This window comes from Pseudodesulfovibrio sp. JC047, from assembly GCF_010468615.1.
Taxonomy (GTDB): domain Bacteria; phylum Desulfobacterota; class Desulfovibrionia; order Desulfovibrionales; family Desulfovibrionaceae; genus Pseudodesulfovibrio.
Genome location: NZ_WUEH01000022.1, coordinates 1 through 57,671 on the forward strand (window position 1 = coordinate 1; position 57,671 = coordinate 57,671).

A 57,671-nucleotide genomic window follows, 5' to 3' on the forward strand; every position below is an offset into this window, starting at 1 on the left:
GACAATTTGCCCCAACAAAAAAACGGCCCCCGCCGGGAGGGCGTGGAAGCGGTTCGGGTGCGCAGCACCCACCCTGGCTCCGCGCCAAAGGCGCATTCTTTTTCTTCTCTCCTCTTCAAAAAAACATCGCCGCTGCAAGCGGCATCCCCTCTCTTCAAAGGCCGGCTGCTCGAAGCACCCCCCTTCCCCCCTATATCAAAGTAGACCTTTCCTCCATTTCCCATTAGTATTCATCAATTCAAAAGCCCGACATGGAGAACACGCATGACCTGTCTTCGATATTACGCACTTTTTTTCATACTCATTCTGACCGGGTGTAGCGGCTATTCCTTTGGCGAAGGCGGCACTTCCGTCCTGCCACCAGAATACAGAACACTCGCAGTCCGCGAAATTTCCAATCCAACCACACTGTCGTGGCTGGAACCGAGACTGCGCAAGCTGCTCCGAGACGAATTGAATAACCGCGGCACCATCACTTGGGTCGATACGCAAAATTCCGCCGACTCTGTCATCTCCATCAAAATCACTCGCTACAATCGCCCCACAGCGGTTGCTGGCGGCGACGATGAAACCCTGCGCTCCGTGGCCTCCTTCTCGTTCGAGGCAACCATTTACGCCACCATAGATGACTCGGTCCTTTGGCGATCAGGCGAAATCTCACAAACGTGGCCTTTTTTCACTGGCGACGAAGCCCAGGCCGATGCGGAAGTCACCAGACTCGGTATCCGACGACTGGCTGACCGTATGACCCAAAACTACTAGGTGCGTCATGACCCGTCCCAAATACCTATTCCTGATCTGCCCTGACCCGCAGCTCATCAAGGCCCAAATCGAAGAACGCCTCCAGGCTTCCGGCCAAACCAACTGGGAGACAAAAACGTTTTGGGGTGACGACGAAGACCCACTGCCCAATACATTCTGGACAGATTTGACCATCAAATCACTGTTCCCCCAGCCCAAAGTCCTCGTTGTCCGGCGCGCACATACACTCAAAGCCGAACATTGGGACAAACTCGACGCAAGCGTCAAAGGACTTGGCACAGACATTTTTCCAGTCTTTTGCCTTGAAGGGTTGTGGAAAGGGAAAAAGCCGCCAGTCCCCGTGGCATTGTCTCGCCGAGGGCTTTTCAAAAAAGCGAAAAAAGAGCAATGGCTCTGGGAATCAAAAGGACTGGATCAACGGTCACTGACCAACTTTGTCAAGGCGTGGGCCGCCCGTGAAGGGTTGACCTTTGAACCAGGCGCGGGACAAGCACTGGCCTTTGCCCTGCCCATGGATGCCGTGGCCGCACGATTGGAACTCGATAAAATAGAACTTGCGACGGGTGACGAACGAGTCGTTCGCAAGGAATATGTCGATCTCGTGGCCCAAACCGGCGAAATGCCTTTTTTCGATTTCATGGACGCTTTGAGCCAACCCGGTGCCGAAGTGGCGATCTGGAAGCGCGTACTGGACGACCATTCCAAATCAGCCAAGGACCAGATGCTGTTCAACCTCATCGGATTTCTGGCCAGCCAGGCCCGAATGTACTGGATGCTCGCCAACGGAGAAAATCCCAAAGGCAACCCATACATGCTCAAAAAAAAGGCACCGGTCGCGCGGCAACTCGGCAATCGCGGCGTAGCCCGCATGATTGATCTGGCATTGGAAGCCGAACTCTCTCTCAAAACAGGCGAACGCAAATACGAAGAAGCACTGGACATCCTTATGGCCGGACTCATTGATGTATTTCAACCCAAAAGACCCGCCCGCCGAAACCGATGACCAAACCCGATACGCCGCATTACCTCGGCCATCGTCAGCGACTGAAGGCCAAACTCGTGGACAATAGCCGTAGCTTGGCGGATTATGAAATCATGGAACTCGTGCTGGCACAGGTCCTGCCTCGCCGGGACACCAAACCCCTGGCAAAAGAACTCATCGATCGATTCGGATCACTCAAGGACGCCATCACCGCGCGTCCCGATCAATTGAAAACCATCAAAGGCATTGGCCCAGCCGTTACCGTCCACTGGGCCTTGTTACAGGAATTATACGCCCGGATCGGCGAAACCCAGGCCCGAAGCGGGCAACCGTTGTCCGATCCCAGAGACGTGGCTCAGGCGGCCATGGCCCGACTCGGCGGCAAGGGAGTCGAAGAATTCTGGACCGCATTTCTGGACTCGAAAAATCGCGTTATCGCGTGGGAAAAGATCGGTAACGGCACAGTCAACGCGGCTCCGGTATTCCCCCGGGAAATCATTGCCATGGCACTCCGTCTGGAAGCAGTCAGCATCATCCTGGCACACAATCACCCCGGCGGAGACCCAACCCCTTCCAAGGAAGATGTGCTGCTGACAGGCATGATAAAAGAAGCCGCGCGCAGTCTGGATATCACTGTCCACGATCATATCGTGGTCACGGACACAGCCTATTGCAGTTTTTATGAAGAGGGCTATCTGTGACCCACCAACTCCACGCCATCATCCATGGAAAGGTCCATGGAGTCTGGTTTCGGGCGTGGACTCGAGATGTCGCGAAAGAAAACGCGATCGTGGGATGGGTTCGCAACCGCCCGGACGGGACCGTCGAAGTCCTGGCACACGGGAGAAAAACCGCCCTTGAAGACTTTGAAAATCGCCTTCGGGAAGGACCACCATTGGCACGGGTCTCGCGCATGGATCTTTCCTGGTCCGAAACGGATACCGAACTCGCGGCTTTCGTCATTTGTCACTAAAAAGGCATTTTTCACAAAAATAATATACTTGCAAACAGGATTTAACGACTTATTAGGTGTAACACACGCTGTTTGCACTCAAATGAGAGGTTATCCCCTTGAGCAAAAAGAACAAAAAGACTCCAATCCGCCCCACGCGAATCAAGCGAAAGAAATCGGATATCGTCAAAGATAAGGCTCCGGCCAACAAACCAAAAAAACCTGAATCAGACACAAAAAAATCCGGTGGTGAAGAATTACCGGATATCATCGAAGCCCTGACGAGCCAAGGCGGCAACGCAGGACTCTTCGGCGACGGAACCGGCATGACCGGCCCTGACCCGTCTGAAATTCCTCATACTCTGCCGGTTTTGGCAGTGCGGGATATCGTGGTCTTCAATTACATGATCCTGCCCCTGTTCGTGGGCCGTGAAAAATCGGTACAGGCCGTTGATGCGGCCCTGTCCGGCGATCGGTACATCCTCATCCTGACCCAAAAGGATGAAACCGTCGAAGACCCCACTGATGAACAACTCTACCGGACCGGCACCGTGGGCATGATCATGCGGATGCTCAAAATGCCCGATGGCCGACTCAAGGTCCTCGTTCAAGGTCTGGCCAGAGCCAAGGTCACCCGTTTTTCGTCCACTGACCCATACCACATCGCCGAACTGGAACCGCTGCCGGAACCGGAAACAGAACCCCTGACTGCGAAACAGGAAGCCCTTGTCCGCTCCTCCCGTGAACAATCTGAAAAGATACTGACACTCCGGGGCATCTCGGCACAGGACATCATGTCCGTGCTGAACAATGTGTCGGAACCGGGCCGACTGGCTGACCTGATCGCGTCCAATCTGCGCATGAAAGTGGAAGACGCCCAGAAAATCCTCGAATGCCACGATCCCATGAAACGCCTTGAGATGGTTAATAAACAACTGCTCAAGGAAGTTGAAGTCGCCAGTATGCAGAACAAGATCCAAACCATGGCCAAAGAGGGCATGGACAAGGCGCAACGCGATTTCTACCTGCGCGAACAACTCAAGGCCATCAAACGGGAATTGGGCGACGAAGGCGATGAATCCGAAGAAATGGAAGAACTTCGCAAGGGCATCACCACATCCGGAATGCCCAAGGATGTCATGAAAGAGGCGATCAAGCAGCTCCGACGCCTTGAGTCCATGCACGGCGAATCTTCAGAAGCCACGGTTATCCGAACCTATCTCGACTGGATGACCGAACTGCCATGGAAGAAAACCTCCCGCGACCGATTGGATATCAAAAAAGCCGAAACCATCTTGAATGATGACCACTACGATCTCGAGAAGGTCAAGGAACGCATTCTGGAATACCTGAGTGTCCGCAAACTCAATCCCAAGATGAAAGGGCCGATCCTGTGCTTTGTGGGTCCTCCCGGTGTGGGAAAGACCTCACTTGGCCGCTCCATCGCCCGGTCCCTGGGACGCAAATTCCATCGCATGTCCCTTGGCGGAATGCGTGATGAAGCGGAAATCCGCGGCCATCGCCGGACCTACATCGGGGCCATGCCCGGACGCATCATCCAGGCTATCAAGCAATGCGGCACCCGCAACCCGGTCATCATGTTGGATGAAATCGACAAACTCGGCTCGGATTTCCGGGGCGACCCGTCCTCTGCGTTGCTGGAAGTCCTTGATCCAGAACAGAACTTCACGTTCACCGACCATTACCTGAACGTCCCGTTTGATCTGTCAAAGGTCATGTTCATCTGTACGGCAAATATGCTCGACTCCATTCCCAGCCCGCTGCTGGACCGTATGGAAGTCATCCGCATTCCGGGATACACGGAACAAGAAAAGACTGTGATTACCCGCCGCTACATCCTTCCTCGTCAGATCACCGAAAATGGACTGAAGGAAAAGGAAATGACGATCAGCGACAAACTGATTGCCAAGGTGGTCCGTGAGTATACCCGCGAAGCCGGACTGCGTAATGTGGAACGCGAAATCGGAACCCTGTGTCGCAAAATGGCCCGCTGCAAGGCTGAAGGAGAAAAAGGCCCGTTCAAAGTCACGGCCAAAAACCTGTACACCCTGCTCGGACCGCCGCGTTTTCTGGACGATGAAAAGGAAACCACCCTGCCTCCGGGAGTTGCTGTGGGGCTGGCTTGGACACCATATGGCGGAGAGATCTTGCACATCGAGGTGACGACCATGCCCGGCAAAGGCCGACTCACCCTGACCGGCAAGCTTGGCGATGTCATGAAGGAATCGGCTCAGGCCGCCCTGTCCATCGCCCGCACCATGGCCGAAGAATATGGCATTGATCCCGGATTCTCGGAAAAAATGGACATCCATGTTCACGTTCCCGCAGGAGCAACGCCCAAGGACGGCCCGTCAGCCGGCGTCACGCTGGTCACCGCACTGGTGTCCGCCCTGACCAACATTCCTATATGCCCGGACCTGGCCATGACCGGTGAAATAAGTCTCCGAGGCCGAGTCCTGCCCGTGGGAGGCGTCAAGGAAAAGATTCTCGCAGCGGTATCACGCGGTATGAAAAAAGTCCTGATCCCGTCTCAAAACAAAAAGGATTTAAGCGAAATTCCTGACGAATTACGAAAACGAATCAAAATCGTTCTCATTGAAAAAGTGGACGAAATCTGGCCACAAGCCAAGGTCTGCTAATTCCTGACCCAAAACATCTTCACAGGCCCCTGAACAGCAGTTCCGGGGCCTGTTTTCTTATCTGAAAACCACGTACAAAAACTTCTGGGAATCATCTGCCTGTTCCCTACGATGGAACGCAGTCCTCTTCGCATCCAGAAAAAGGACCACGAATTTCCCTTTTTCCAAGCTGGACACGGCCTATCCACGACTTATCTTCATTGCGATACATTGCCAGATCAGCCCTTTTCGGCTATGGAAACTCTCTGCCGAGGCAATTCGGTATAAAACATCATTTCGGAGCATGTCATGCCCATATTTGAATACAAATGCAGCGATTGTGGCCACGAATTCGAAGAACTCGTTTTTGATCGGGATGAATGTCCCCCCTGCCCCAAATGTCAATCCGCCAACACGGGCAAACTTATGAGCGCGGTCCGCTCCAAGGTCAATGGCGGAGCCTCTGCTCCGGCAGCCAATCCGGGCGGCGGCGACTCGGGTCCGAGCTTTTCCGCGACCTCCCCGTGTTCCGGTTGCTCCGGCGGGGACTGCTCCAATTGTGGCTAACATTTTATCATCAAAAGGTTTGCAATGAAAAATTTGACCATCGCCACCCGAGGCAGTGAACTGGCTCTCTGGCAGGCGGACCACATCAAGGACCGACTCGAAGCCAAATACCCCGACCTGACGGTGAATTTGCTGAAAATCAAGACCAAGGGTGACAAAATTCTCGATGTGCCGTTGGCAAAGGTCGGCGGCAAAGGTCTCTTCGTCAAGGAAATCGAAGAAGCCCTGCTGGACGGTCGCGCTCAATTGGCAGTCCATTCAATGAAAGACGTTCCCACCAAATTGCCGGACGGCCTTGAAGTCGGCATCATTACGGAACGCGGTGCTTCCACCGACACCCTGCTTTCTGTCAAGTATCAGGGACTTGAAGGCCTGCCCAAAGGTGCCGTGGTCGGCACTTCCAGCCTACGCCGTCAATCCCAGCTCGCCGCGCTGCGGTCCGATCTCAAGATCGAATCATTGCGAGGCAACCTCAACACCCGTATCCAGAAATTGCTGGACGGCAACTTCGACGCCATTGTGGTCGCCACAGCCGGACTGGAACGCCTCGGCATTTCCGCGCCCAAACGGGAAGAACTCGGCCCGCCCGAATTTCTGCCCGCAGTGGCACAGGGCGCGCTCGGCATTGAATACCGGTCCGACAACGCCGAACTGATCGAGATGCTTCAGTTCCTCGACCATGCCCCCACCAAGGTGCAGGTCATGGCGGAACGGGGCTTTCTGACTGGTCTCGACGGCGGATGTCAGGTTCCCATCGCCGCATGGTCAGTGCTCACAGACGACTCGGTTCACCTGACCGGTTTCGTAGCCGACGTGGACGGCTCTCGTCCCATTCGTCTTGAAATCGAAGGCAAGGCCGCTGATGCCTGGGACCTCGGCATGGAATTGGCCGACCAGGTCTGCAAAGCCGGTGGCAAAGAAATCCTCGACGAAGTATATAATCGCGAATCATAGCCGCCAACGACCGTATTTCGCGGTTTTTGACGATTTTTTTTTGCACCACATAACTCTATGAAAAAACTCACTGGAATCCGGCTCCCGGGGGAACGCATCCCCCGCGACCCGGCCCATCCCCTAAAGGTTTGCTCCGGCACGTCGATAAAAACAGCATACGATATATTCAACCACCCACTCACGGAGGTTCGGATTATGGAAATTGCTGGATGTGATAGACAGAACATGAACCTGGCGGATCAAATCAAAAACATTCGCAAGGTCAAACTTCAGCGGGACGTCTTGGAAAACCCGGAAATGGCCCGTCAACTTGTCAAAATTGAGGCCACCGGCATCTACAACGCCAAAGGCGACGTCATACAAGCCGTCACCGGAGATCTTGGCGATGCGTAGATTCGAATGGAATCTTTCACAAAAAAAGAGGCTGGACACATAATCCAGCCTCTTTTTTTCAATAATTTCAGTAATTCAATAGTTCTTTCAACAACGAACATTTGCCATAATTCGACTTAATCGTCAGCTTCATCCACACCCGCGTCCGCAAATGTCGCCATGTCGTTGTAAATATTGGCCGCGCACCGAACCAGGAACATGGCACAGGCCGCGCCAGTCCCTTCACCAAGACGGAATCCGAGATCAAGATAGGGCTTGAGTCCCATGGCCTTGACCGCAGTCGCGTGCCCGGGCTCGGCAGAGGCGTGACTCAACAGACAATATTCCTTGACTGTGGGGCACAGCTTCCAGGCCGCGAGATATGCTGCGGTAGAAATGAAACCATCCACACACACCAGCTGCCGATTCTTGGCCCCGCCAATAACGAGACCGGCCAATGTCGCAATTTCCAACCCACCGAGTGCAGCGAGAATCGCAAAGGCGTCACCAGAATCGACCACGTCGGCATTAACGGTCAACCCCTTCCGAATGACATTGACTTTGGAAGCTATCTGATCAGAACCAAGTCCGGTTCCGGGTCCGGTCATGGATTCGGGATCAAGGCCCAAATAGGCACAATACAAGGCCGTTGACGACGTGGTATTGGAAACGCCCATTTCACCGGTTCCAAGGGCTTTCACCCCTTCATCGTGCGCACGGTCAGCCAGAGAAATACCAAGCTCAAGAGCCTGAAGGCACTGTTCATGCGTCATGGCCGGGCCCTGCGCCAAATTGGCGGTTCCCGGTGCGACCTTGGCCTGAATGAGCTTGGGATGGTCCTCATAGGTACCACCGCAACATCCGGCGTCCACCACAAAAAGTTGCGCCCCGACCGTCTGAGACATGACGTTGATTCCGGCACCGTCATTGAGGAAATTCAAGACCATTTGCCGCGTGACATCCTGAGGATACACACTCACCCCTTCGGCATTGACACCATGATCTCCGGCCACGGTATAAATCCGCATGGGGTCAACTACAGGCTTTTGACCTTCCTGAATCCGAAAGAGTTGGATTGCCAAATCTTCCAAACGACCAAAGCTACCCAAGGGCTTTGTCAAATTATCCAGATGAGCCTGCCCCTTCTCAATAAGAGCCACATCAAGCGGTTTGATTGCGGCCAAAGCCGCTTCAAAAGTCGTCTTCATACTCTATTTCCCCAATGTATTTTTTTGTAAAAAAGAGCGATAGCCTGTCCAATCTCAGCTGTAAATACCCAAATTCCGCCATTGCCTGACTTTTTGAACCATGCTAGGAAATTGACGTCTGTTTATAGACTCTTTCACCAATTCTTGCACAAAATAATGAAAAGAAAACTCTGTATTGTTCATGCCAACTGTCAGGGCGAGCCACTCATTCAACGGCTCATGACCTGCGCTGATTTTTCCGACACCTTTGAATGCAGACTTTTCACCAATTATATTCACGAACCCATTCCATCGGATCTTCTGAACACCTGTTCCCTCTTTCTCTATCAGTATCTCTCTGCCGACTGGGGGAATCTGGCCTCGCACACGCTGCTTTCACACCTACCTGACACGGCCCGGTCACTGTGCATTCCCAACATGTTTTTCACCGGCTATTGGCCCACCTGGTCAAGCAGGCCGGGATTTGATTATCGCTGCGACTATCTGGACGCGTTCGTGGACCTCGGCCTTCCGGCAGAAGAAACCATGATTCTGGCCCTGCATTCAGACATTGCGGCAAAACATGACCTCCCAACGCGGTTGACCGAGACCTTCATGCAGGAACGGACCCGAGAGCAACACACGCCCATTCGATATACCGACATCATCGAAAAACGATTCCGGGAGGTCCGATTGTTCAATACCATCAACCACCCCGGTCCACTGCTCATGAACCACGCGGCCAAAGGTGTTCTGACTGAACTGGGATTCACTCCGCCCCCGGACGCAACATTGGAAGCCCTGGGTGACCCGTTCCCGGAATTCCATCTCCCGATGAATCCCCGGGTCGCCGAAACATTCGGGTTGTCCTTTGGCGGTCCAGACCACATGTATCCCGTGTATGGCCAGACAATGAACTACGGCCACTGGGTGGCACACTACATCAGTGCCAGACAGGCAAATATCACGGATTTCATCGGCTTTTTGCTGGCGCTTCACGAAGCATAAGATCATGGAAAAGAAGTCGAACGATCGACGCACACGACTTCATCCCCACACCAATCTCTTCGAGCCATCAAAACCAGCAACGATGCAATCGGCCAACAGTTTCGCCCCGCAAAGACGCTTTACCCCATCACGACACAACGACATGAAGCCGAAGCTTCGAGAAGTGGTCGAGTGGGAGGCGCAAGGGGGATTCGCCCCGCAGCGGACTCTTCAGTCCGTGAGGACGCGAATTCACCGCAGCAACGATGCAATCGGCCAATGGTTTCGCCCCGCAAAGACGCTTTACCCCATCACGACACAACCACATGAAGCCGAAGCTTCGAGAAGTGGTCGAGTGGGAGGCGCAAGGAGCATTCGCCCCGCAGCGGACTCTTCAGTCCGTGAGGACGTGAATTCACCGCAGCAACGATGCAATCGGCCAATGATTTCGCCCCGCAAAGACGCTTTACCCCATCACGACACAACCACATGAAGCCGAAGCTTCGAGAAGTGGTCGAGTGGGAGGCGCAAGGGGGATTCGCCCCGCAGCGTACTCTTCAGTACGTGAGGACGCGAATTCACCGCAGCAACGATGCAATCGGCCGCTTATCGAAGCTTCGGCGGGCCAAGGACGATCATTTCGGCAATAGTGTGGTCCACTTTGGGGAGTTGTTGGAGCTTTTTCCCGACAAATTGCATCTCCAGCATGACCAGATTCTTGTACAGAGGGGTGCGATCCACAAAAGGCGGAGTCTCCATGTCCTTGGTAAGATCCTGACATCGATAACACCCCGGGAAATGGATGGCCTGCCCGGTGGGCTTGACGAGCATGTTGGGAACGCCGTGCATCCGGCAAATCATGAGCCGATGCTTGTACAATCCACATATGCCCTGCTTCTCATCGATATTCAGGGGACACATGATGTGCGGCCGCTGGCCCTGAGACAGTGCTGCCTGCGCCTGCTCCACATAGGCCTGAGCCTTGTCCTTGATGGACTCCAGACGATCGGCTGGGAGCTGCTTCAACCCCTCCCACATGTAGGCCCATTCCACATAGGTGTGGTGCTGGAAAAACGAGAGACAACAGTTGTCCCCACACCCGTCACACCGCATTCCAATCGGCTCGGCCACATCATTGTACCGATCAACCATTGTATCATAGATGGCAGCCAGTTTGCGAAAAGCCGCCTTGGGGGTCAATTTATTCATGCAAAATCCACGTGTTCGAGAATGAGAGCCACACTTTCTTCCGGAGTATTCTCAACGGTGCTGACCACAATGTCAGCGGCGGCTCGATACAAAGGCTCCCGTTCATGATACAGGTCGCGCATGGTCGTGCCCGGACTGATGGCAAGTCCCCGATTTTCAGCATCGCCCACGCGCTTGACAAAAGTGGCTTCGTCAATGTCGAGCAAAACCACTGGACCAAGCTTCTTGAGCTGCGCCATGGCCTTGGGACCATAGATGACACTTCCACCCGTTGAAATGACCGTGCGGGTCAAATTCAATTCAGAAACAAGCTGTTCTTCAATATGCAGGAATTCATCCAGACCGTGGGTATCAAGAAGCACCTGCAACGGCATGGCATAATATGATTCAAGATACCGATCCGTGTCGAGCTGTCCCCAACCAAGACGCTTGGCCAACAACGAGCCGAGCGTAGACTTCCCGGCAGAGGCCATGCCCACCAGCGTGATGCACGGCAACGGAATCGGGTCTCGCTCCAAGGGAGTGAATGCCATGACTATTCGCCTCGCACCAGGCAGACTTTATCTTCATTGTCCCGCTCGACCACCAACACGTTAACGTGCTCGTCGCCCAACGTATCAACCCGCTTGCCAACATAATCCGCCTGAATGGGCAATTCGCGGTGGCCCCGGTCAACCAGAACCAGCAATTCAACACACCGGGGACGACCATAATCCAAAATGGCTTCAAGCGCGGCCCGAACCGTCCGCCCGGAATAGAGTACGTCGTCCACCAAGACGATCGTCCGACCTTCGACATCATACCCGATTTCAGAACAATTGATGGTCGGGGCCAATTCCAGATTGGTGGTCCAGTCGTCGCGGTACAGATTGATATCGAGCTTGCCAAGCGGTACTTTGCGCCCCAGACGCTCATCCAACAATTTTTTCAACCGTTCGGCCAAATCGGCACCACGCCGTTGAATTCCAAGAATGGCAACGGTTTCGTCGTCGCCATGCCGTTCATAAATTTCAAAAGCCAGCCGCTCAAGCGTCCGGCTCATTTCTCTATCAGACAAGATGGTCCCGCATTCTTTCATCGTGGTGGCCTCGCTCCGTTATTCGCTGTTCTCGGGATTGAGGAAAGTAGCCCATACCACCAAGGGTGGTCAACATCTCGACCGAGAATATGCAACTTTCGATTTGACAATTACTCCTATTAACCTTACCTCTTCCTTTCCCGACCACAATTAGGAGGAAATAAACATGTTCGAAGTTACAGAAGCTGCTCAAAAACAGCTTGAAGGCTACTTCCAGGACAAGGACGCATCCCCCATCCGCGTGTATCTCGCGGCGGGTGGCTGATCTGGCCCACGCCTGACCCTGGCTCTGGATGAGCCTAACGATAAAGACGAAGTCATTGAAGCCGCGGGTTTGACCTTCCTTGTTGACAAGGAATTACAGGAACAAACCGGCAAAATCAAAATCGATATGACCTACTACGGATTCGTGGTGGAGTCGGAAAACCCGATCGGTGGCGGCGAAGGTGCAAGTTGCAGCTGCTCATCCTCAGGTTCATGTGATTCAGCCGGTTCCGGCGGGTGTGGCTGCTAACGCGACACAAACGCCTTTATACGACGATAAAAAAAAGGTCGGACCTTGTGCGAAACTCCGCATAAGGCCCGGCTTTTTTTTGTGATCGTCCCACTCCTTTTTCCTCCCATTTTTCTTTTCTTTCCTTTCCTTTCATTCTTTTTTTTCTTCCCCTCTTTTGCAAAGCATATTATTGTCGCACTACTCAGACGAAAAATGCGCTTTTTTCTCGGCTTTAACGGTTCAACCGCTTTGAATAAAACACAATGTCACATTCAATCCAGGGAGACGACCAATGCCCAAAAAGAAACTCACGAACAATTTCGGTGCCCCAGTGGCTGACAACCAAAACGTTCAGACCGCCGGACCTCGGGGACCACAACTTTTGCAGGATGTCTGGTTTCTTGAAAAACTCGCGCATTTCGACAGGGAAGTGATCCCGGAACGTCGGATGCACGCCAAAGGGTCCGGAGCCTTCGGCACCTTCACCGTCACCCACGACATTTCCCAATTCACCAAGGCCAGCCTTTTTGCTGAAGTCGGTAAAAAGACCCCGGTATTCGCCCGTTTCTCCACCGTTGCCGGAGAACGTGGCGCTGCAGACGCCGAACGCGACATCCGAGGATTCGCCCTCAAATTCTACACTGATGAAGGCAATTGGGACCTTGTGGGCAACAACACTCCGGTCTTTTTCCTCCGCGATCCGCTCAAATTCCCGGACCTCAACCATGCGGTCAAACGAGACCCGCGCACCAATCTGCGCAGTGCGAAAAACAACTGGGACTTCTGGACATCCCTGCCCGAGGCACTCCATCAGGTCACCATCACCATGAGTGACCGGGGTATTCCCCGCTCCTACCGACACATGCACGGCTTCGGCAGTCACACCTTCAGTTTTCTCAACGCGGACAACGAACGATTCTGGGTCAAATTCCACTTCCGCTCACAACAGGGCATTGAAAACATGACGGACGCCGAAGCAGCCGAAGCCATTGGCGTCTGCCGAGAAACCCACCAGCGGGATCTCTATGAGAGTATCGAACACGGCGCGTACCCCAAATGGACATTACGGGTGCAGATCATGCCTGAAAAAGACGCCGCCACATACGCACACAATCCCTTCGATCTGACAAAAGTCTGGTATCACAAAGACTATCCACTCATTGACGTCGGCGAACTGGAATTGAACCGCAACCCGGAAAACTATTTTGCCGAAGTCGAACAGGCCGCCTTCAATCCGGCCAGCGTTGTTCCCGGTATCGGTTTTTCCCCGGACAAGATGCTTCAAGGTCGACTCTTTTCCTATGGCGACGCCCAACGGTATCGTCTCGGGGTCAATCATCACCTCATTCCGGTCAACGCCGCCAAATGCCCGACGGGTATCACCGGGACGGTGCCATGCGCGTTGACGGCAACTACGGCAGCACGCTCGGCTATGAACCCAACAGTTATGGCGAATGGCAGGAACAACCCGAGCACAAAGAGCCGCCGCTCGAACTCGATGGTGCGGCATACAATTGGGACCATCGAGAAGACGACGATTATTACACCCAACCGGGCAAACTGTTCCGGCTGATGTCACCTGAACAACAACAGGTGCTTTTTGACAACACGGCCCGAGCCATGGGCGATGCCCCGGACGAAATCAAACAACGACACATCCAAAACTGCATGAAAGCTGACCCCAACTACGGTACCGGTGTGGCCGCAGCGCTCGGCCTCACACCGGATATTGCCTGATTCATCCCACACGTAACACTGGGAGAGCCTTTTTTTGAGGCTCTCCTTTTTTTGTGCTCAACCTCTTGGGAAAAAAGTATTTGCATCCCAAATCAACAGACAAAACCACGGTCAATTTCTCTCTTTCTCTGCAAAAAAAGATGCCCGCCCTCTTTACAAAGAACAATTCCTACTTAATTGGTATCAAACACAACAACGTTTAGGAGAATACAAATGATTACAGTCACAGAATCTGCACAGCAGGAATTGACCACATATTTTGCCGACCGCGACGTTCAACCCATCCGGGTTCATCTGTCTGATGGCGGGTGTTCCGGCATGAAATTGTCTTTGGCTTTGGACGAAGTCCGCGATGGCGACGCCTCTGTCGAGCACGGTGGCTTCACCTTTCTCATCAACGAGGAATTGGCCGAGGCATCAGGCAAAGTTTCCATTGATATGACCGACTACGGGTTCACCATTGAATCCGAAAAACAGGTCGGTACGAGTGGTGGAGGCGGCTGCTCCGGCTGCTCATGCGGCTGCTAGGCACACTTTTCGAAAGAAATTTCGCACAGCATAAAAAAACGCCCGGGCCAATCATCATCTCGATGCATGGCCCGGGCTTTTACGTGATCTACTTTTCCATTCCGCCCAAAACGGCTCTGCCTGAAAAATCAAAGGGGCAGTGCTCGCTTGGCACCGCCCCACTCGATTAGGACCGCAACCCGGCCTTAAAGCCGGTTTAATCGAAAGTCCTCTCATCGACGAGCCGGGGCGCGTCTTCCGGGAGTGTCCCGGGCGCGCAGGTCTCGACGACTGGTTTCAATTTCATCACCGATTGAAAATCGGTGCAGAACTTTTTCGTATTCAATGAGGTGACTGTTTCCACTGCCACCACAAGGAAGTCCCTGCCTTTATCATTTTTCACTAAAATCTGCCAGCCCGAAACGTCAGGATATCTCGCAAAAACGGTCGAAGCCTGCTCGGGGTATACAAACTGTCCTTTGACTTTGGTGACATCATCGACGCGCCCTTTCCATCCTGTCAATTTCCGCGCTGTTCGACCACACGCGCACACTGACGCATCAATCGATGACATATCGCCAGTGGCCAGTCGAACAAGTGGATAGTCCGTAAAAAACGGCGTGACCACCACTTCACCGATATCTCCATCCGGCACCGGTTCCCCGGTCGTCGGATCACAGATCTCCACATGTCGGTAATTCGACAGGTGCAGGCCGCCACGCTCCGTGCATTCGTAGGCCACACATCCAACGTCCGCCGTGCCATATCCCTCACGGACCGTAATGCCAAACATCTCTTCAACGTCACCCCGAAGCTCTTCCGACAATGGCTCCGCAGCCACATACGCCTTTTCAAGCGCGAAATCTTCCCGCACATCCACCCCCAAAGCCAATGCCCGCTCTCCGATCTCTTTCAAATAACTGGCCATGCCCACAAATGCCGTCACCGGCAGTCGGGTCAGCAACTCAATCTGTGTGTCCGTGTTTCCCGGTCCAGCCGGAATCACCCCGCATCCGATATCCCGAAGCGGTTGTTCAAACATCAGCCCTGCCGGGGTCATGTGATACGAAAATGTCATCTGAGTCAGGTCGCCAGGTCGAAAACCCGCCGCAAAAAAGGCCTCACTCCACGCCCAATAGTCCGGGTCCATACCTTCCGGATCAAAAATCGGTCCCGGGGACTGATACACTCTCGACAGTTGGCCCGGCTGACACTTCAAGAACCAGCCAAGACCATATTCCTGCTGCCATTGAATAATGTCCCGTTTCCTCAGCGGTGGAATTTTCCCGAAATCCTCCCACCCCTTGAAATCACGGGCACACGCCCCCATGGCCTCCAAACGGGCCTGAAATTCTCCTGACGAATGTTCCGCCTCAAGCACAACCTCACGCACGCCCTTCCACTTGCGCTTCATCCGCTTTTCACGAGGCTCAGTCTCATAGACGCTGTGATACATACTGCCTCCCTCTCGTCAAACACACGCTCCACCTGAGAAAAACCAGTATTCATTTACTTACGATAGATTCAGGAATATTTCACCCTAAACTTTCGAGAGATGCCTTCAGCGACTTGGGGGAAAGAGAAGGAGAGGGGAGGTCGGAGGCGAAACTCGACTAAGCGTCAAATTATACGTCAACACCCTGTTTTTTATACTCATTAAGCTTATTTCGCAGAGTCCGCACGGAGATACCAAGGAGTTCGGCGGCACGAGTTCGGTTGCCGGTTGTTTCTTCAAGACTTTTGAGAATAAGGCGTTTTTCCATTTCGTGAATGGGCATGACGGAAAGGGCCTCGTCCGGGGTGGATGGGGGGGCGGACTCGGAGACGGCCTGCTGTCCGGCATCGATTTCGGACAGATCATCAGGCATCCACTGTTCGTCGCCCATGAGAAAATGTTTGGTCTGAATCGGTCCCTGCCCGGCGAGAAGCACCGCGCGCTCCATGAGGTTCTGCAACTCTCGCACGTTACCAGGCCAATCGTATTTCATGAGCCACTGCTTGGCATTGTCCGAAAAAACCAACGGATCAAGTCCGTATGTGGCAGTGAACTTATTCGTAAAATATTCGGCCAGAAGAAGGACATCGTCGCCACGATCCTTGAGCGCGGGCAAGGTCAGGGGAATGACATTCAGACGATAGAACAAGTCCTGCCGGAACTTGCCTTCGCGAACGGTTGCCTCGATATCCCGGTTGGTGGTGGCCAAAACTCGAACATCGATGTGGACGGTCTCTACACCCCCCACACGATCGAATTCGGACTCCTGAAGCACACGAAGCAGCTTGGCCTGAAGGCCTAGGTCCATCTCCGTGATTTCATCCAGAAGAATGGTCCCGCCATTGGCCAATTCAAATTTACCGAGCTTGCGATTGATCGCACCGGTAAACGCGCCCTTTTCATGTCCGAAAAGTTCGGATTCAAGCAAATGCTCAGGCAGAGCCGCGCAGTTGATGGCGACAAAAGGCTTGTCCGTGCGATTGGAATTGTGATGCAGATAGCGGGCAAACATCTCCTTTCCTGTCCCGGAATCACCGGAAATCAACACAGTAGCCTTGGAACCGGCAACCTGTCTGGCAAGGGCCAAGACCCGCAATACGGCCTTGTGTCTGCCGATAATCTTGAATTTCCCGGGGACCGAAGACGGAGAAACAGACTTGGGTGTATTCCGCGCAATTGGCTCAGGTTCAGGATCAGGTTCAGGTGCGGGCAGGACAAGCCTGATTTTTTCCCAGACCAATGGTTCGATCCAGTAATCACGTGCGCCAAGCTCAAGATATTCCGTGGCCTGCTCGACAGAACCGGACGCCGTAAAGATAACGACCGGAGGGCAGCCTTCAAGAGCCTGAATCTGCGTTAAAAAAGCCCTGACATCGAACCCTCGCAAGTCTGGTCGGCATAACACGAGACAGGGGTTTGATTTCTTGATAAACCCGAGTGCGCCAGTAAGATTGTCGGCCAATCCGGCCTGCAACCCGGCCTTTTGCAAGGTAGGGAAGATGCCTGTGACGGACTGGGGTTCCGCGATGAAAAGTACTGTTCTGGCCGACATGATCCCTTCTTTTAGCCGTAAGTGGGACAGTTTACAAGAGGTTCACTGTTTTCACCGTTTGAACGGTGTTTTTGACCGCCTGTCAAGATGATTATTCCATCAACCAGCCTTCAGTTGTTTTGGATATCACGACGCTCTAAAGAGAATACACGAAAAGGAACAGGGAGAACACCTGCCGACCCTTGAGAGAACTTGAGAAGTCTCTGATTTGAATTCCATATGGTGCCCGTGCGCGCCTTGCCCTGCCGAGTGCCATCTGGTACTTCTCGAAAGCCTAACCGCTAACAAGAAAAAAGCCCATGAGAACATCCATACCTGTCCTATGTTATCACAATGTCAACGACATTGACGGCCATACGCCGGAACTTTTTTGCGAACACCTCGACGCCATGATCGACGCCGGGTGGCACACCATCTCCGCACGGGAACTTCTGGCCGTGACCCGCGGACAGATGAAAGCCCCGAAAAAGACCGTGGTGCTCACCTTTGACGACGGACACCTGTCCAACTGGCTGACCGTTGTCCCGGAACTGGAAAAACGGAACATGACCGGCACCTTTTTCGGGCTGTCCGATTTCACAATCGATGGTCCGGTACGCACGATGGAAACCGCCCCGGACATGGTGTCCATGCCGGATGCTTTCAGAAACGCCCATCTCAACGGCGATTTCTCCCAATTCATGACGACAGAGGAATTCAAGGCCATACTCGACAAGGGAATGGAAGTCTTCTCGCATGGCCGTCGGCACCAGGGCGCGTTTCTGGACCTCAAGCCATTGCAGCGTATGGGAAACAACGCCCATTGGGGTGCCTGGTCGATCTACCCGGGCTTCAATGCGGCCTGGCCAACCTTCAAGGTGGGCAGCGGATATGTGTATGACGGATTCCAACCCGTCCTTGACGGCTCAGGAGAACCCCGGTTCGTCCAACGCTCCACCGCTGACCGACTCGCCTTCTGCCGCCGGGACTTTCGCAAAAGCATGGACTGGATTCGTGAACTGAACGGATATGATGAACAACTTTTCTGCTGGCCATGGGGACAATTCTGCCCCGATGCACAGGATGAATTGCGCAAGGCCGGCTATGTGGGCGCATTCACCTTGGAACGGTGGGTCAACGCCAAAGGCACGAACCCATTCCGGCTCAATCGAATTGGTGTAGGCAAGAAGAAAACCGGCGCGTGGATTCAGTCCCGGTTGCGGATGTACGGGTCTGATCCGGCGGCACGCGTATTTTTCAAACTGCACACCAAACGGCCCGAGGTCCATCGAGTCTTGTTTACCACGGACTCCGTGAAACTCTCCGGTGGCAGTCGCCAGATGGTCAACAACATCAAGGCCATGTCCGAAATGGGTATCACAACGTATGCCCTGCTCACCAGTGACAGCCCCATCAATGACGCGCTCAAGGATCTGGATGTGGAAATCATCCACTTCGACGGATTCCGACACTATCTCAAGGCCGGTCGATTCCTGAAAAAACTGGTCAAAGAACACGCTATCGACGTGGTCCACACCTTTCACAATCGGGCATACAAAATGGGCGTGCTGGCCCGACTCATGGGGGCCAAATACAAACTGTTCATCAACCGGGGTGTCATCTCCAAGCCCAACTCGATCTTTTTTCTATGGACCGCACTGGCCAATGGCGTCATCACCAACTCCCGCCAATGCGCTGATATCCTGCGCGCCCACCATGTGCTGAAAAGACGGCTCAATGTGGTGTACAATGCCTATGTCGGACCGGATTTCGGCACGCCAAAACCGCGCAAGAAACGGGGCATCCGTTTCATCTACATCGGCAATAATGCCCATATCAAAGGATATGATGTCTTTCTCGATGCCGCCGCAGCCCTGTGTGAAAAAGGGTGCCGCGACATGGAATTCGTGGCCGTGGGTGTCCCTCAAGAAATATCGGGGGATCTTGCCGCACACCTGACACCGGCTGTTCGGGAACGACTTCGGGCGACCGGAACCATCCCACACAACCAGGTACTTGAAGAACTCGCATTCGCGGACGTGCAGGTTATGACATCCCGCAAGGAAAGTCTGCCCAACGTCCTGCTTGAAGGATTCGCCCTCGGCGTTCCGGCCATTTGTACCCGCGTGGGTGGCGTGCCGGAAATCATTCAAGATGGGGTGAACGGATTTTTGTGCGACAACGAAGACAGTGCGTGTCTGGCCGAAAAGATGCAGGCAATGGCTGACGACTCGAAAATCCGGTACTCCATGGGATATGCTGGACACGCCTTGGTCAGCACCATGTTGACCCCAGAGGCAAAAGGCCGCAATCTCATGCGCGTCTACATGGGCGAAAGACTCGACGAGCCGCTGGATTTGAACATGTTGCCAACCGTACAGGACGAAGATGAACCCTTTGGACACAGCGAGCACTGATTCCCTGACCGGGGCATGGCTGTCGTTGCCAGCCCCTCTCAAGGCCAAATTGCGTCTGGGATTTACCGGCACGCGTCATCTGCTTGATATCGCGGCATGGTGCATGGCTTCTGGCGCTCCAACCCTGAACCCCATTGCCTTGGACGCGCTTGAAACCGCACTCCGGGAAAATCCGCTCAACGGCATTCTGGCACAAAGCCTCCTCGCCAATACACGAGTCAAACACCTGCTGTCTCAAGACAAATTGAACCAACTGGCGATCGTCACCACTCACTACCGCCCCCCGACCTCCCCTGACGACTCGCTCTCTCCGCATCACACAGCTGACATCGCGGCACAGCAGGACGCTATCAGTCGGCATATCAACGACACGCCAAACAACTTGTATTGGCTGGAGCAGGGAATACAAGTCGGACTCTTTGCAAAAGACACCAAAAAAAGTGCTGAATTGTATGAATTCATCACTAAGCCAGGTGTCAAAAGAGTCTTCAAAACCGCAATAGACACCATTTTTAAAGATCGATTTTCGATAAAAGACACTCAAGATCATAATTTTCTGAAAAAGGTGGGAACAACACCATGGAATACGAACCGACTTTTGCGGACGTATGACGCACTGACCGGAGTGGCTGACGAAAAAAAACCTGTGCCGGGTTCGGTCGCGATCCTGATCCACTCATCCAATAACGCGGACGGATTGGACGCAACCCTGACTTCATTGATTGAATCTGACATTTCCGAAGCATCGTTGTTCATCATGGATCACGGCTCGACCGACCGGACTCCAGCCATTTTAAAGACATGGGCTGGCCGATTCGCCACCCGATTCGGGCCGAATCACTGCTCGATCATCACCCTGCCCATCCCCATCGGCAACCCAGCGGCCAAAAACTGGTTGCTCCATCTGGACGCCGTGCGCGATCACGACTTCATCTGTCTGCTTGATGACGCGGTGACCGTTGCCCCGGACTGGCTTTCCAGACTCGGAACAGCCGTCCTTCAGTACCCCGATGCCGGAGTCTGGGGCGGCAAATTGGTCAATCATGCCAACCACAACCACATCATCAGCACAGATCATCACCTGTTGGTCGAACCAGACGCGGTCATGAACCTTTCCCGGCTCGCCCCCAACCCATTCTCTTTTTCTGCACTACACAGCCAGACACGAAACAGCACCACTTTCGAATTCATGCGTCCCTGCGCCGCTTTTTCAGGTGGATGTCATCTTTTCCGCACCCCCACACTCCTGGAAACAGGCGACTTTGCCATCCAGTTGTCACCAGCCGACTATGACACGACCGAATATGCCATCCGACTGTGCTCACGCGGCCTGTTCCCGGTCTGTCACGGGCATCTGCCGTTTCACACACTCCCTTCGACGCATATTCCCGCGATGACAGGCATCCCCCATAGCAGCAACGCCCTCGGCAATCGGTACAAAATGCAAACAATGTATGATGTTGAAGAAATACAAGCTATTGCCGCAGCCGAACACGCCACTCTTGACGCTGATATCCTGACCAAACTGCAATTTTTTCAAACCGTGCGATAAGAAAAGACACGACCTTCCTGGCAAGGGATAATTTTTCGCCCAAAAAACCATTTCTTGATTGGCAGAACGGCTGTCCACGGGTACAGTCCTCCCATGTCATTCCCAGCCAACCTTCCTCTTGAGGATGTTTTCGCCTCCATTGCAGATGGACTGTTCACCGTCGATACCGATTGGAACATCACCTATTTCAACGAGGCCGCACAACGCATCACCGGCATCGGCCAGACAGAGGCCATGGGATGCAAATGTTGGGACGTCTTCCGATCGTCTCTGTGCGATGGGCATTGTGCCATCAGCCAGTGCATGAAGGCCGGAGGCCGGATCGTCAACAAATCCATTTTCATCGTGCGAAGCGACGGTAGCACGCTACCAATTTCCATCTCCGCCTCGACCCTCCACGACAGTGATGGGCAGGTCATTGGCGGCGTGGAAACATTTCGCGATCTCACGGAAATCCACTCCATCCGACGACAGGCCAAAGATATTTACCGATTCGAAAACATTGTGGGTCGAAGTCAGGCCCTGGAAAAGATCTTTCGCATCCTCCCACGCATCAGTGACAGCGAGGCAACCACCTTGCTCCTGGGGCAATCCGGGACCGGCAAAGAACTCTTTGCCCGGGCCATCCACAACCTCAGCCCCCGCAAAGATGGCCCATTCGTGCCTGTCAACTGCGGCGCACTGCCCGACACATTGCTGGAATCCGAACTCTTCGGCTACAAAAAAGGCGCATTCACGGACGCTCGCACCGACAAACCGGGCCGATTCGAATTAGCGAATAAGGGCACGGTTTTTCTGGATGAAATCGGGGACATGCCCGGCAAGCTCCAAGTCAAACTTCTCCGGTTTCTGCAAGACAAAATGTATGAACCATTGGGCGGCGTCTCGCCTGTTCATGCGGACGTGCGCGTGATCGCGGCCACCAACCGCAATCTGGAACAAGCCGTTGCAGACGGCAGCTTTCGACAGGATCTGTACTACCGACTCAACGTCGTCACACTGACCCTGCCACCACTCAAAAAACGGCCAGAAGACCTCCCCCTGTTGATCGACCATTTCCTCGAAGAATTCAACGCCATGCAGGACAAATCCATTCAAGGAGTGAGTGAAGACACCCTTCACATCCTCCTGCATCACGAGTTCCCCGGCAACGTCCGCGAGCTGGAAAATATCCTTGAATACGCCTTCATCCTCTGCCGAGAAGGGTTCATTCAGGTCGAACACCTCCCGGAATATCTCCAGCCGGACAAACCGGAAACCGACGGACCACATCCACTGCGCGGAACCATGAACGATATCAAACGTCGCGCTGCACGATACGCCGTGGAACGCAACCACGGGAAAAAAATGGCGGCCTGCCGAGACCTGGGCATCACCAAAGACACCCTGCGAAAGATGCTCTCCGTCATCCAAAAGACAAAAAAATAGCCCACCATACTTCTTATGGCGAAAAATTCGCCTGCTGTACTTTCTCAATTTTCTTCAAGCATCTGATTTCATGGGACTTAATCTATTGGCACGGTCCATGCTATATAGAAAAATGACGGCAAGAGTCCTGCCGAACTTATGGAGAAAAGCATGAAAGCAGATTCTACAAAACTCATCTGTCTGGCGTGCTATCAGGACCGGCTGGCATCCGTGTGTGAAAACGCGGATGGATACAAGCTTTTTGAAATAAATGACACCAAATTTTACCCCGCAGGCCTCCTATCCCTTCCCTCAAAGGACCCTATGGACAGGACATCCGCCATATTGGCCTGCGGGGTAACTGTCTTTTTATGCGGTGCCATTCGAAACAGGACACGCACACGACTCGAAGAAGGTGGTGTGACTGTTTTGGGCTGGCTCACCGGCACACAAGAGCAAATTCTTGAAGGATTCCTCAACAAAAAGCTGCATGAACTGACCATGCCAGGCATTCAGGTTTGACTTTTTTCAAACGAGCATTATTTCTGAACAGCCCACACGGGACAGTATTCCCAAGGGTGGTTATCGACATTGCAAAGGCGGCGTCATACCGTCATTTTTTAGGAGTATAGTATGAGTGAATGCGAAGGATGCACTTCTGCGGCACCTGATGGGAGCTGCACCAGCTCTACAGGCTGCAATCAGGAAGAATTGAAACTGCAAAGAACCCTTGGCCGCATCAAACACAAGATCGTGGTCATGTCCGGCAAGGGCGGGGTTGGCAAATCCACTGTCGCCACCAACATTGCCGTCGCACTCTCCCTGGCCGGCAAGAAAGTCGGTCTGCTCGATGTGGACGTGCATGGACCGAGCCTCCCCCGGATGTTGTCCTTGAAAGGACAGAAGCCGCACATGGGCGACAAGGTCATGGAACCGGTTCCCTGGAGCAAAAACCTCTCGGTCATGTCCCTGGGCTTTTTGCTCGAAGATGACCGCCAGGCCGTTATCTGGCGTGGCCCAGTCAAAATGGGACTGATCAAACAATTCGTTGAAGATGTCATGTGGGGCGATCTCGATTACCTGATCGTTGACTGCCCCCCGGGCACCGGCGACGAGCCTCTGTCCACCCTGCAAACCCTCGGACCCACGGCCATCGGCGTTATCGTGACAACTCCGCAAGGTGTTGCCATCGACGACGTGCGCCGCTCGGTCTCATTTGTCGGCGAAGTGGGCAACCGAGTCCTCGGCATCATCGAGAACATGTCCGGTTTTGCCTGCCCCAATTGTGGCACGGTCCACGACATCTTCAAATCAGGTGGCGGCGAGGCCTTGGCCAAGGAAGCTGGTGTCCAGTTCCTGGGACGGATTCCTCTGGACCCCGAAGTGGCCAACTCCGGCGACGAAGGATTCCCCTTCCTGAAAGTGCACCGCGACACTGCGACAGGCAAGGCCATGGAAGCGATCATTCAGCCCATGCTTGAGCTGCCCGATCCGCCCACGGCATAATGTCCTGAAAGAAATGGCTTTGAATGCCATTTTAGCAAAAACAAAAAATCCCTCTGATGCCATTGTATCAGGGGGATTCTTTCATGACAGACTGAGAAACAGACACTCACACATCCTTTTCCTTGGCAGACAACACATCCACCATCCCCTCGATAGCAGCGGCCACCCCTTCGAATGCCTGTACCACACGGGGATCAAACTGTGTGCCTGAACAACGGAGTACTTCTTTTCGCGCCGCCTCAAAATTCTTGGACGGTCGATACGGGCGGTTCTGCAACATGGCGGACACGCTATCAGCAACAGCAATAATCCGCGCGCCCAGCGGGATCTGTGCTCCAGCCAGGCCATCCGGGTAGCCCGTGCCATCATACCGTTCATGATGATGCAGGACCATATCCACGACCCCAAGGCTCTTCAGGGCGGCAACAGGCCGAAGGATATCCGCCCCGGCCCGGGGGTGGCGACGCATGGCACGCCACTCACTGGGGCTCAACGAGCCTTGTTTTTTCAACACTGCATCCGGGACACCAATTTTTCCGATATCATGCAGATGCCCAGCCACATGGATGATATCGGCCTCATTGGGCGACAACCCCATGGACAGGGCCAATGCGTGAGAGACTTCGGCCACTTCTTCGGAATGCATGGAGGTGTACGGATCCTTGGCATCAATGGCAAACCCGAGGGATTCGGCGAACTGATGCAGAACGGTGGTCACAAAATGCGCAGAATTCGGACGAATCGGCCGAATTTTCACCCCACTCCCCCCAAAGGCAAAGCACGAGTCGGAAAACATTTATGCAGCCCCTGCCAAATTTGATGATGTCAATTTCGTCATGTTCCGAACAATTGCCTTGTGCAGGGAATTTCCAACTCCGGCACCTTCTACCGCACGATGTGCTGCAAGCTCGAAGCACGCCAACGCCTCTTCGGTCTTGCCAGAAACCTGATGCACCAATCCCATATTATTTCGAACCTTGGCTTCATGCAAAACCGATCCCATTTCCTTGGCCAGACGATCTGCCTGAACAAGTTGAAACAAGGCGTTTGCCATTTTACCATCATTGCATGCTTTCATTCCTTCCCGATTGAACAATCCAAGTTGACGTAACAGACTCATCGAAAACTCCTTATTTTTATAAACGCGACACAAAACACCGGCCCACACGCGAGTGGACCGGCCCATACACCGCTTCAACAAAAGCTCTCGAAGTACTCTGCACAATATTCTCAAACAATTCATAGGGCCTTTCGTCATTTTCATGAGCGGACTATACTGATATTGATTTTCAATTTCAAGACTTATTTTCCATTTTTTCATCAAATGAAGAACCCCAATTGCACTCTCTGTCAAAGCCATGAAAAAAGGGCCAGCCCCATTTCAATGGAGTTGGCCCTTTTTGGAATATCGTCTGTTGTCTGATCGACTGAAAACCGTTTATCGAGCCATCATCGAACGAAGCAGTTCAGCACAATTTTCCGTGTTGTGGCCCATGTTATCCAGGCAGTCCACAAAATGAATCAGCTGATAGATATCCTTGAAATCAACGTCCTTGTTGTAAATTTTCTTGTACAGGGCATTTTTCATATGCCGGACGTTATTTCGTTCATTCCGAACCTGACGAAACCGTTCTTTGGTCCCTTCACGGTCCAGGGATTCGCCGTGCATCAATGCAATCGTCGATTTAAGTGCCGGTCCGAGCAACACCGTGCACCGGGCAATGCCATCAAGCAGATAAATCAGATCCTTCTGAATATCTTCCGGTATGATCACCTTGCGCATGGCCAGCCAATAGAGGGCGTCCTGTGCGGCATCAAGGATGTTGTCCTGACTTTTCGTATAGTTCAGAAAAAGCGTCTTTTCCACGGGCATGAACAGGCCCTTGGGCAGGTGATTACGAATATTCCGCTTGATAGAATCTGCATGGTTTTCAATTTCATCGACCGAACGCGTCAATTCCTCAAACTCACGGCACACTCCACCGGAGACATAGCACTCCAGGGACTCATCAATAGCCGCGACGCATTCAGCGATCTTGTCATAATGCTCGACCAACCCATCCATTGGAGACCGATTGGCAAGCAGGCCGAAAAAAGGAATTTTCAAAGACATATATAAGACCTCACTTACAAAGGATTATCGTTATGTATATAACCTAGCTGTAACACAACCATTTCAACAGCACAAAGATTACAATACTGGTCAAAGCCGCGATGGGAACTGTGGCCACCCAGTACGCGACAATTCGAAACAGGACACGAAAGTCCACTGCCTGAAATCCTCGGGCGAGACCGACACCAACCACGCCACCAACGGCGGCATGGGTCGTCGAAACCGGCAATCCAAGATTTGACGCCACCAACACAGTCGAAGCCGCACCGAAGTCTACAGCAAACCCCCGGGTGTTCGTCAATGTAGTAATCTTGGTTCCGACCGTGGCCATGACCTTGTGACCAAGCAAGGCGATACCCAAGGCGATGCCACATCCGCCCAGAATCAGCATGGGCCACGGCACTTCAGCCCGTGACAACAGCACATGCTCCTTGGCGATCAGGTAAATGGCCGCCACCGGACCGATGGCATTGGCCACATCGTTTGCGCCCTGAGAAAGGGCCACATAGCAAGAGGTGCCAACCTGCATTTTACGGAAAACCCGTTCCACACCCTCGGCACCTTCTTCTTCGTCAATGGCAATTTTGGCAACAAGCATCTTGCCACCAAGCCAAGCAACAAAGGCCAAACCCGCAGCAATAGCCAATGACATGGACCAATGCAGCCCCAACGATTTGCCAACAGGGGTTTTATACAGAAACGACAAGGAAATCACGGACAATGTAATGGCGATCCAAATCGGTGCCCAGAACAACGCCTGTTTGACAAATTGTCGTTTGTACAAAATGTACTTCCTGATGTGCGAAAAAATGAAAAAGGCGATAGCAGCCGCAAAAAAAGGAGAGATGATCCAGGAAAGGACAATGCCCCCGATTTTCAGCCAGTTGACCACATCCGGACCGCCCGCCACCAGCCCAAACCCCATGATTGCCCCGACAATGGAATGCGTCGAGGAAACCGGGAGTGCCGTCAGCGTGGCCACCAAGACCCAGAGACCGGCAGCCAGCAACGCGGCAAACATACCGATCATGATGATCTTCGGGTCACTGATGACTTCAGGATTGATGATACCCTTGCTGATCGTTGCCGTCACATGGGAACCGAGGAAAACCGCTCCGACGAAATTAAGCGTACCGGCGATGAACACGGCCTGCTTCACGGTGATGGCCCGTGCCCCCACAGCCGAAGCCATGGAATTCGCCACATCGTTTGCCCCGAGGTTGAAGGCCATGAGAAAGCCCGCTCCCACAGACAAATACAAAAACAGATCGTAAATATCCATTATGAAGCCCCTCTTTCGAGGGAGTTGGTTAGATGTTTCGCGTACCCGGCTTCAACGATTTGTTCAGACGAAAACAAAACCGCGCTCCGCGAGTTCCTTCGCCATACCCGTCATGCCAGATTTCTCCGCCAAAATTCTTCACTATACGACGGCAGATAGCGAGACCCAATCCCGCACTGCCAGACCCGTCGATGGTATTCTCATCAACACGATAAAACCGTTCAAAAACTTTGGTGGAATGTTCCCGGGAAATTCCCGGTCCCTGATCTTCCACAGAAAAAACAATGGACTCGCCATCGTCTTCGGCACTGACCGTGATCTTTCCGCCCTCAGGGCTATATTTCACGGCGTTATTCAACAGATTGTGAAAAACATGCAACACCCCGTCCTCTTCACCGAGGACGTCCATATCTCCGTCCGGCGTTCGCAACTCAAGCATCACGGACCGCTCTTCGGCCCACAGCGACACGTCATTGATGGCCCGAGTCATGTATTCACGCGCGGAAACCGGAACCAGATCAAGTCGCGTTCCCATCTGCTCGGATTTCGCCAGGGCAAGCATGGACGAAATGACCTTGTCCATATGGTCCGCATTGTTCAGTACGGTCTCCAAAAAACCGCGCCCAGCTTCAGGCTCGGCAGGAGGCGTATGCAGCAGGGTTTCAGTATATCCCTTGATAGAGGTCAATGGCGTCCGCAATTGATGTGAAGCATTGGCCACAAAATCCTTCAACCCCTTTTCACTCTGCTTCATTTCCGTAATATCATAAAAAACCAGAATAAGCTTTCGGACACCCTTGTGGTCCGTGAATGGCTCGGCACTGACTTCAACTGTGCGTGAATCCATCAGGTCTATCTGGATGGACCGTTCTTCCCGTTCGGATTCGCCCAGCATATCATCCACCAAATCCTGAATTTCCACACGGCGGGAAACCTCGATCGGCGTTCTTCCAACGGATGAATCGGCCAGATTGAACATCTCTCGCAACGCGGTATTGTAGGATTCGATATGCCCTTCGGCGTCCAGAGTCATCACGCCTTCACGCATTCCCTGAAACACCGCCTGTAACTGGCCCTTTTGCTCGTGGACCACCTGCATACTGTGCTCGATGGACTGGGCCATGGCATTCACGGATTCGGCCAACGGCTTGAATTCTCCGCCAGGCAGAACACGCAATCGTTTGGAATAATTGCCCTCGCCAATAGATCGGGCGAGTTCGGAAAAAGTACGGATATCGCGACTCATGTTGTGAGACATCAGCAGACTGATCAGCACGGCACAGGCGAGAGTGCCGAGAAAAATCCAGATAAAATTGGTCCGCAGGACATGGAGTCGTTCACTGACCTTGGAAAAAGACACCGCGAGCCGCAAAACCCCTGCGGGAACCCCGGAGGCACTGTCCATCCGAGAAGCGACATAGAGCATATCTTTTTGCAGGGTGTTGGAATAGCGGACGTTCGAACCGTTTCCCGTTTCAAGAGCGGCACGAATTTCGGGACGGCTTCCATGGTCATCCAGTCCGCCAAGCTCGATATATTCGACATCGGAATCGGCAATGACCCGGCCATCAACGATATAGGTAATTCGCGAGCCGAGTTTTTGTCCGAACGAGGCGACCCAATGGGCGAATTCCTGTTCGGAGGCAAAGGACAGATGATCGCGAATCAACCATTTGATGGACGCGATTTCACTCTGGGAACGGATCTCGGTGTCCGTGACCAATTCGTCCCCCACGATAGACGTGGAGTAAAAAAAGATCACACCCAGAACCAGAAGCAACAGCCCCCATGTCCAGAGCAGAAGACGCATTTGAAAAGAGCCAAGCCTCATTTCCCTTACCTCGTTGAACGCCGTAGCGGTTGCGGTTGGTCAAGGCTATGCATATATCCTTTGCCGAACGCGTGCGCTGTGTACCACAATCGTTTCCGAAATGTAATAGAACGAATTGTTACGATTCTGTGACAAAACATTTCGGGAAAGGCCGTTCTTCCATGAATTCACAGGCATTCCGGGCACAAAAAAAGAGATGCCCTCTTCGGGGCATCTCGCACTCTCGTCACTTCAAAAAATTAAAAACCACGCATACATTCCATGAGATACATGGACACTTCAACGCGGCACACGCCATTTTCTTCAATGACACGCACATTATTTTCCGGGATCAAGGCCATATCGTCAGCCACGTTCAGCCACTTGCCTTCCAACCACTTGGGCGTCACGCCATTCTCTTCCATTTCCGTCAGAGGGTAGCTTTCAGCAACGACCCATTCATCATCTTGCACAGCAGGCATCTTGATCTCCTTATTATATATATTCCCGTCGATTCATTCCCAATTGACAAAAAATCTCATACGAAATCGTATGACACCAGTCTGCCAATTCTTCGGGCATGATGGGTTCAGTTCCCGGTCCACCAAGCAAAAAAGCCCTGTCTCCGGGAGCAACGCCCTTTCCTTCACCTATAAGATCGGTTACGTCAACCGCTGTCATCTGCATACAGATACGTCCCCGGATCGGCACCCGTCGTCCATGAATCGTCATCTGTCCGACATTGGACAACGCCCGGTTGTAATTGTCTGCATACCCCACACCGACAATGGCCACCACGGAATCTCGCTGCGCCGTAAACGTCCACCCGTAGCTGATGGATTCTCCCGCACGCAGAGAGTGAACCTGAAGCACAGGCGCGGAAACGTCCATGGCCGGACGGTACCCGTCTCCCCGCGATTCCCACGAAGTTCCCTGAAACGGATTGCCACCATACAATGAAATTCCCAACCGGATGGAATCATACCGGCTCTGCTCGTGAACCATGCCACCAGCGGAATTGGCCAGATTGGCTTCAACGGCAAACCCCGCAGAAGTAAGGCCATCCACCGCAGCCCGAAATCCGGCAGTCTGCATCCCCACCCGATCTTCTCGACCAGGTTCATCCGCCGAAGCCAAATGCGACGTGGCCATGACCGGCACCAACCGGCTCTTTTTCAACACTGCGACGACCTCGTTCACCTCATCGGGCAGGAATCCGAGTCGCCGCATTCCGGTGTCGAATTTCAGACAAATCGGCAGCGGTCCCCGGGTGTTCGCGATGGCCGCCACCCGTTTCAACTGATCGAAATGAGAAATGGCCGCCAAGATATCATGATCCCACAAGGCATGGATATCCTCGTCAGACACCGGACCGAGCAGGGCGAGAATCCGTTTGTCGCACCCGGAAGTCCGCAATGTCACGGCCTCCCGCACAAATCCCACGGCAAAGGTATCAACGCCTTCCTGCTCAAGCATTCGGCTGACTTCGACCACGCCATGCCCATAGGCATCCGATTTAATGACCGGAATGACCCGATCGTGATCCTTTTTGAAAAGACGATAATTGGCGCGCAAACGATCAGCGTGAATGGCGACACGCAGCATATTATATGAAATAGACATTACTTTCTCTTGAACAATTTTTCGAGATCAGACGAAGACCAACTCACGACAATGGGACGACCATGAGGGCAATATTCCCGCTCCGGCGTCACCAACCAGACTTCCAGCAGAGCCAGGGCCTCATCAACAGCCAAAGGCTGGTTGGCCTTGATCGCGGTCTTGCACGCCATCATGGTCCAGAAGTCATCCAGTCCCCGCGCTTTTTCAGCCAAGGCATCAGTCAAATATTCCCTCGCCTGTCCCGTGTCCAGTGTCGGAGGAATCCCCCGGACGAGCACCTTGGCCGGGCCATCCATTTCAAGGACAAAGCCCATGGTCCGCAAGGTTTCCCGCGCGTCCTGCAAGACTTCGGCTTCACTGGGATGTAATGAAATTTCCAACGGTACCGCCAACGGCTGAGAATCGCCCTTGGTCCGTTGTTCCCGCATGGCCGCGAGCAAGACCCGCTCATGGGCCGCATGCTGATCCACAAGAACCAACGAATCACCCTGCCGCAAAACCAGATAGGTATCGGCAATCTGACCGAGATAGGTAAAACCACTCCCGGCCAATGTCGCGGGTCTGGTCGCATCCGGCGTTGCCATCATGGATGGAGCCATCGGTTCCCGAACCATGGCAATCGAGGGCGAAAATGGCAGGTCCATTTTTTTGGGTTGATCCCTGTCCTCCGTAAAATCACGGTAGGTAGAAAATTTCGGGCCGTCGTTCAACGAGGTCGGCTGATGCGAATGTTTCTCCGGCGATGAAAAAAAGGCAGATCCATGCGCTGCGGGAATCCCACTTGGTGCCGCAGGGATATCGCCCCCCCGAGATTCCTGTGGGGGCATGGTTTCCATACCCGGACCGGTCAAGGCCTGCATGACCCCGCCACGAATAGTCGAAAAAACCAGGCTTTCCTCGACAAACCGCACTTCCAGCTTGGCCGGATGGACATTCACGTCCACCTCGCCACACGGGAGTTCAAGAAACAAGACGATCTGCGGATATTCGCGGGACAAAAGCATCCCCTTGTACGCCTGCCTGACAGCGGACAGCATCAACTTGTCCTGTACCTGTCGGCCATTCACGTACAATAAAATTCGGTTGCCCCGGCCCTGTGCCGTTGATGGAGCACCGGCCGCACCGTGCGCACGGTACCCATTTCGCTCAAAGTCAAAAGGAATCAACCCGTCACAAATATTCGGCGGCCAAAACGCGGCTAGGCGAGTGGACAAATCCTGATTCGCCGGCAAACGAAAGGCTTCCCGCCCTCCCACGGTCAATGAAAATCCCGTGGATAAATGCGCCAGACTCGTCCGCATGAGTGTATCCTGGCACCGACGATTTTCCGTGGCTTCCGTCTTGAGAAATTTCAGTCGAGCCGGGGTATTGGCAAACAGATCCCGAACTTCGACACGGGTTCCGGCTGCCAAGGCCGCAGGTCCTTCACCTGCAACGTCACCCGCCCGGACATCGATAAAGGCGGCTTCGTCCGCCCCTGAAGCCCGTGAAGTCATCACGAACCGCGACACCGACGCGATGCTGGGCAAGGCTTCACCACGGAAGCCAAACGATCCGATAGCGGATAGATCGCCAAATTCCCGAATTTTACTCGTAGCGTGCCGAGTAACGGCGAGATTGAGCTGATCCGCGCCGATGCCCGCGCCATTATCCTGCACGACCATCAATGACTGTCCACCTTTTTCCAAAGTCACGTCCACGCGAGTGGCTCCGGCATCAAGACTATTTTCCACCAACTCCTTGACCACGCTGGCAGGCCGTTCCACCACTTCACCGGCAGCAATCTGATTCTTCAGGCCCGGTGGCAAAATCTTGATTTCAGGGGTGTGCGTCATATTAAAAACTCAGCAGATCAAACCCGAATTTAAACTGGGTATCGTTGGTTTTCTGGGTCAGGGCAAAATACAGGGTATAACATTCAGCGGCCCAATCAAATTGTAAAGTCCGTTCAATATCCCGATTAGACACAAAGTCATGCCGATACTTGCCGCGAATGGTCAGATCTTCAGTGGCCAACCATTTGGCTTCAAGTCGGATTATCGACAATTCATCGGTCCGTTCACGCAGATATTCATCAACCTCCGTCTGGAAATCATACCCAACCTGAATTTCGCCGAGATCGTCATCCAGCAGTTTAAGAGACGTCTCGCTCTGCGTCATGTCTCCCAGATATGGAGAGAACCAGTTTCTGGACGTAATTTCAATAAAAGTATCCGGCTTAATGCGCAATTCGGCCATGATATCGGAAAATGGCCGCCGCTCGTATTTTGCCCGTTCATCATTCCGGCTGCCCTCTTTCATGTCATAGGACTGTTCCAACCGGAACAACAGGAAGTCCAAGTAATCAACGGATGTCGTCGCCACCGGTTCACCATCCGTGCCCGGACTAAGCACCACACTGTCCCGTCGTCTATCGAGCGTGTTGGTCAGAGAATACGTCACCCGATTTTTCCCATCGATACGGTCATACATATCAAAATAGGGCAACTCGGACTGACCTGTGACCGTCGGGGTGTACCCATACTGCACACGGGGCACCACGGAATGCTTCAACCGTGTCCACTGAGACGTTCCGGCCAGACTGGGCTCAGCCGTGACAGTCTCGTTGAGATCAAAAGTCTTGGTCATCTCGGAAAAAGCGGTGAAACCTGCCGACCACAGGGCTCGGCTCTGGAAGCCGTCCTTGATCTCATCAGTATTGATGACCCGATCGCGTCCGCCCGGTCCATCCACCACAATATCGCCGGTCTTTTCATACGACGTTAAATTGTAGGCCGTATAATCGACGGAAACCGAGGGAATCAACGTCACCAGACTCGTCTTGAACGGCAGTTTCACTTCCGGAGTCACGCGGAACCGATGCCCGGAATTGCCATATTCTCTGTGGAAATAATTATATTTCGTGTTCATGGACGCTTCAAGCGGCGTCCCGAACAATGATTGCTGAAACGCAAAAGCATCGAGTTCCGGCATTTTCTGAACGGTATCGTTCTCACTGGCCGGATTGTTGCCGTTCATGAAACGCAGATTTTGATCGTATTGAGCCAAGCCGACCACACCGAAACGGTCCCAGCTTCGACTGATGTATGCTGTACTGAATCGATCGAGCGAATCCTTGTTTTCAATATCGCGTCCAAAAATATCGACAAACTCATCACGGGCCGTGTCAAAACCCGTGGGACCATCTTGAAAATCGCGTAAATAATTTTGGTCGGACACCAGATCCAGATCCAACTTGACCTTCCATTTCGGGCTGCCAAGCCAGCCGTCATACTTGCTACGCACCCACCAGCGATCCCGATTCTTCCGCGTCAGGCCGTCGCCTTGATAATCTTCCCATTCGTCCGCTTCAGTCGTGGCGCGCCGATTGTCCCGCATCACGTCAAACTGCCACATCCCCTTGGTATCGCCATCTTCGGTGTGACGAAACTGGATGCCCTGCATGTAACCACGCTTGCTCATGTAATTCTGATAAAACGTGGCGTCCATTTCATCATTGATGACCCAATAATACGGAAGATTGACCTGTATTCCAAGCTTCTTGCTGCTCGAAGCATAGGGAATGAGAAATCCGCTCTGCCGTTTTCCCCTTCCGGGCAAAGACATGTACGGCCAGTAAAAAACCGGCACGTCCTTGACGCGAAATGCAGATCGATACAGCTTCACCCGGCCATCCAGAGACACATCGCCTTCCTCGGTCGTCACGGACCAGGAAGGTTTTTCTCCGGAACAGGACGTCACCTTGGCATTCTTGAAGGAATAACTGTCACCCTTGTTCTTGGCGACCCGGTCGGCCTCGACATAGATATGCGGCTTGGCCATGAAGAGCTTTCCATTCTTGAGCCAGCCAGTCATGTTGCTCAGATCAAATTCGCCTTCATCGGCCTGAAGAAAATCCCCACCCCACTGGGCACGGATATTGCCTTTGAGAAAAACCCAGCCCGTGGACTGATAATACCGGGCGAAATCCGCTCGCAATTGATCCTCGCCAAGACTGAGGGAACAATTGCCAAAGGCCTCGATATATTCACTGGTATGATCCCCGACCACCCGATCTGCCGAAAAAGTCCACTCTGTCTGATCCGGTTGCTTGACCGGCGCCTCAGGGACATATCGACGAACCCGATTTGGCTCCGGCGTTTTGCCGATAAGCGTCCACGGCAGGCACAACGAAAGGACCAGAATCGCCCCGACGGCAAGAAGTATGCGCTTCAGCTGCTGTTTCAAGAAGACCTCACCCTATCTGGAACGCAGATACGGGTTATCCTGGTTCAAGTAGTTCTGCACGTAATCCTTGGCCCCATCTTCCAGGCTGGTCATCTGCACATCACAGCCAACCGCCGCCAACTTGGACATATCAGCCTGAGTAAAATACTGATATTTATCACGGATAGATTCAGGCATCGGAATATATTCGATATTTGGCTTCTTCTCCAACGCGGCGAAAACCGCATTGGCCAGATCGTTCCATGTCCTGGCCGTGCCGGTTCCGATATTGAAAATCCCCCCTGTGTCCCGGTGTTCCAGGAACCACGCCATGATATCCACACAATCCTTGATATACACAAAGTCGCGCTTCTGGCCGCCATGGGGATATTCTTCACGATAGGACTTGAATAACTTGAGCGTGCCGGTCTCCAAAATCTGCTTATGCGCCTTGCAGATGACGGATTTCATGTCATCCTTGTGATATTCATTTGGCCCGAACACATTGAAGAATTTGAGGCAAACAATCTGATCGAGAATCCCGGAATCCTTGGCCCAGAGGTCGAACAACTGCTTTGAATACCCGTACATGTTCAAAGGCCGCAGCCGATCGATCCCGGCGTGATCATCCTTGAATCCGAATTCTCCATTGCCGTAGGTTGCCGCACTGGACGCGTTGATGAAGCGCGCATTGTGGGCAAGGCAGAAACGGCACACATACTGCGTGTAGCGATAATTGTTCTCCATGAGAAAATCCGCATCCAGCTCCGTGGTGGAAGAACATGCCCCCATATGGATCACCGCTTCGGTCTCGAACTGGTCGTCTCCTTCGAGAATAAATTTCAGGAATTGATCGCGATGCAAATAATCCTGATATCGCAAACCTGCGAGATTATTCCATTTATCGCTCGTCGAAAGATTGTCGACAATCAGGATGTCATCAATGCCCATCTGATTGAGCTTCCAGACCATGGCGCTGCCGATGAATCCTGCGCCACCCGTAACTATATACATGCGATCTCCTTGTTGTCGGAAAAAGAGGACACCATCGCGGTGTAAACAACTATACATACTGTGTTAGGGGCGGAGACGCAACCCGAACACGGCCTCCTGTGCTGCAAACTTTTCACTGAATCTTGATGTTATTTTTTCGCTCTCCCCCTTGCACCATGCGTCACTCTTGCGTATGTTCAGTAAACATGTGGCACCAGCTTTAATATTTTTTTGAGAAAAGGATCTCTAAAGGAGTGGAATTATGAATCAATCGAGAAAAATGCTCATGTTGACCCTTGCCGCAGTCATGGTGTTCACGTTTGCCATGGCCGCGACTGCAAATGCAAAAATGGTGAAACAAGTCGATAACTTCATCATGTTTGTGGATCAATCCGGCTCCATGGCCATGACCCACGATGGGCTTGGCGAAAAGAAAATCGAAATGGCCGTCAAAACCATGCGCGCCATGAACCAGGCTATCCCCGATCTTGATTATAATTCGGCGGTCTTCATGTTTGCCCCATTTGACACGGTGTGCCCTCCCAAGGCCTACAACAAGGCAACAGTTGACGCGGCCATTACAAAAATCAACACAGACTTTGAAATCTTCAACCGCAACACGCCCATGGGCAACGGCCTGGCCGATGTCGCCCCGGTCGTTGCAAGCATGTCCGGCAAAACCGCACTCGTCATCTTCACCGATGGAAAATCCAATATCGGTGCCGATCCGGTCGGCGTTGCCCAGGAATTGCATCAAACCTATGGTGACAACCTGTGCGTGCATGTTGTCAGCTTTGCCGACACTCCTGCCGGAGACACCATTATCAACGGCATCAGAAACGCATTTCCTTGTTCCGTTGTCGCTGATGCAGGCACCCTGATGGACCAAGCCGCTATGGATCAATATGCTGAAGATGTCTTTTATGATGTCGTAGCTGACCCGGTTGCTGTCCCGGTCGTAACCCCCATGGCCAAGGAAGTCGTCTCCTTCAACCTGAACTTCGGGTTCGACAAATACGAAATCACCGACGAAATGGTGCCCGTGCTTGAACAGGCTAAGATGATTCTGGAAGAAGATACTTCCGCCATGTATGAAGTCTCGGGATACACGGACTCCACTGGTGCGGAAATGTACAACCAGGGTCTGTCCGAACGTCGTGCGAATTCGGTCGTGAAATGGATGACCGACAACGGTGTTGACGCATCTCGCCTGGAAGCCAAGGGCTATGGCGAAACCAATCCGAAATACGACAACGCCACCAAAGAAGGCCGTCGATTGAATCGTAGGGTTGAAATCCAAACCAAGTAGAGCTATACTATACAGGTTGGGCGACACGGTCGCCCAACCTTACTGCTCTGGTTAGAGGACTCAACGCTATGAAAACATTTGCTGTATCCGCTGTTTTAGCCGCATTTCTGACTGGGGCTTTTTTCGTGTCTGCTGCATTGGCACAAGAGCCAACCGTTGCAACGGAAGTGGCCATTGCCACGCCCACCACACTGCCAAAGGTCTCCAGCACAAATCTTCCGGCCTATCTCGACCATGACTTGGCACGCAAACATGCCGATTTTACCAGGTTCGCCAAGGTGCGCGTCAAGGCCATGGATGAAAATCATCGTTTGTCAAAATCCCGCATGATGATCACCAAACTGTCTGACGGACGGTACAAAGCATTATATCATGCCATTGATCACGAAACCGTGATTTGTAAAGTCCGCCGATCCAGTTCGAAAACCATTCCATATGTCGCGGTCCTGAGCTATCAGGAAATGGTCATGGCAGCCATCGGCTCTTCGCCCGAAGAGTGTCGTTCCGGAGAATTCATTCCCGTCTCAATCATCCCCAATCGCCAGATATTCAGCCACAAGAAAGGCCGCTGGCAATAACCCGAAGGTCGCTTTCCCTGAACAAGGTTACCCACCTGTTCTGGACGTGCGTCCATCTTTCACAGGAACCCATCATGGACGGCAAAAACAGAAAAGACATCAAGCCCGGCTTGCGTGTCAATATTGTCCTGAAAAAGGACCAACGGACCGGCACACTCACCGAAGGTATTGTCGCCAGACTCCTGACCAAATCTCCGACCCATCCTCATGGCATCAAGGTCCGACTCGAAGACGGACAGGTCGGGCGGGTCAAGGAAATACTCCCGGAGTAAGGGCCGGACATTCATGACACCACATATCTGGGTCGATGCAGACGCCTGCCCCAATGTTATCAAGGACATTCTGTTCAAGGTTGCTCTTCGTCGGCAAATTCACATCACGTTGGTCGCCAACATTTCGCTGTCTGTCCCGACATCTCCGCTCATCAAGACCCTCGTGGTCCCCGCTGGATTCAACGAGGCAGACGATGAAATCGTCCGACAAGTCGCTCCCGGAGATCTGGTCATCACTGCGGATATTCCTCTTGCGGACGCCATTGTCGCCAAAGGCGCGACAGGTCTCAATCCTCGGGGAGAATTGTACACCGAAGACAATGTCAAAGGATTGCTCCGAATGCGCAATCTGATGGAGGAACTGCGAAGCGGCGGCATGGTCGCTGGAGGTCCCCCGCCCATTGGTTCCAAGGACAAACAACAATTCACCAACCAACTGGATCGATTTCTGACACGAAATATCCCCAAATCCTGATTGGACGCAAAAATCCCGTTTCAAATCGAGACAGACATTTGCTATGAGAATCGCCCCGAAAGTCATGGACTTTCGGGGCGATCATTGTTTCGCAAAGACGAGGAAGCTGTTCACCACACCGGCTGAACAGTCCCGAGGATGGGCTTAATCCAACTTGGCCTTGATGGCAGCGGCAATGGTCTTGCCCTGTTCATAGCACTTGCCCAGCGCGTCATGATCCGGAATATATTGGTTTTTCACGGGATCAATCACGTCCATATTCATATCATTCAACCACTGGGTCAGGACCTTGACGCATTCGCCGGACCATCCAAAGGAACCAATGGCGGAACCGATCTTGTTTTGCGGACGCAGGCCCTTCATGTAGGTCAACATATCCGCCATGAGCGGCAGGATGCCGTTATTGTGTGTCGGCGAACCAACGATCACGGCAGCCGAGTCGAACACCTCGTGCATGACTTCGGAATGATGGTTGTTCTTCATGGACATGAGTCGCACGGATATGCCTTCGTCAACCAGTCCGGTCGCCACGGCCACAGCCATTTTTTCTGTGGAATGCCACATGGAATCATACACGATCACAGCCTTTTTCTTGGGCTTCTGTTCGGCATATTCCACATATTTATCCATGGCCCACTGGCAGTCTTCGCCACGGAACATCAGACCATGATCCGGACACAGCATGTCGATTTCGAGATTCATCTCTTTCAAGAGCTTCATGGTCTTGATGACCACCGGGGAGTATGGCAGCACGATATTGGCGTAATAAAACCGCATCAACTCTTCCAACTTCACGCGCTCGACCTCGTCGGCAAACCGCTCGGATGTGGCCCAGTTCTGCCCAAAGGCATCATTGGTAAAAGCGATCTTGTCTTCGGGGCAATAGGTCAGCATGGAATCCGGCCAATGCAGCATCCGGGTTTCAAGGAACGACAGATGCCGCGTACCGATGCTGATTTCCGTGCCGTTAGGCACCACCTCGACAGGCCAATCCTTGTAATGGAAATGGGCCATCATGGCTTTTTGTCCCATGGGTGAGGTATATATCTTCTTGGGTTTGTATTTTTCAATGGCCAATGCCAAGCACCCGGCATGGTCAGGCTCAAGATGATTGATGACAAAATAGTCAATGGTCCGATCGCCCAGCACCTGCGCAATGTTGCACTGGAGGGTGCCCCAAAATTCTTCGGCAACAGTGTCCACCAGTGTGACATGCTCGTCCAGAATCAAAAAATTGTTGTAGGTGGTGCCATACGGGGAATTGGAATAGCCATGAAAATTGCGACGATTCCAGTCCACCGAACCAATCCAAAAAATGTCTTTCTTAATTTCAACCGGCTTCATACTGTTCTCCACATTGAACGGTCAATCAATCGTTAAAGTAAAAAGAAACGCGAACCGTGCCACGCCTGGAGTTAAACAACTCTCATTCCAAAACTAGTCTTCAGGGACAAAGCTTTCCTTGGTCGCACCGCAAATGGGACACGTCCAATCTTCGGGGATATCTTCAAAACTGGTCCCCGCCGGGATGTCGGAATCAGGATCGCCCAGTTCGGGATCATAGACATAGCCACAAATCTCACAGACGTATTTCTGCATGGGTTCTTTCTCCTTTTGGTCGGACATGTTCGCAGTCGCTGCCGCCGCTGTCAACGTATCAGGATCGGATTCGACCGGCAATTCACAGTCGGCCGCTGTTGACCCCGGGCCCATCAATGGACGAAAACATTTTTTTGTTCCTCCACACACAGGACACCGCCACTCGTCCGGAAGGTCTGTAAACAGGGTCCCTTTGGCAATCTTTCCCTTTCGGTCACCCTTGTCAGGGTTATAGAAATATCCACAATTAACTGTTTGACATTGATACATTTCTTCTGGTTTTGCCATGAATTCTCCCCCAAAATAGCTGGATAAAAAGGGCGGGCCAACAGCCCACCCTTTTCTGTATACGGTTCAAGCCCACTGCCAGGGCAATAGGCAATTGTCGAAACTAGGCAGCCCAAAGTCCGTGCAAATTACAATAGGCCCGGACAGCAATGTCGCCGGTCAAACCACAGGCACAGAACGAGGCTTCCGGTGCATCGCCTGGTTTGAGCGCCTTGACGAAACAGGTGTCACCAACATTCACTTCAATCCACTCGATATAATGTTTTTCTTCCATGGGATGCGCGACATCGCCCACCTTCACGGTAATGGTATCACCATCTTTGGTCATCACGGGAACATGTTTTTCCACGGCTGCATCAACCGTATTTTCGCTCATCAAAACCATGTCCTGTCCACAACAAACCAGATCGCCGGCACCTGCATGGATAGCGAGGACGATATTGCCACACGCCTCACATTTGTACACTTCACCGATTTTGATTCCCATAGCGTCTCTCCTTAGAATAATGGTTTACCAGTTGGTATCTTTGAGTTCAAAATGAGCCTGGGGATGATCACAGGCCGGACATTTGCCGGGGGCCGAGGGGCCGGTATGGTTGTAACCGCAATTCTGACACCGCCACACGACCGCTTCCTCTTTCTTGAAAACTGTGCCCGCTTCGATATTGGCGATCAATGATTTGTACCGCTCCTCATGATAGGCTTCAGCGATGGCAATATTATCCATCACACAGGCAATATCCTCAAAACCCTCTTTGCGAGCGATCTTGGCAAAATCAGGATACATACATTCATGCTCCTCTTTTTCACCAGCTGCGGCAGCGTACAGATTCTCCAACGTGGTCCCGATCTTTCCGGCAGGGAAGGCTGCGGTCACTTCGACATCGCCACCTTCGAGAAACTTGAACAAACGCTTGGCGTGTTCCTTCTCATGGTTGGCAGTCTCTGTGAATATATTGAAAATCTGGACGTACCCTTCTTTCTTCGCCACGCTGGCAAAGTAGGTGTACTTGTTCCGAGCCTGAGATTCGCCGATAAAAGCGGTCAAAATATTCTTTTCAGTCTGAGTTCCCTTCAGTGACATTGTATGTCCTCCTGTCTTGCGATTACCGCACTGTTCAATTCCATATTATCTTCACGTACGTACACCAAATAAGTGGTGTTGTCGTATTATAAAACATCGTACAAACACATTCTGTCAAATCATTTCATTCATAACGAAAGTCAGTTAAATTCAACATGAGAATAGTTACTAATAAGCTTGAGCAGTCCTGTCAAGCACATTTTCCCATCACCCTCAAAAAACACACAAAACGACGCGAGCCAGGCTGGATAATCCCAGCCTGGCTCGTATTCGTCTCAAAAGACGGTACGTCAAAAATTTGTGGTTAGTGCTGTGCTTTTTGACACTTTGGGCAAATGCCCACGAATTCCACATTGGTATACAAAACCTTGTACCCTGCGGTATGCCCTTCGGGAAGCTGCGGTATGGCAATTTCACAATCGACATCTGCCACGGCTGTACAGACTTCACACCGAATATGCGGATGCGGCTCAGCATTACCATCAAACCGCTTTTGCTCTCCCGGACCACCCAATTTCAAAATCAATCCCTGGGTCGAAAGAAATTCCAAGTTGCGATAGACAGTCCCAAGACTAATTCGCGGAATGATCTTACGCACCATGTCATAGACTTCATCAGCCGTTGGATGCGACGTAACCTTCTGCAATTCTTCCAATATCACTTTCCGTTGTTTGGAAAGTCGAAATCCCATCTCATGAGTCATGAGAGCTCCTCCGTATTATTTAATAACAATTACTATTATTTTTATACGTAATTGTCAAGACGAATCATTTTCAATTCACAACGTTTTCCTCTATCGTAGAATTCAATTTCCTGCAAACTTTCCTCCCAGGCAGAGCCGGGGCTTCTTCAACAAAAACACTATATTCACTCACTGCAAGACAAAATAAAGGGGAGAGCAACACTGTTGCTCTCCCCTTAAAGTACGGACAATTTGGTCTAATTTCTGAACTTGGCAACCAGCTCAGAAAGATTTTGCGCCATTTCAGACACTTCCAGAATCCCACGATTCGACTGTTGAATACCGGAAAGCACTTCCTGAGAAAGTGCATTGATCTGTGTGACACGGGTATTGATTTCATCTGACGTTGAAGACTGTTGCTCTGCGGCAGCAGCGATACCATTCACCCGGTCCGCAATGGAGTTGGAATGTTGCACGATTTCGTCCAACACACTTCCAGCCTTCTGCGCCATGCCGGAGGTATTCACTACCCGCACCTTGGCGCTGTCCATTTCCTTGACGACATTTGCCGTGGATTGTTGAATGAGCGAGATGGCTCCTTCAACTTCCTTGGTCGCATCCATGGTTTTTTCGGCCAACTTCCTGACTTCATCAGCAACCACGGCGAACCCTCGCCCGGCCTCACCGGCACGAGCCGCCTCAATTGCGGCATTCAGGGCCAACAAATTGGTCTGATCCGCAATGTCATTGATGACCGCCATGACTTTCCCGATATTCTCGGCCCGACTGGACAGAGAACCCAAAGCTTCGGCCAAGTTCTCGGTGGTATCGGCAACCGTATTGATTTCGACAACCGTTTTACCGACCACTGTCCCGCCATCAGCCGCGACCTTATTCGCCTGATTCGACGCTTCTGCGGTTTCCGACGCATTTTTGGCGACTTCAAGGACTGTAGCGTTCATTTCTTCCATGGCCGTGGCGACCTGACTGGTCTCATCGGCCGTGGTATCCACTCCTCGTGCCAGCTCTCGCATCTGCTCGGACAAGGCATCAGAGGATTCGTTGAGTCGGTTGGCGACTTCGGTCACCTCATTGGCAACCACCAACAAATTCTGCTGTTGCTTCTCGATATTCTTCTTGTCTCTTTCTTCACGGGTCAGATCGATGAGCACACAGATCACACCCACGGCCTTGTCGTCTGCATCCTTGAGCGGTGAAGCTTCAAACAGCAACGGGAAATCCGTGCCATCAGCGCGATGATACACAAACCGGCCGGTCACGGGGTTGCCGTGTTCAATGACATCGGCGGCATTACACGTCGCTTCGTCCTCGGAATCACAGGTAAAGACGTCAGAGACACGCCGTCCCTGGACTTCATCTTCAGTCAAGCCGAGGATGTTCTGAAGCGGCGGATTGATGAATTTAAGATGCAGGTCCTTGTCCGTCACGAACAGCGGAACCACAATCCCGTCAAGCACGCTTTGATTGTACTGAAGCTGGTCTCTGATCTGGTCAACCATTTCTCCCAGATATCTGGACAACGCTCCCAACTCATCACTCCCCTTCACCGTAAATTTCGCATCCAAGTTGCCTTTGCTGACTTCTTCTGTCGTAGCGGCGATGATGGAGATTCGATTGACAATGGCCCGGCGCATGAAAATGATGAGCGCCGCGAGCAAAGCGATGACACCAAAGACAGAAATTGCAGCGGATTTCAGTTGGCTGTCCTTCAAGGCTTGAAACTGCGGACTGACATCAATAGCCACAACCATTGATCCAAGAATTTTACGACTTTTGCCGTGGCAATGGTGACATTCGAGACTGTTGGCAATGGATTTCACCTCGGCAAAATGCAATTTGCCATTAATATCCATCAACTCTCCAGCCACAATCTTTTCATCAAGGCTGTTCTGAATCAGGTCGGGAAGACCATTTTCCGTCCGGAGATCAAAAATATTCTTCCGTTCGACGCCACGCTCGGTGGCATAGGTCACTTCGCCCTTGTAATCGGTCATGTAAATCATGGTATCCGGATAGCGCGAAGCCATTTCCGCAAACTTGATTTTCGTTCCGTCATTGTCTCCCACGGACATGGGATCTTCGATGGCCATGTACAACATGTCGGCCACGCGCTCTGCCGAGGCCTCGACCTCTTGCAATGTATGATCTCGGGTAGAAATGGAATTGTTGGCAAACAATCCTGCAAATGCAATCACCGTCAGGATTGAAGAAAGAAGCGTAATTTTGACACCAAGGGAATTTCGAATAAATTTCATACAGCCCCCTTAGTGTGCCCCGCCGTATAACAGCGGCTTGAAGTCAAAAGCATCAATTCTTTCCGGATTGTGACACGAAGTGCAGTCGTCCATACTCAGACTGCCCTTGATCAAGTCCGGATCACCGTCGGCCTCCACATGATCGTACCCTGGTCCGTGACAGACTTCGCATCCGCAGTCGGCCATACCCGGTGTTTCCGCAAAACTGACAAACCCCCCAGGTCGCCCGTATCCGGTCATATGACACACATAACATTCAGCGACTTCCTCGTTTGTCAAATCCGCAGCCATGACCTTGACGGATTTTCCGGAATGCGCTTTTTTCGCAAATTTCTTGAAGTTCCCATACTCCTCTTCATGACATTCACCGCACGATTCCGACCCCACAAATTGTCCGGAATTCGTTCGGCCAACGCCCGCCATTGCGACCGTCATGACACAAGCAGCCATCAAAACGCCCAGGCTTCCTTTGTACCACACCGCTTTTTTCAACATGAACCAACCCCCGTAACGTGTAGAACACTCGGGAGGGCCATCACCCTCCCGATATAATTCTATATTTCATAGATGGTTTTTGAAAGCAGGTAAAGTACTCGCTAAAATCTTTCGCCTCCTACCAATCAAGTGTTGCCTTGAACGCCCCTGCCATAGCGTCAACCCCTTCCCGCAACACCGTCTTATCGGCATTTTTGACAAGAAGTTGAGAGGAGTCAAAGACTTTACCAATATAAGCACACACCTGACCGGCAAACAGTTCTTCAAAGGCGTCCGCATTGGCGCTGTCCACCGAAACCACAAACCGGCTAGCGGATTCCGAATACAACACGGCTGTTTCGTTCATCACACCGCAGGTCGGCACCCTGGACAGATCGACATCAGCACCGAGTCGGCCACCAATGCACATTTCAGCCAAGGCCACACCCAATCCGCCATCCGAGCAGTCGTGACAGGCGGTGATGAGTCCGCGTTGCGTGGCCTCGAACACGGTTTCATACCGAGTCTTGGCGGACACAAGGTCAACCTGAGGCACATCCGGATTGGAAAATCCGAGCTGCTGCGCCACTTCACTGCCACCGAGTTCCGGGCGGGTCATGCCGAGCACATAGATTCGGTCGCCGTCCTTCTTGAAATCCGAAGTCAGGCACTTGTTCACATCAGGAATCACACCGATCACCGAAAATAACACGGTCGGCGGAATGGAGATTTTCTGGCCGCCGCCCTTGTAATCGTTCTTCATGGAATCCTTGCCGGACACGCATGGAACGCCGAATCCGAGGCAATACTGGGCCAAAGCCTGATTGGCACGGACCAACTGAGCCAGCTTGTACTCACCGTCCGACGTAGACTCGGATTGAACAGGATCGCACCAACAGAAGTTGTCACAACCGGCCATGTAATTGACGTCGCCACCCACGGCCACAGCGTTCCGAATCCCTTCGTCAATAGCGTTAGCCATCATCCAATAGGTGTCATAATCGGAAAATTGCGGACAAATACCATGTGACACGACCAACCCCTTGTCCGAACCGAGTTCGGGCCGGATCACACCGGCGTCGGACGGGCCGTCCGCCTTCACGCCCACCATGGGTTTGATGGCGGACTTGCCTTGCACCTCATGATCGTATTGACGAACCACATATTCCTTGGAGCAAATATTCAGCCTGCCGAGCATATCCTTGAGCAGCCCACCCTGATCCTCGGGGACCGGGACCGCATCCTTGGCAAATTCAGGCCGCTTCCACACAGCAGACAATTCCATCTGGGGCACGCCATTATGCAGGAAGTCCATATCGAGACACGTCACCACACGGTCGTTGTATCGTGTCAGGTATTTCCCTGAATCGGTAAATGTTCCGAGAACAGAGGATTCCACATCCATCTCCTCCGACAGGGCCATGAATGCGTCAATCTTTTCCGGCGGAACAGCCATGGTCATGCGTTCCTGGGCTTCGGAAATCAGAATCTCCCAAGGCTTCAGGCCGTCATACTTGAGCGGAGCCTTGGCAAGGTCCATATCGAACCCGCCACTGTCCTCAGCCATTTCGCCCACAGACGACGACAGACCACCAGCCCCGTTATCGGTAATGGCGTTGTACAGGCCACGATCCCGGGCGCGCATCAGAAAATCATACATCTTGCGCTGAGTGATGGGGTCACCGATCTGCACTGCGGTCGCCGGGCTGCCCTCGTGCAGTTCTTCAGATGAGAATGTCGCGCCATGAATGCCGTCCGCTCCGATGCGACCACCGGACATGACAATCAAATCACCCGGCAACGCGCATTTTTCCTGAGACGGTTTTCCGGCCACGGTGACCGGCATGGTGCCGATAGTGCCGCAATAGACCAACGGTTTGCCCAGATACCGTTCATCAAAAACAATGGACCCGTTCACCGTGGGGATACCGGACTTGTTGCCACCGTGTTCCACCCCTTCACGCACGCCTTCAAACACACGACGGGGGTGCAGCAATCTCGGCGGCAATTCACCTTCGTAAAACGGATCGGCAAAGCAGAAAACATCGGTGTTGCACAACAGGTTCGCGCCGATACCGGTGCCCATGGGGTCCCGGTTGACACCCACAATGCCGGTCAAGGCTCCGCCGTATGGGTCCAAAGCGGACGGCGAGTTATGGGTTTCCATTTTCACACACACATTGATGGCGTCGGAAAAACTGATGACACCGGCGTTGTCCTTGAACACGGACAGACAATAATCACCGCCATCCCGAGTCGCTGCGTTGCGTTCGCGAATCTGTTTGGTCGATCCCTGAATAAAGGTCTTATACAGGCTGGACAACTCGGTGGTCGTCCCGTTTTCCGTATTTTCATACCGAATTTTCGCGCTGAAAATCTTATGCTTGCAGTGCTCTGACCACGTCTGGGCCAACACTTCGATCTCCGCATCCGTGGGATCAACAGCCATGCCTCGCGCCGTCCGTTCAGCCTGCACGGCCGGATCGGCGTAATACGCCTGAATGTCGTGCAGCTCCCGCAACGACAAGGCCAATGTATTGGCCCGAGAAAAATCTGTCATCTCCTGGTCAGACATGGTCGATAATGGAATCACCGCCACTTCGTCAGACGCCTGTCCGGTAACCTGAGCGGCCTTGGCCTCGAATCCCGGCTCGGATGTCCACGTCCCCGAAGATTTGTACTCATACCGCTGAATCAATTCATTCGCCAACAAATCCCGTGACACACGTTGAATGTCGGCTTCGCTCATATCCGCACACATCAGGTATTGCTTGGAGGTATAAACCTTGACCGCTTCCAGCTCCACCTTGTCCAACCCGAGGACCACACCCAGCGTTTCCCGCGCGGTGCGTCCTTCATTGTCAGTGACGCCGGGACGGAATCCGACTTCGACAATCCAGTCGAAATCACGGGCCAGCGGTTTGAGGGATACCTCGTGCAACACCGGATCGTGCAGGGCTGCCCGTTCCAGAACAAGATCAACCTGTTCCTGTGACACTCCTTCCAGAGTAAAGACATTGACGATGCGCACATCCTGCACATCCATGCCGAGTTCACTCCTGATCTTGCGGGCGACACGTTCGCCCAGCACGTCACGGACGCCTTGTTTCAGTCCAACGACGATACGACACAACATGATTGCTCTCTCCTCACTGGCTACCGAAAATCAATACACTCCGGCAACCACCGTTTTATTCAAATCGGAAGGCCGATCCCCTGCCCGGGAACCGGCCTGAAATTACTTGGTTCTAGTCAGCACAAAATCCGCAGCCTGTTTGAGGACCACAAGCTCTTCGCCCGGCTCAAAACTGTCCAGGCAGGCCTTGGCCTTCTCCACATAGGCAGCGGCTTCCTCTCGGGTCTTTTCCGAATATCGCCCGTCCCGGACCCGCGTCAGAATGTCCTGACACTGCGCGTCGGTCAACGACTGCTCCTTGAGAGCCCTCAAGAGGGTCACACTCTGTTCGGCATCCCCATTTTCCATCAATAAAATCAATGGCAACGTGACCTTGCCTTCTCTGAGATCGCCGCCCTCGGGCTTGCCGGTCTCGGATGTCGGCGACGCGTAATCCAATGCGTCATCCACCAACTGGAAGGCGATACCGAGATTCAAACCAAAGTCACCGGCCGCGTCTTCCTGTTCAGGGGTCGCTCCGGCCAAAGCCGCTCCACACCGGCAGGCGCACTCGATCAAGCGCGCTGTCTTGCCAATAATGATCTCAAGGTACTTATCCCGATTCAGGGACGGATTCTTGGAAAAAGAAATTTCCTCGATTTCACCGACCGCAGTCTCCATGGTTCCCTTGGCCAGCAGCCAGGAAAGCCGGGCATTGCCATACCGCGACGCCATCTGGTTGGCCAAGGCAAGCAACGCGTCACCGGCCAGAATGGTCTCGGTCCGACCAAACACGAGGTGTGAGGCGGGTCGGCCACGGCGCAATTCAGCGTCGTCAAGGTAGTCATCATGCAGCAAGGTCGCCGAATGCAACAGCTCCAGCGAACAGGCCATGGCGTGAAAATCATCTTTGGCATAGCCAAGGGATCGAGCGAACAGGATTGTCAGGATAGGACGAATCCGTTTACCGCCAGAGCCAATGATATGCTTGGCCACATCCCGAACCAGACCGTTCAGTTGATCGGCTTCCTGGTCGAGAAAGTCATTTATGCCGGGAAGTTCCCGTTGAAAACATCGTAAAAGTTCGTCCATATCTTTAACACTATGTCAGGTTGCGGGTTGAGGGACAAGCCCCGTTCTACGCCGTAAAAAGCTGGTTGGCAGCGAGGCCAAGCCCCTTCAGCGCACCTTTCAAATCCCAGTCCTCAGCCTCTCGGGAGCCGACCAGATTGGAGATGGTTCGCACCTCCAAAAATGGCAGTCCCATGCGCCCGGCACCAAATGCCAGACCAAAGCCTTCCATATTTTCCAGATTGGCATTGCAGGCCAGCTTGAGCCACCCGGCCCGTTCAGCCGTGCCCGTAACACTGCTGACCGTCACGGATGACGCGCGCAGCCATTTTTGACCCAACGTCACATGCATGGTTTCAGCATCATTGACGGGATTCAATTTGACTCGATTCCAAATAAGCTGGTCGTTGATCTTTCCCTGGGGAAAATTGATTCCCTTGGGGTCAACATTGCCTTCTTCATCCAGCAATCCGTATTCAGGCCACGTCTCCTGCCAGCAATAACAGGTGGAAAGCATGGGGAATTCATCAAGATCATAGGCCCCAGCAATACCGAAATTGATGACACCGTCCACATCGTCCCGCCCCAACACAAGGCCGGTCATGAGCGAAGCATTCACCAATCCGACGCCAGTCACGGCCAAAAGCAGTGTGCGTCCGTTGCATTCATACTCCGCCGTCTCACCCTGCTCCACTCGGGGAGCGTCGGGAAACACGGCCTGCATCTCATTGGATGTCGCTGTTATTACTAAAAGCATGAAACCCATTTATAGTCGCCAATACTCGATATGCTCGGCGGCCAATTCCGCACGGTCCAGAATACCCTTCACATCCACAATCAACGCGGTGTCCGGGGTGGCAAACCACTTCTTCAATTCCGCAACCGGAATCTCGGTGTATGCCGCATGTGGCACGGCCAAAATCAAAGCATCCAGATCTCGCATGGTCTCCAGGTCACACAATTCCACACCCAAAACGTCACGAGCTTCGTCGTGATCGGCCTGCGCATCATGCACCAAGACGTCCACACCGTACTCATTCAGCTCCTCAAGGATATCCACCACGCGGGTATTGCGCAAATCCGGAACATTTTCCTTGAAGGTCAAACCGAGCACGCCAATCCGCGCGCCTCTGACTTTGCAATCATTTTTGATAAGCCGCTTGATGGTTGACTCGGCAATAAACTTGCCCATGGTGTCATTGATCTCGCGCCCAGCCAGTATGACATGGGGATGAAAGCCCATGGCCTCGGCCTTGAAGGTCAAATAATATGGATCGACCCCGATGCAGTGTCCGCCCACCAGACCGGGACGGAAAGGAAGAAAATTCCATTTGGTGCCAGCGGCCTCAAGCACATCCAGCGTATCGATGCCCATGGTGTCGAAAATCCGGGACAACTCGTTCATAAGGGCGATATTCAAATCGCGTTGCGTGTTCTCGATAACCTTGGCTGCCTCGGCTGTCCGAATATTCGGGGCAAGATGGGTTCCAGCCTCCACGACCATGCCATACACCTGCTGCAACAGCTCTCCGCACGCTTCGGTCTGTCCGGCAACCACTTTCACGATGGTTTCCAGCCGATGCACCTGATCGCCCGGGTTGATCCGTTCTGGCGAATAGCCGACCCAAAAATCTTCACCGCATTTCAGACCGGACTCGGCTTCGAGAATCGGTACACAGATTTCTTCAGTCAGTCCGGGATACACTGTGGATTCATAAACCACCACGGTTCCGGGTTGCAGATATTGACCGACAGAGGTCGTGGCTCCCTTGACCGGACGCAGATCAGGGCTTCGAAATTCATCGATGGGCGTGGGCACAGCGATAATAACAAGCCGGGCCTTTTTCAAGTCGGCCAGGTCGGCGGAAAATTCCAGATCAACATCGTCGCCGACTGTGGAAAAATCAACCTCATTCGTGCGGTCGATTCGCTGATTCAGCTCGGCCACACGCTTTTCGGAAATATCAACACCAATGACGTGGAAATGACGTCCCAAGGCCACGGCCAAAGGCAATCCCACATAGCCCAGTCCGACAATGGCTATACTGTCGGCCTTGCTTTTCAATTCATTCAAAGAAATCATCATTATTCTCCGTATCACCCATCCGGGTGGACACAGACGGTCTTCTATGGCTATTCTTTCGCCATGAACATCGACTGGTCACTTCTCATCCTTGCCATTGGGTTGGCTCTGGTTTTCGAAGGCATCCCGTATTTTCTCTTTGCCGAGAAGATGCCGCTCATGCTCATCCGACTCGCGGAACAGCCACCGAAATTTCTGAGGTTCATCGGATTGGCCGCCATTATTCTCGGCCTGCTTATCATTTCGTTTGGTCGCTCTTTATCGTTATAACCCCTGCCTTGTCCACACAAGGACAACGTCCGTTCGCCGAAACCGGCACAGCTTTTCCCTACACAGGTTTTTCTGCCACATGCAAATACACGATACCTGACAGCATCGGCACGTTATACACTCGCTCGAAACCGGCGGAAAGCAACTCGTTGCCGAGCGCCCGTTCATCTGGGAACTGCTTGATGGTTTCAGCGAGATATCGATAGGCGTCCGGATCGCCAGAAATACGATCACCAATAAAGGGAAGGATCTTGTCGAGATACAAATTATACAGCCCTTTCCAAACCCGTTTCGACCCAGTGCCGAATTCGAGAATGCAGAGCCGTGCCCCGGGCTTCAAGACCCGGTAAAATTCGGCATAGGCATCTTCACGCGGCAAGATATTTCGAATACCGAAAGCAATGGTCGCCGCAGCCATGGAGGCATCGGGAAGCGGCAAGGCCCGACCATCGGCCTGCACCGGGAAAATCCGTTGCTCCCGGCCCTTCTTGAGCTTCTTGGCTTTGCCATTTTCCAACATGGGCAAGGCAAAATCCAATGCCGCGACCTGACAATCCGGGTATTGCCTGAGCAATTCCACGGACACGTCCATGGTCCCGGCAGCCAAGTCAAGGATCATGCCCCCGGGTTCCGGGCGCGCGGCCTTGGCCAAACGATACCGCCAATAAATATCCTGTCCCAAAGACAGTGCGTGATTGAGGAAATCATACCACCCGGCAATGCGACCGAACATGTCGGCAACCCGCTTACCGTGCTCTGCGTGAGTGCTTGCTCCTGTGACCGATTGACATTCAGGTTTGGTCATCTACTCGCCTTCTTCCACCAATTCCGATTCGCGAGATCCATCACCCAGAGTCTCGCCCGTAATAGTCCGCATGACGTCCTTATAAATCACGTCAAAATTCTGCCCGAAATTCGACGGGGAAATCCGCCCGACTTCGATAAATTTGATGACCACTTCCTTGGCGACCTGCAAGGCCTGCTTATCGTACTTATCCATCTATACTCTCCCGTTTTTCAATGGAAAAAACCGCCCGGTGGGAAATGGCCTTGACCAACATAGTCAGGGTGCCGGGCGGGAAAAAAGAAAAAAACCGAAAAGCCCCTTTCTTTTTTGGAAATTCAGTAGCATGTCCCACCCCGTTCCGTCGAGGAGTTTAGCGGGCTGATTCCACCCAATCCAAACACTGATTCAAACATTGTTTAAAATTTTGATTGACACCAAACAACAACGACTCTATACGGATGATTCAAACATTGTTTCAAATGCTGATTAAATACTGGTGTAGAGGAAAATCATGAGCAAAGAAAACACGCGAGACAAAATCCTTTTTGCAGCAAGCAGTGTCTTCTGTGAAAAAGGATATGAAAAAACAACGATCCGCGACATCTGCACGACAGCAGACGTCAATGTGGCAGCAGTCAATTATCATTTTGGAGACAAACAGAATCTCTTTTACAAGGCCCTCGGGCTATGGATGGAGGAATTCGTTGAAAAAGCGGCACTCCGTCAACGCATGGCCTCGAAAGACACCCCCCAAGCCAAGTTCAGAGAATACATCCACGCCGAACTGGGAGCACTTTGCATTTACAATGAGACAGGAACAACCTCTTTAAAAAAAGCCCGGCTGATTCTTCAGGAACTCACGGCAGAAAACCACAATCCTGAAGTTTTCGAATGTCACAAGGAGCTTGAAAAAGACTTCATTTATCCTCTCATCACGGATCTAGTCTCTCCATGCGAAGACCCAGAAATCATACACAACGCGTGTATCGCCGCCACATCAATAACAACCCATTATTTCCTCATGGCCATGGATAACCCGAAATTCGCCATTCAAAATGCGGAAGACCTCGATTCCACGACCGATTTTCTGACAACGTTCGCCCTGGGCGGACTCAAAGCCATTAAAGAGAAACAGCATGATGTATAGATTTTTCATGAGTGCAGTGCTTTGCGCTGTTGCCCTTGTCACTGCCGGGTGTAACGACACCCCCACCGAAGCCAAAATGATCGAGTCCAAGGCGATCCGAGTTGCCACTAAAGTGGTTGAACCGGTGACCCTCATCGACCGAATCAATTTGCCCGGAGCCACCGAACCGGATGAAGACGTGTGCGTGTCGTCCGAGAGTCCCGGCACCGTAATCTGGTTGGGCGTCGAAGAAGGAGACCGCGTTAAAAAGAACGCGCTCATCGCCCGTCAAGACGTGTCCTCCAGTGGCGCTCGGTTCGACCAGGCAAAAGCAACGAAAAAGCTCGTGACCGAGCAGTTACGCCGTCGTCGAGAATTGTTGAAAAAGGGCGTGTTAGCCAAGGAAGAATTCGACCGAATGGAGGCCGAGCTGGCCAAATCTGAAGCCTCCTTGCGTGAAATGCAGGTCAGCGTCGAGTACGGCGTGGTGCGTGCGCCAGTTTCCGGAATCATCAATCACCTGTATGTGGACCGGGGAGAACGGGTCAACGCTGGCGACAAAATCGTGGATATTGTTGATCCCTCCGTCATCCGGACCACGGTCAACGTCCCTGAAATGGACATTCCGTATATCAAGAAAGGCCAGGAAGTGACCGTGACCGTGGACGCCATCCCGGGCCGCGTGTGGAAAGGGATCGTCGAATTCATCTCTTTCAAGGCAGACAACGCATCCAAAACCTTTGAAACCCGCGTGATTACAGACAACCCGGACGGAGCCATCCGCGCGGGAATGCTCGCCCGAGTTTCTCTGGAACGACGGGTATTGAAAAATACGGTCACCACCCCGCTGTATGCCATCATCAATCAGGGCGGCGAACGACTGGTCTACGTTGAAGAAGACGGGGTTGCCCGTGCCCGGACCATCGAACTCGGTGTCATTGAAGGCGAACGAGCGCAAGTGGTCAAAGGGCTTTCCCTTGGCGAAAAACAAATCGTCTCCGGGCACACACTCGTTGAAGACGGGACCAAGGTGAACGCACAATGATCATCAACAGAGCGGCTCTCAACCGGCAGTCAACCGTCATGGTCCTGCTGGTCTTCATCATTATAGCGGGTCTCGCGAGTTATGCTTCCCTGCCCAGAGAAAGTGACCCGGATATCACCATTCCCTACATTTTCGTACAAACGAATTTTGAAGGCGTGGCCCCGGAAGACATGGAAACCCTGGTGACCATGCCCATTGAACGCAAACTCACCGGGCTGTCCGGGACCAAGGAAATATCCTCGATCTCGGATGACGGCATTTCCCTGATTAAAGTGGAATTCAATCCCGGAGTGGACATCGACGACGCCCTGCAAAAAGTGCGAGATAAAGTGGATCAGGCCAAACCCGATCTGCCGCAGGATTTGCCGGACGAACCGACGATCAACGAGGTAAACCTCTCGGAACTGCCCATCCTGAACGTGGTCCTCTCAGGGCCATTCAGCCTGAAACGGCTCAAGGTCTTTGCCGAAGGGTTGGAAGATCAGATTGAAACGGTTCCCGGCGTGCTGGAAGCCAAGATCATCGGTGGACTTGAGCGGGAAATTCACGTCGAATTCGACATGGACCGCGTGGCGTTCTACAACATCCCGCTCTCCAATCTGCTGTCATCCCTGAGCAACGCCAACGTCAATACACCAGGCGGCTCCGTGGAAATCGGACAGGCCAAATACCTTGTCAGGGTTCCCGCCGACTTCAAGACCCCGGACGAAATCGACCAGATCGTCGTCTATGTGCAGGATGGAAAACCGATCTATCTTCGAGACATCGCCACCATCCGTGACCATTACGCGGACCCGACCTCCATCAGCCGGTTCAACGGCAAACAATCCGTGACCATCGAGGTCAAGAAACGGGCTGGTGAAAACATCATCGAGATCAATGATGCGGTCAAACAGATCCTCAAGGAAGAACAGGAAATCCTGCCCCCGTCATTGAACATCAATCTCACGGCGGACAAGTCCGATGACATCCGCGACATGATTACAGACCTGGAAAACAACATCATCACCGGCCTGTTGCTGGTGCTGATCGTGGTCTTCGCCTTTATCGGCGGCCGATCGGCCCTGTTTGTGTCATTGGCCATCCCGTTATCCATGCTCATCACGTTCGTGGTCTTGGATATCTCATCCATCACACTGAACATGGTCGTGCTGTTCTCGCTCATCCTCAGCCTCGGAATGCTCGTGGATAACGGCATCGTGGTCGTGGAAAACATCTATCGGCACATGCACATGGACAAAACCAGAATCCAGGCGGCCCGCGACGCCACGGATGAAGTGGCCTGGCCGGTCATCGCCTCCACATTGACCACAGTCGGCGCCTTCTTCCCCATGGTTTTCTGGCCCGGCATCATGGGCGAATTCATGAGCTATCTGCCGATCACGGTTATCATCGCCCTGTTCGCGTCCCTGTTCGTGGCTCTGGTCATCAACCCGGTGTTGTCCGCCAAGTTCCAAGGCATCCCTAAAAAGGACGCACAGGACAAACCCAGCGCCATTGATCGCATGTTGGACCGTTTCAAGGCCCTGTACAAACCGGTTCTGGAATGGTCGCTGGACCACCGGCTCACCGTGCTTGGCGGAGCTTTCGGCTTCCTGGTCTTCTCGATCGTGGCCTTTGGTGCCTTTGGCAAGGGCGTGGAATTCCTGCCCACCACAGAACCCAAACGCACCGAAGTCAAACTCAAGGCCCCTGTGGGTACCAACCTTGAGGCCTCGGACCAATTCGTCCGCATTGTCGAAGAAATAACCAAAGACTACAAAGACATCGAATATGTCATCGCCAATACCGGCGAATCCGGATCTCACGACAAGGTCGGGACCCACTACAGTCTGGTCAAACTCGATTATCTGGACTTGCAGGACCGTTCACGACCTTCATCCGAAATCACCAATGAAATCCGCAGCCGACTCCAGGCCGCCATTCGTGGGGTGGAAATCCAGGCCGAAGCGGAAAGGATGGGACCGCCCACTGGCGACCCCGTCAATCTCGAAATATATGGCTCCGATCTGCGCAAACTCGGGGCATTGGCCGGGTCCATCAAACGCGCCATCAAAAACATCCCCGGCATGGTTGACCTCAAGGACGACTATGTGGCCGCCAAACCGGAAATTCGCGTCAATGTGGACAAGGAAAAGGCCGCGCTGCTCGGGCTTGACGCCTATACCATTTCGCGAGCCGTCAAGACCGCCATCAACGGATTCAAGGTCGGTGTCTACCGCGAAGGCAAAGATGAATACGACATCGTTGCCCGACTTCCCAAGAAAAACCGCGACTCCTTTGAAGACATCAAGCGCATCACTGTTTCCGGTCCCAAGGGGGAACCCATTCCCATCACCAGTCTGTGTACAATCACACTGGGCGGCGGTCTGGGTGGCATCAACCGCATTGATCAACGACGCGTGGTCACTCTGTCAGCCGATGTGTCCGGTCGTCTGGCCGAAGACGTCATCGCGGACATCGAAACCGAACTGGCAAAATTCGAGTTCCCCCGTGGCTACAGCTATCAGTTCACCGGCGAACAGGAAGAACAGCGCAACGCCTCTGCATTCCTTGAAACCGCGTTCACTGCGGCCCTGTTCCTGATCTTCATCGTACTGGTGACCCAATTCAACTCCATCTCCACCCCGTTCATCATTCTGACTGCGGTCATTCTGTCACTGGGAGGAGTCCTGATCGGACTGTTGATTACGGGAACAGCCTTTGGCGTCATCATGACCGGCGTCGGGGTGCTCAGTCTCGCAGGCGTGGTGGTCAACAATGCCATCGTGCT

54 protein-coding genes and 2 pseudogenes (1 of these 56 running past the window's edge) are annotated in these 57,671 nt (G+C 52.8%); 26 read left to right on the forward strand and 30 right to left on the reverse strand.

The window, feature by feature from the left end:
* The 9 genes from GO013_RS17045 to GO013_RS13385 all read left to right on the forward strand — a co-directional run.
* On the forward strand, positions 1-204 hold a 204-nt coding region (locus GO013_RS17045), incomplete at its 5' end, for a hypothetical protein (protein WP_203529615.1).
* 60 nt (positions 205-264) lie between these two features.
* Positions 265-762 carry an LPS assembly lipoprotein LptE gene (gene lptE, locus GO013_RS13350; protein ID WP_163811924.1) on the forward strand — a complete coding sequence of 166 codons (498 nt, stop codon included), beginning with the start codon at positions 265-267 and terminating at the stop codon, positions 760-762.
* A gap of 7 nt (positions 763-769) precedes the next feature.
* Positions 770-1,765, forward strand: coding sequence for a DNA polymerase III subunit delta (locus GO013_RS13355; protein WP_163811926.1), 996 nt, complete (start codon positions 770-772; stop codon positions 1,763-1,765).
* The gene (radC, locus tag GO013_RS13360) at positions 1,762-2,445 is read left to right on the forward strand and encodes a DNA repair protein RadC (protein ID WP_163811928.1); all 684 of its coding nucleotides are present in this window, start codon (positions 1,762-1,764) and stop codon (positions 2,443-2,445) included. Before GO013_RS13355 ends, radC begins: the two co-directional genes overlap by 4 nt.
* The gene (locus tag GO013_RS13365) at positions 2,442-2,717 is read left to right on the forward strand and encodes an acylphosphatase (RefSeq protein WP_163811930.1); all 276 of its coding nucleotides are present in this window, start codon (positions 2,442-2,444) and stop codon (positions 2,715-2,717) included. Before radC ends, GO013_RS13365 begins: the two co-directional genes overlap by 4 nt.
* A gap of 98 nt (positions 2,718-2,815) precedes the next feature.
* Positions 2,816-5,356 carry an endopeptidase La gene (gene lon, locus GO013_RS13370; protein ID WP_163811932.1) on the forward strand — a complete coding sequence of 847 codons (2,541 nt, stop codon included), beginning with the start codon at positions 2,816-2,818 and terminating at the stop codon, positions 5,354-5,356.
* A gap of 288 nt (positions 5,357-5,644) precedes the next feature.
* A complete protein-coding gene (locus GO013_RS13375; RefSeq protein ID WP_163811933.1) occupies positions 5,645-5,902 on the forward strand; it encodes a zinc ribbon domain-containing protein in 258 nt (85 codons plus the stop codon).
* A gap of 24 nt (positions 5,903-5,926) precedes the next feature.
* Entirely contained in the window at positions 5,927-6,856 is a 930-nt protein-coding gene (gene hemC, locus GO013_RS13380) for a hydroxymethylbilane synthase (RefSeq protein ID WP_163811935.1), read from the forward strand.
* A gap of 195 nt (positions 6,857-7,051) precedes the next feature.
* A complete protein-coding gene (locus tag GO013_RS13385) occupies positions 7,052-7,249 on the forward strand; it encodes a hypothetical protein (RefSeq protein ID WP_163811937.1) in 198 nt (65 codons plus the stop codon).
* Between the two features lie 116 nt (positions 7,250-7,365).
* Here GO013_RS13385 and cobT read toward each other — a convergent pair whose 3' ends face one another.
* Entirely contained in the window at positions 7,366-8,436 is a 1,071-nt protein-coding gene (gene cobT / locus GO013_RS13390) for a nicotinate-nucleotide--dimethylbenzimidazole phosphoribosyltransferase (RefSeq protein WP_163811939.1), read from the reverse strand.
* Positions 8,437-8,592: 156 nt separating this feature from the next.
* Between cobT and GO013_RS13395 the strand changes: the two genes are divergently transcribed.
* Positions 8,593-9,423, forward strand: coding sequence for a WcbI family polysaccharide biosynthesis putative acetyltransferase (locus GO013_RS13395; RefSeq protein ID WP_163811941.1), 831 nt, complete (start codon positions 8,593-8,595; stop codon positions 9,421-9,423).
* 585 nt (positions 9,424-10,008) lie between these two features.
* On the opposite strand, the gene GO013_RS13400 is transcribed toward GO013_RS13395, so the two are convergent.
* The 3 genes from GO013_RS13400 to pyrR are packed head-to-tail and all read right to left on the reverse strand — an operon-like array spanning position 10,009 to position 11,689.
* Positions 10,009-10,611 carry a hypothetical protein gene (locus GO013_RS13400; RefSeq protein WP_163811943.1) on the reverse strand — a complete coding sequence of 201 codons (603 nt, stop codon included), beginning with the start codon at positions 10,609-10,611 and terminating at the stop codon, positions 10,009-10,011.
* Positions 10,608-11,144, reverse strand: coding sequence for a homoserine kinase (gene thrB, locus GO013_RS13405; RefSeq protein WP_163811945.1), 537 nt, complete (start codon positions 11,142-11,144; stop codon positions 10,608-10,610). Before thrB ends, GO013_RS13400 begins: the two co-directional genes overlap by 4 nt.
* Before the next feature lie 2 nt (positions 11,145-11,146).
* Positions 11,147-11,689, reverse strand: coding sequence for a bifunctional pyr operon transcriptional regulator/uracil phosphoribosyltransferase PyrR (pyrR, locus tag GO013_RS13410; RefSeq protein ID WP_163811947.1), 543 nt, complete (start codon positions 11,687-11,689; stop codon positions 11,147-11,149).
* Between the two features lie 166 nt (positions 11,690-11,855).
* Here pyrR and GO013_RS17270 point away from each other — a divergent pair, with 166 nt between their 5' ends.
* From GO013_RS17270 to GO013_RS13425, 3 genes and pseudogenes are all read left to right on the forward strand, one after another.
* Positions 11,856-12,203, forward strand: a complete 348-nt coding sequence (locus tag GO013_RS17270; protein WP_163811948.1) for an IscA/HesB family protein — start codon at positions 11,856-11,858, stop codon at positions 12,201-12,203.
* A 274-nt stretch (positions 12,204-12,477) separates the two neighbouring features.
* Positions 12,478-13,922: pseudogene (locus GO013_RS13420) on the forward strand (catalase).
* Between the two features lie 213 nt (positions 13,923-14,135).
* Positions 14,136-14,450 (forward strand): IscA/HesB family protein, encoded by a 315-nt coding sequence (locus tag GO013_RS13425; RefSeq protein WP_163811950.1) that lies wholly within the window; start codon positions 14,136-14,138, stop codon positions 14,448-14,450.
* Positions 14,451-14,646: 196 nt separating this feature from the next.
* On the opposite strand, the gene GO013_RS13430 is transcribed toward GO013_RS13425, so the two are convergent.
* Positions 14,647-15,885 (reverse strand): AMP-binding protein, encoded by a 1,239-nt coding sequence (locus GO013_RS13430; protein ID WP_163811952.1) that lies wholly within the window; start codon positions 15,883-15,885, stop codon positions 14,647-14,649.
* A gap of 169 nt (positions 15,886-16,054) precedes the next feature.
* Positions 16,055-17,476 (reverse strand): sigma-54 dependent transcriptional regulator, encoded by a 1,422-nt coding sequence (locus tag GO013_RS13435; RefSeq protein ID WP_163811954.1) that lies wholly within the window; start codon positions 17,474-17,476, stop codon positions 16,055-16,057.
* 299 nt (positions 17,477-17,775) lie between these two features.
* Between GO013_RS13435 and GO013_RS13440 the strand changes: the two genes are divergently transcribed.
* The 5 genes from GO013_RS13440 to GO013_RS13460 all read left to right on the forward strand — a co-directional run bounded on the left by GO013_RS13440 (position 17,776) and on the right by GO013_RS13460 (position 24,337).
* Positions 17,776-19,872: a glycosyltransferase gene (locus tag GO013_RS13440; protein WP_163811956.1), complete on the forward strand. Its 2,097-nt coding sequence runs from the start codon at positions 17,776-17,778 to the stop codon at positions 19,870-19,872.
* Positions 19,844-21,424 carry a glycosyltransferase family A protein gene (locus GO013_RS13445; protein ID WP_163811958.1) on the forward strand — a complete coding sequence of 527 codons (1,581 nt, stop codon included), beginning with the start codon at positions 19,844-19,846 and terminating at the stop codon, positions 21,422-21,424. Before GO013_RS13440 ends, GO013_RS13445 begins: the two co-directional genes overlap by 29 nt.
* 93 nt (positions 21,425-21,517) lie before the next feature.
* Positions 21,518-22,852: a sigma 54-interacting transcriptional regulator gene (locus GO013_RS13450; RefSeq protein WP_163811960.1), complete on the forward strand. Its 1,335-nt coding sequence runs from the start codon at positions 21,518-21,520 to the stop codon at positions 22,850-22,852.
* Positions 22,853-23,002: 150 nt separating this feature from the next.
* The gene (locus GO013_RS13455; RefSeq protein WP_163811962.1) at positions 23,003-23,353 is read left to right on the forward strand and encodes a dinitrogenase iron-molybdenum cofactor biosynthesis protein; all 351 of its coding nucleotides are present in this window, start codon (positions 23,003-23,005) and stop codon (positions 23,351-23,353) included.
* A gap of 111 nt (positions 23,354-23,464) precedes the next feature.
* Positions 23,465-24,337, forward strand: a complete 873-nt coding sequence (locus GO013_RS13460) for an Mrp/NBP35 family ATP-binding protein (RefSeq protein WP_163811964.1) — start codon at positions 23,465-23,467, stop codon at positions 24,335-24,337.
* Between the two features lie 106 nt (positions 24,338-24,443).
* Here the strand turns inward: GO013_RS13460 and GO013_RS13465 are convergent, their stop codons facing one another.
* The 10 genes from GO013_RS13465 to rfaD all read right to left on the reverse strand — a co-directional run bounded on the left by GO013_RS13465 (position 24,444) and on the right by rfaD (position 36,385).
* Positions 24,444-25,094 carry an HD-GYP domain-containing protein gene (locus GO013_RS13465; protein ID WP_343219571.1) on the reverse strand — a complete coding sequence of 217 codons (651 nt, stop codon included), beginning with the start codon at positions 25,092-25,094 and terminating at the stop codon, positions 24,444-24,446.
* A gap of 39 nt (positions 25,095-25,133) precedes the next feature.
* Positions 25,134-25,457 (reverse strand): tetratricopeptide repeat protein, encoded by a 324-nt coding sequence (locus GO013_RS13470; protein WP_163811968.1) that lies wholly within the window; start codon positions 25,455-25,457, stop codon positions 25,134-25,136.
* 318 nt (positions 25,458-25,775) lie between these two features.
* Positions 25,776-26,450: a DUF47 family protein gene (locus tag GO013_RS13475; RefSeq protein ID WP_163811970.1), complete on the reverse strand. Its 675-nt coding sequence runs from the start codon at positions 26,448-26,450 to the stop codon at positions 25,776-25,778.
* A gap of 43 nt (positions 26,451-26,493) precedes the next feature.
* Positions 26,494-27,732: an inorganic phosphate transporter gene (locus GO013_RS13480; RefSeq protein ID WP_163811972.1), complete on the reverse strand. Its 1,239-nt coding sequence runs from the start codon at positions 27,730-27,732 to the stop codon at positions 26,494-26,496.
* Positions 27,733-27,760: 28 nt separating this feature from the next.
* Positions 27,761-29,542: an ATP-binding protein gene (locus GO013_RS13485; RefSeq protein ID WP_239057869.1), complete on the reverse strand. Its 1,782-nt coding sequence runs from the start codon at positions 29,540-29,542 to the stop codon at positions 27,761-27,763.
* A gap of 260 nt (positions 29,543-29,802) precedes the next feature.
* On the reverse strand, positions 29,803-30,024 hold the full coding sequence (locus GO013_RS13490) for a hypothetical protein (protein ID WP_163811976.1): 222 nt from the start codon (positions 30,022-30,024) through the stop codon (positions 29,803-29,805).
* Positions 30,025-30,037: 13 nt separating this feature from the next.
* Positions 30,038-31,165 (reverse strand): alanine racemase, encoded by a 1,128-nt coding sequence (gene alr / locus GO013_RS13495; protein WP_163811978.1) that lies wholly within the window; start codon positions 31,163-31,165, stop codon positions 30,038-30,040.
* Positions 31,165-33,000 (reverse strand): DNA mismatch repair endonuclease MutL, encoded by a 1,836-nt coding sequence (gene mutL / locus GO013_RS13500; RefSeq protein ID WP_163811980.1) that lies wholly within the window; start codon positions 32,998-33,000, stop codon positions 31,165-31,167. Before mutL ends, alr begins: the two co-directional genes overlap by 1 nt.
* 1 nt (position 33,001) lies before the next feature.
* On the reverse strand, positions 33,002-35,392 hold the full coding sequence (gene lptD, locus GO013_RS13505) for an LPS assembly protein LptD (protein ID WP_163811982.1): 2,391 nt from the start codon (positions 35,390-35,392) through the stop codon (positions 33,002-33,004).
* 12 nt (positions 35,393-35,404) lie between these two features.
* On the reverse strand, positions 35,405-36,385 hold the full coding sequence (rfaD, locus tag GO013_RS13510) for an ADP-glyceromanno-heptose 6-epimerase (RefSeq protein WP_163811984.1): 981 nt from the start codon (positions 36,383-36,385) through the stop codon (positions 35,405-35,407).
* A gap of 241 nt (positions 36,386-36,626) precedes the next feature.
* Here rfaD and GO013_RS13515 point away from each other — a divergent pair, with 241 nt between their 5' ends.
* The 4 genes from GO013_RS13515 to GO013_RS13530 all read left to right on the forward strand — a co-directional run bounded on the left by GO013_RS13515 (position 36,627) and on the right by GO013_RS13530 (position 38,998).
* Positions 36,627-37,673 carry an OmpA family protein gene (locus tag GO013_RS13515; protein WP_163811986.1) on the forward strand — a complete coding sequence of 349 codons (1,047 nt, stop codon included), beginning with the start codon at positions 36,627-36,629 and terminating at the stop codon, positions 37,671-37,673.
* A gap of 68 nt (positions 37,674-37,741) precedes the next feature.
* Positions 37,742-38,251 (forward strand): hypothetical protein, encoded by a 510-nt coding sequence (locus GO013_RS13520; RefSeq protein ID WP_163811988.1) that lies wholly within the window; start codon positions 37,742-37,744, stop codon positions 38,249-38,251.
* Positions 38,252-38,325: 74 nt separating this feature from the next.
* On the forward strand, positions 38,326-38,523 hold the full coding sequence (locus GO013_RS13525; RefSeq protein WP_163811989.1) for a YwbE family protein: 198 nt from the start codon (positions 38,326-38,328) through the stop codon (positions 38,521-38,523).
* Positions 38,524-38,536: 13 nt separating this feature from the next.
* Positions 38,537-38,998 carry a YaiI/YqxD family protein gene (locus GO013_RS13530; protein ID WP_163811991.1) on the forward strand — a complete coding sequence of 154 codons (462 nt, stop codon included), beginning with the start codon at positions 38,537-38,539 and terminating at the stop codon, positions 38,996-38,998.
* Between the two features lie 144 nt (positions 38,999-39,142).
* Here the strand turns inward: GO013_RS13530 and GO013_RS13535 are convergent, their stop codons facing one another.
* From GO013_RS13535 to GO013_RS13585, 12 genes and pseudogenes are all read right to left on the reverse strand, one after another.
* Entirely contained in the window at positions 39,143-40,342 is a 1,200-nt protein-coding gene (locus tag GO013_RS13535; RefSeq protein WP_163811993.1) for an FprA family A-type flavoprotein, read from the reverse strand.
* A 93-nt stretch (positions 40,343-40,435) separates the two neighbouring features.
* Positions 40,436-40,597 (reverse strand): rubredoxin, encoded by a 162-nt coding sequence (rd, locus tag GO013_RS17275; protein WP_239057873.1) that lies wholly within the window; start codon positions 40,595-40,597, stop codon positions 40,436-40,438.
* Between the two features lie 72 nt (positions 40,598-40,669).
* A pseudogene (locus GO013_RS17435) lies at positions 40,670-40,885 on the reverse strand (rubredoxin); the annotation flags it as partial.
* 103 nt (positions 40,886-40,988) lie between these two features.
* Positions 40,989-41,372: a desulfoferrodoxin gene (locus GO013_RS13545; protein WP_163811997.1), complete on the reverse strand. Its 384-nt coding sequence runs from the start codon at positions 41,370-41,372 to the stop codon at positions 40,989-40,991.
* A 24-nt stretch (positions 41,373-41,396) separates the two neighbouring features.
* On the reverse strand, positions 41,397-41,969 hold the full coding sequence (gene rbr / locus GO013_RS13550; RefSeq protein WP_163811999.1) for a rubrerythrin: 573 nt from the start codon (positions 41,967-41,969) through the stop codon (positions 41,397-41,399).
* 304 nt (positions 41,970-42,273) lie between these two features.
* A complete protein-coding gene (locus tag GO013_RS13555; protein WP_163812001.1) occupies positions 42,274-42,672 on the reverse strand; it encodes a transcriptional repressor in 399 nt (132 codons plus the stop codon).
* A 236-nt stretch (positions 42,673-42,908) separates the two neighbouring features.
* The gene (locus tag GO013_RS13560) at positions 42,909-44,927 is read right to left on the reverse strand and encodes a methyl-accepting chemotaxis protein (RefSeq protein WP_163812003.1); all 2,019 of its coding nucleotides are present in this window, start codon (positions 44,925-44,927) and stop codon (positions 42,909-42,911) included.
* Positions 44,928-44,936: 9 nt separating this feature from the next.
* Entirely contained in the window at positions 44,937-45,422 is a 486-nt protein-coding gene (locus GO013_RS13565) for a cytochrome c family protein (RefSeq protein WP_163812005.1), read from the reverse strand.
* A 118-nt stretch (positions 45,423-45,540) separates the two neighbouring features.
* Positions 45,541-48,537 carry a phosphoribosylformylglycinamidine synthase subunit PurS gene (locus tag GO013_RS13570; protein ID WP_163812007.1) on the reverse strand — a complete coding sequence of 999 codons (2,997 nt, stop codon included), beginning with the start codon at positions 48,535-48,537 and terminating at the stop codon, positions 45,541-45,543.
* 102 nt (positions 48,538-48,639) lie between these two features.
* On the reverse strand, positions 48,640-49,608 hold the full coding sequence (locus tag GO013_RS13575) for a polyprenyl synthetase family protein (protein WP_163812009.1): 969 nt from the start codon (positions 49,606-49,608) through the stop codon (positions 48,640-48,642).
* A gap of 46 nt (positions 49,609-49,654) precedes the next feature.
* Complete coding sequence (gene mqnB, locus GO013_RS13580) at positions 49,655-50,353, reverse strand: futalosine hydrolase (protein WP_239057870.1); 699 nt, start codon at positions 50,351-50,353, stop codon at positions 49,655-49,657.
* Entirely contained in the window at positions 50,354-51,670 is a 1,317-nt protein-coding gene (locus GO013_RS13585) for a nucleotide sugar dehydrogenase (protein ID WP_163812010.1), read from the reverse strand.
* 63 nt (positions 51,671-51,733) lie between these two features.
* On the opposite strand from GO013_RS13585, the gene GO013_RS13590 reads away from it, so the two are divergent.
* Positions 51,734-51,940 (forward strand): DUF2065 domain-containing protein, encoded by a 207-nt coding sequence (locus GO013_RS13590; protein ID WP_163812012.1) that lies wholly within the window; start codon positions 51,734-51,736, stop codon positions 51,938-51,940.
* A 58-nt stretch (positions 51,941-51,998) separates the two neighbouring features.
* Here GO013_RS13590 and GO013_RS13595 read toward each other — a convergent pair whose 3' ends face one another.
* Entirely contained in the window at positions 51,999-52,745 is a 747-nt protein-coding gene (locus GO013_RS13595) for a ubiquinone/menaquinone biosynthesis methyltransferase (protein WP_163812014.1), read from the reverse strand.
* Positions 52,746-52,940, reverse strand: coding sequence for a hypothetical protein (locus GO013_RS13600; protein ID WP_163812016.1), 195 nt, complete (start codon positions 52,938-52,940; stop codon positions 52,746-52,748).
* A gap of 298 nt (positions 52,941-53,238) precedes the next feature.
* Between GO013_RS13600 and GO013_RS13605 the strand changes: the two genes are divergently transcribed.
* The 3 genes in view from GO013_RS13605 to GO013_RS13615 are tightly spaced (each overlapping or abutting the next) and all read left to right on the forward strand, a layout consistent with a single transcriptional unit that may run on beyond the window.
* Positions 53,239-53,874 carry a TetR/AcrR family transcriptional regulator gene (locus GO013_RS13605; RefSeq protein ID WP_163812018.1) on the forward strand — a complete coding sequence of 212 codons (636 nt, stop codon included), beginning with the start codon at positions 53,239-53,241 and terminating at the stop codon, positions 53,872-53,874.
* A complete protein-coding gene (locus tag GO013_RS13610) occupies positions 53,864-54,898 on the forward strand; it encodes an efflux RND transporter periplasmic adaptor subunit (RefSeq protein ID WP_163812020.1) in 1,035 nt (344 codons plus the stop codon). Before GO013_RS13605 ends, GO013_RS13610 begins: the two co-directional genes overlap by 11 nt.
* Positions 54,895-57,671, forward strand: partial view of an efflux RND transporter permease subunit gene (locus GO013_RS13615; protein WP_163812022.1) — the 5' portion only. 328 nt of this gene lie beyond the right edge of the window; 2,777 of the gene's 3,105 nt are visible here — the first part of the coding sequence; the start codon lies at positions 54,895-54,897; the stop codon falls past the right edge of the window. Before GO013_RS13610 ends, GO013_RS13615 begins: the two co-directional genes overlap by 4 nt.

What these genes read in the sequence shown, in the direction of transcription:
- GO013_RS13435 (WP_163811954.1), bottom strand. Translation starts at nt 17,476, where the DNA reads ATGTCGGCCAGAACAGTACTTTTCATCGCGGAACCCCAGTCCGTCACA.
- GO013_RS13440 (WP_163811956.1), top strand. Translation starts at nt 17,776, where the DNA reads ATGAGAACATCCATACCTGTCCTATGTTATCACAATGTCAACGACATT.
- GO013_RS13545 (WP_163811997.1), bottom strand. Translation starts at nt 41,372, where the DNA reads ATGGGAATCAAAATCGGTGAAGTGTACAAATGTGAGGCGTGTGGCAAT.
- pyrR (WP_163811947.1), bottom strand. Translation starts at nt 11,689, where the DNA reads ATGAAAGAATGCGGGACCATCTTGTCTGATAGAGAAATGAGCCGGACG.
- GO013_RS13470 (WP_163811968.1), bottom strand. Translation starts at nt 25,457, where the DNA reads ATGAGTCTGTTACGTCAACTTGGATTGTTCAATCGGGAAGGAATGAAA.
- GO013_RS13425 (WP_163811950.1), top strand. Translation starts at nt 14,136, where the DNA reads ATGATTACAGTCACAGAATCTGCACAGCAGGAATTGACCACATATTTT.
- GO013_RS13400 (WP_163811943.1), bottom strand. Translation starts at nt 10,611, where the DNA reads ATGAATAAATTGACCCCCAAGGCGGCTTTTCGCAAACTGGCTGCCATC.
- GO013_RS13355 (WP_163811926.1), top strand. Translation starts at nt 770, where the DNA reads ATGACCCGTCCCAAATACCTATTCCTGATCTGCCCTGACCCGCAGCTC.
- rbr (WP_163811999.1), bottom strand. Translation starts at nt 41,969, where the DNA reads ATGTCACTGAAGGGAACTCAGACTGAAAAGAATATTTTGACCGCTTTT.
- GO013_RS13455 (WP_163811962.1), top strand. Translation starts at nt 23,003, where the DNA reads ATGAAAGCAGATTCTACAAAACTCATCTGTCTGGCGTGCTATCAGGAC.
- GO013_RS13535 (WP_163811993.1), bottom strand. Translation starts at nt 40,342, where the DNA reads ATGAAGCCGGTTGAAATTAAGAAAGACATTTTTTGGATTGGTTCGGTG.
- GO013_RS13515 (WP_163811986.1), top strand. Translation starts at nt 36,627, where the DNA reads ATGAATCAATCGAGAAAAATGCTCATGTTGACCCTTGCCGCAGTCATG.
- GO013_RS13530 (WP_163811991.1), top strand. Translation starts at nt 38,537, where the DNA reads ATGACACCACATATCTGGGTCGATGCAGACGCCTGCCCCAATGTTATC.
- GO013_RS13525 (WP_163811989.1), top strand. Translation starts at nt 38,326, where the DNA reads ATGGACGGCAAAAACAGAAAAGACATCAAGCCCGGCTTGCGTGTCAAT.
- GO013_RS13560 (WP_163812003.1), bottom strand. Translation starts at nt 44,927, where the DNA reads ATGAAATTTATTCGAAATTCCCTTGGTGTCAAAATTACGCTTCTTTCT.
- GO013_RS13565 (WP_163812005.1), bottom strand. Translation starts at nt 45,422, where the DNA reads ATGTTGAAAAAAGCGGTGTGGTACAAAGGAAGCCTGGGCGTTTTGATG.
- GO013_RS13395 (WP_163811941.1), top strand. Translation starts at nt 8,593, where the DNA reads ATGAAAAGAAAACTCTGTATTGTTCATGCCAACTGTCAGGGCGAGCCA.
- GO013_RS13575 (WP_163812009.1), bottom strand. Translation starts at nt 49,608, where the DNA reads ATGGACGAACTTTTACGATGTTTTCAACGGGAACTTCCCGGCATAAAT.
- GO013_RS13590 (WP_163812012.1), top strand. Translation starts at nt 51,734, where the DNA reads ATGAACATCGACTGGTCACTTCTCATCCTTGCCATTGGGTTGGCTCTG.
- GO013_RS13570 (WP_163812007.1), bottom strand. Translation starts at nt 48,537, where the DNA reads ATGTTGTGTCGTATCGTCGTTGGACTGAAACAAGGCGTCCGTGACGTG.
- GO013_RS13450 (WP_163811960.1), top strand. Translation starts at nt 21,518, where the DNA reads ATGTCATTCCCAGCCAACCTTCCTCTTGAGGATGTTTTCGCCTCCATT.
- thrB (WP_163811945.1), bottom strand. Translation starts at nt 11,144, where the DNA reads ATGGCATTCACTCCCTTGGAGCGAGACCCGATTCCGTTGCCGTGCATC.
- GO013_RS13460 (WP_163811964.1), top strand. Translation starts at nt 23,465, where the DNA reads ATGAGTGAATGCGAAGGATGCACTTCTGCGGCACCTGATGGGAGCTGC.
- GO013_RS13490 (WP_163811976.1), bottom strand. Translation starts at nt 30,024, where the DNA reads ATGCCTGCTGTGCAAGATGATGAATGGGTCGTTGCTGAAAGCTACCCT.
- hemC (WP_163811935.1), top strand. Translation starts at nt 5,927, where the DNA reads ATGAAAAATTTGACCATCGCCACCCGAGGCAGTGAACTGGCTCTCTGG.
- rfaD (WP_163811984.1), bottom strand. Translation starts at nt 36,385, where the DNA reads ATGTATATAGTTACGGGTGGCGCAGGATTCATCGGCAGCGCCATGGTC.
- GO013_RS13485 (WP_239057869.1), bottom strand. Translation starts at nt 29,542, where the DNA reads ATGCGTCTTCTGCTCTGGACATGGGGGCTGTTGCTTCTGGTTCTGGGT.
- GO013_RS13600 (WP_163812016.1), bottom strand. Translation starts at nt 52,940, where the DNA reads ATGGATAAGTACGATAAGCAGGCCTTGCAGGTCGCCAAGGAAGTGGTC.
- GO013_RS13610 (WP_163812020.1), top strand. Translation starts at nt 53,864, where the DNA reads ATGATGTATAGATTTTTCATGAGTGCAGTGCTTTGCGCTGTTGCCCTT.
- mutL (WP_163811980.1), bottom strand. Translation starts at nt 33,000, where the DNA reads ATGACGCACACCCCTGAAATCAAGATTTTGCCACCGGGCCTGAAGAAT.
- GO013_RS13585 (WP_163812010.1), bottom strand. Translation starts at nt 51,670, where the DNA reads ATGATTTCTTTGAATGAATTGAAAAGCAAGGCCGACAGTATAGCCATT.
- alr (WP_163811978.1), bottom strand. Translation starts at nt 31,165, where the DNA reads ATGTCTATTTCATATAATATGCTGCGTGTCGCCATTCACGCTGATCGT.
- cobT (WP_163811939.1), bottom strand. Translation starts at nt 8,436, where the DNA reads ATGAAGACGACTTTTGAAGCGGCTTTGGCCGCAATCAAACCGCTTGAT.
- GO013_RS13520 (WP_163811988.1), top strand. Translation starts at nt 37,742, where the DNA reads ATGAAAACATTTGCTGTATCCGCTGTTTTAGCCGCATTTCTGACTGGG.
- rd (WP_239057873.1), bottom strand. Translation starts at nt 40,597, where the DNA reads ATGCAGAAATACGTCTGTGAGATTTGTGGCTATGTCTATGATCCCGAA.
- radC (WP_163811928.1), top strand. Translation starts at nt 1,762, where the DNA reads ATGACCAAACCCGATACGCCGCATTACCTCGGCCATCGTCAGCGACTG.
- GO013_RS13605 (WP_163812018.1), top strand. Translation starts at nt 53,239, where the DNA reads ATGAGCAAAGAAAACACGCGAGACAAAATCCTTTTTGCAGCAAGCAGT.
- GO013_RS13480 (WP_163811972.1), bottom strand. Translation starts at nt 27,732, where the DNA reads ATGGATATTTACGATCTGTTTTTGTATTTGTCTGTGGGAGCGGGCTTT.
- GO013_RS13445 (WP_163811958.1), top strand. Translation starts at nt 19,844, where the DNA reads ATGAACCCTTTGGACACAGCGAGCACTGATTCCCTGACCGGGGCATGG.
- GO013_RS13595 (WP_163812014.1), bottom strand. Translation starts at nt 52,745, where the DNA reads ATGACCAAACCTGAATGTCAATCGGTCACAGGAGCAAGCACTCACGCA.
- GO013_RS13375 (WP_163811933.1), top strand. Translation starts at nt 5,645, where the DNA reads ATGCCCATATTTGAATACAAATGCAGCGATTGTGGCCACGAATTCGAA.
- GO013_RS13475 (WP_163811970.1), bottom strand. Translation starts at nt 26,450, where the DNA reads ATGTCTTTGAAAATTCCTTTTTTCGGCCTGCTTGCCAATCGGTCTCCA.
- GO013_RS13555 (WP_163812001.1), bottom strand. Translation starts at nt 42,672, where the DNA reads ATGACTCATGAGATGGGATTTCGACTTTCCAAACAACGGAAAGTGATA.
- GO013_RS13385 (WP_163811937.1), top strand. Translation starts at nt 7,052, where the DNA reads ATGGAAATTGCTGGATGTGATAGACAGAACATGAACCTGGCGGATCAA.
- mqnB (WP_239057870.1), bottom strand. Translation starts at nt 50,353, where the DNA reads ATGGGTTTCATGCTTTTAGTAATAACAGCGACATCCAATGAGATGCAG.
- lptE (WP_163811924.1), top strand. Translation starts at nt 265, where the DNA reads ATGACCTGTCTTCGATATTACGCACTTTTTTTCATACTCATTCTGACC.
- GO013_RS13430 (WP_163811952.1), bottom strand. Translation starts at nt 15,885, where the DNA reads ATGTATCACAGCGTCTATGAGACTGAGCCTCGTGAAAAGCGGATGAAG.